This is a genomic window from Haloglomus irregulare (assembly GCF_007421925.1).
Classification (GTDB): domain Archaea; phylum Halobacteriota; class Halobacteria; order Halobacteriales; family Haloarculaceae; genus Haloglomus; species Haloglomus irregulare.
Genome location: NZ_QMDX01000002.1, coordinates 1 through 53,379, shown reverse-complemented (window position 1 = coordinate 53,379; position 53,379 = coordinate 1). Strand labels below are relative to the sequence as shown.

General features: G+C 71.4%; 64 protein-coding genes (1 of these 64 only partly in view). 29 read left to right on the top strand and 35 right to left on the bottom strand.

Translation table 11 applies throughout. The features are described 5' to 3' along the window. A protein-coding gene (locus tag DP107_RS04010; RefSeq protein ID WP_144260870.1) for a GNAT family N-acetyltransferase crosses the window boundary here: on the bottom strand, window positions 1–220 show its start. It extends 272 nt beyond the left edge of the window; 220 of the gene's 492 nt are visible here — the first part of the coding sequence; it begins with the start codon at window positions 218–220; the stop codon falls past the left edge of the window. A 317-nt stretch (window positions 221–537) separates the two neighbouring features. Between DP107_RS04010 and DP107_RS04005 the strand changes: the two genes are divergently transcribed. Next, window positions 538–1,404: a J domain-containing protein gene (locus DP107_RS04005; RefSeq protein WP_144260869.1), complete on the top strand. Its 867-nt coding sequence runs from the start codon at window positions 538–540 to the stop codon at window positions 1,402–1,404. Between the two features lie 157 nt (window positions 1,405–1,561). Here the strand turns inward: DP107_RS04005 and purH are convergent, their stop codons facing one another. From purH to DP107_RS03990, 3 genes are all read right to left on the bottom strand, one after another. After that, window positions 1,562–3,166: a bifunctional phosphoribosylaminoimidazolecarboxamide formyltransferase/IMP cyclohydrolase gene (gene purH / locus DP107_RS04000; protein WP_144260868.1), complete on the bottom strand. Its 1,605-nt coding sequence runs from the start codon at window positions 3,164–3,166 to the stop codon at window positions 1,562–1,564. A gap of 277 nt (window positions 3,167–3,443) precedes the next feature. Continuing rightward, window positions 3,444–3,839, bottom strand: a complete 396-nt coding sequence (locus DP107_RS03995) for a DUF5611 family protein (RefSeq protein WP_144260867.1) — start codon at window positions 3,837–3,839, stop codon at window positions 3,444–3,446. 63 nt (window positions 3,840–3,902) lie between these two features. Then, on the bottom strand, window positions 3,903–4,775 hold the full coding sequence (locus DP107_RS03990; RefSeq protein ID WP_144260866.1) for a DUF7093 family protein: 873 nt from the start codon (window positions 4,773–4,775) through the stop codon (window positions 3,903–3,905). A 215-nt stretch (window positions 4,776–4,990) separates the two neighbouring features. On the opposite strand from DP107_RS03990, the gene DP107_RS03985 reads away from it, so the two are divergent. The 3 genes from DP107_RS03985 (at window position 4,991) to ygfZ (ending at window position 6,705) form a co-directional block, all read left to right on the top strand. After that, window positions 4,991–5,290 carry a DUF6432 family protein gene (locus DP107_RS03985; RefSeq protein WP_144260865.1) on the top strand — a complete coding sequence of 100 codons (300 nt, stop codon included), beginning with the start codon at window positions 4,991–4,993 and terminating at the stop codon, window positions 5,288–5,290. Between the two features lie 116 nt (window positions 5,291–5,406). Further along, window positions 5,407–5,547 (top strand): PhlB family protein, encoded by a 141-nt coding sequence (locus tag DP107_RS19805; protein WP_185977161.1) that lies wholly within the window; start codon window positions 5,407–5,409, stop codon window positions 5,545–5,547. Between the two features lie 57 nt (window positions 5,548–5,604). Beyond that, a complete protein-coding gene (gene ygfZ, locus DP107_RS03980; protein ID WP_144260864.1) occupies window positions 5,605–6,705 on the top strand; it encodes a CAF17-like 4Fe-4S cluster assembly/insertion protein YgfZ in 1,101 nt (366 codons plus the stop codon). Between the two features lie 122 nt (window positions 6,706–6,827). Here the strand turns inward: ygfZ and DP107_RS03975 are convergent, their stop codons facing one another. The 4 genes from DP107_RS03975 to DP107_RS03960 form a co-directional block, all read right to left on the bottom strand. Then, the gene (locus tag DP107_RS03975) at window positions 6,828–7,562 is read right to left on the bottom strand and encodes a CAP domain-containing protein (RefSeq protein ID WP_144260863.1); all 735 of its coding nucleotides are present in this window, start codon (window positions 7,560–7,562) and stop codon (window positions 6,828–6,830) included. A gap of 348 nt (window positions 7,563–7,910) precedes the next feature. After that, window positions 7,911–8,114, bottom strand: a complete 204-nt coding sequence (locus DP107_RS21360) for a hypothetical protein (protein WP_202877338.1) — start codon at window positions 8,112–8,114, stop codon at window positions 7,911–7,913. 12 nt (window positions 8,115–8,126) lie between these two features. Further along, window positions 8,127–8,777, bottom strand: a complete 651-nt coding sequence (locus DP107_RS03965; RefSeq protein WP_144260862.1) for an HVO_0476 family zinc finger protein — start codon at window positions 8,775–8,777, stop codon at window positions 8,127–8,129. Between the two features lie 82 nt (window positions 8,778–8,859). Further along, window positions 8,860–10,161: an MFS transporter gene (locus tag DP107_RS03960; protein WP_144260861.1), complete on the bottom strand. Its 1,302-nt coding sequence runs from the start codon at window positions 10,159–10,161 to the stop codon at window positions 8,860–8,862. A gap of 205 nt (window positions 10,162–10,366) precedes the next feature. Between DP107_RS03960 and DP107_RS03955 the strand changes: the two genes are divergently transcribed. Beyond that, window positions 10,367–12,346, top strand: a complete 1,980-nt coding sequence (locus DP107_RS03955; RefSeq protein ID WP_144260860.1) for an aconitate hydratase — start codon at window positions 10,367–10,369, stop codon at window positions 12,344–12,346. Between the two features lie 723 nt (window positions 12,347–13,069). On the opposite strand, the gene DP107_RS03950 is transcribed toward DP107_RS03955, so the two are convergent. Continuing rightward, on the bottom strand, window positions 13,070–13,846 hold the full coding sequence (locus tag DP107_RS03950; RefSeq protein WP_202877337.1) for a PHP domain-containing protein: 777 nt from the start codon (window positions 13,844–13,846) through the stop codon (window positions 13,070–13,072). Between the two features lie 122 nt (window positions 13,847–13,968). Between DP107_RS03950 and DP107_RS03945 the strand changes: the two genes are divergently transcribed. Beyond that, window positions 13,969–14,334, top strand: a complete 366-nt coding sequence (locus tag DP107_RS03945; protein ID WP_144260859.1) for a DUF5518 domain-containing protein — start codon at window positions 13,969–13,971, stop codon at window positions 14,332–14,334. Window positions 14,335–14,391: 57 nt separating this feature from the next. Further along, on the top strand, window positions 14,392–14,733 hold the full coding sequence (locus DP107_RS03940; protein ID WP_144260858.1) for an ASCH domain-containing protein: 342 nt from the start codon (window positions 14,392–14,394) through the stop codon (window positions 14,731–14,733). Window positions 14,734–14,778: 45 nt separating this feature from the next. On the opposite strand, the gene hisE is transcribed toward DP107_RS03940, so the two are convergent. From hisE to pdxT, 3 genes are all read right to left on the bottom strand, one after another. After that, window positions 14,779–15,102 (bottom strand): phosphoribosyl-ATP diphosphatase, encoded by a 324-nt coding sequence (hisE, locus tag DP107_RS03935; RefSeq protein ID WP_144261249.1) that lies wholly within the window; start codon window positions 15,100–15,102, stop codon window positions 14,779–14,781. 19 nt (window positions 15,103–15,121) lie between these two features. Further along, on the bottom strand, window positions 15,122–15,691 hold the full coding sequence (locus DP107_RS03930; protein ID WP_144260857.1) for a bifunctional nuclease family protein: 570 nt from the start codon (window positions 15,689–15,691) through the stop codon (window positions 15,122–15,124). 77 nt (window positions 15,692–15,768) lie between these two features. Next, window positions 15,769–16,392: a pyridoxal 5'-phosphate synthase glutaminase subunit PdxT gene (pdxT, locus tag DP107_RS03925; protein WP_144260856.1), complete on the bottom strand. Its 624-nt coding sequence runs from the start codon at window positions 16,390–16,392 to the stop codon at window positions 15,769–15,771. A 125-nt stretch (window positions 16,393–16,517) separates the two neighbouring features. Here pdxT and DP107_RS03920 point away from each other — a divergent pair, with 125 nt between their 5' ends. From DP107_RS03920 to DP107_RS03900, 5 genes are all read left to right on the top strand, one after another. After that, a complete protein-coding gene (locus DP107_RS03920; RefSeq protein WP_144260855.1) occupies window positions 16,518–17,609 on the top strand; it encodes an aldo/keto reductase in 1,092 nt (363 codons plus the stop codon). 126 nt (window positions 17,610–17,735) lie between these two features. Further along, a complete protein-coding gene (locus DP107_RS03915; protein WP_144260854.1) occupies window positions 17,736–18,758 on the top strand; it encodes a matrixin family metalloprotease in 1,023 nt (340 codons plus the stop codon). 215 nt (window positions 18,759–18,973) lie between these two features. Then, on the top strand, window positions 18,974–19,291 hold the full coding sequence (locus DP107_RS03910; protein ID WP_185977192.1) for a hypothetical protein: 318 nt from the start codon (window positions 18,974–18,976) through the stop codon (window positions 19,289–19,291). An 81-nt stretch (window positions 19,292–19,372) separates the two neighbouring features. Next, window positions 19,373–19,648, top strand: coding sequence for a hypothetical protein (locus DP107_RS03905; RefSeq protein ID WP_144260852.1), 276 nt, complete (start codon window positions 19,373–19,375; stop codon window positions 19,646–19,648). A 36-nt stretch (window positions 19,649–19,684) separates the two neighbouring features. Then, a complete protein-coding gene (locus DP107_RS03900; RefSeq protein ID WP_144260851.1) occupies window positions 19,685–19,948 on the top strand; it encodes a hypothetical protein in 264 nt (87 codons plus the stop codon). Window positions 19,949–20,272: 324 nt separating this feature from the next. On the opposite strand, the gene DP107_RS03895 is transcribed toward DP107_RS03900, so the two are convergent. Next, complete coding sequence (locus DP107_RS03895; RefSeq protein ID WP_144260850.1) at window positions 20,273–20,470, bottom strand: Rossmann-fold NAD(P)-binding domain-containing protein; 198 nt, start codon at window positions 20,468–20,470, stop codon at window positions 20,273–20,275. A gap of 255 nt (window positions 20,471–20,725) precedes the next feature. On the opposite strand from DP107_RS03895, the gene DP107_RS21645 reads away from it, so the two are divergent. After that, complete coding sequence (locus DP107_RS21645) at window positions 20,726–20,884, top strand: DUF7563 family protein (RefSeq protein WP_449405189.1); 159 nt, start codon at window positions 20,726–20,728, stop codon at window positions 20,882–20,884. Between the two features lie 17 nt (window positions 20,885–20,901). On the opposite strand, the gene glmM is transcribed toward DP107_RS21645, so the two are convergent. Together glmM and DP107_RS03885 are read right to left on the bottom strand one after the other, a co-directional pair. Next, window positions 20,902–22,212 carry a phosphoglucosamine mutase gene (gene glmM, locus DP107_RS03890; RefSeq protein WP_144260849.1) on the bottom strand — a complete coding sequence of 437 codons (1,311 nt, stop codon included), beginning with the start codon at window positions 22,210–22,212 and terminating at the stop codon, window positions 20,902–20,904. 48 nt (window positions 22,213–22,260) lie between these two features. Next, on the bottom strand, window positions 22,261–22,458 hold the full coding sequence (locus tag DP107_RS03885) for a hypothetical protein (protein WP_144260848.1): 198 nt from the start codon (window positions 22,456–22,458) through the stop codon (window positions 22,261–22,263). A gap of 121 nt (window positions 22,459–22,579) precedes the next feature. On the opposite strand from DP107_RS03885, the gene DP107_RS03880 reads away from it, so the two are divergent. Continuing rightward, the gene (locus DP107_RS03880) at window positions 22,580–23,344 is read left to right on the top strand and encodes a ribose-5-phosphate isomerase A (RefSeq protein ID WP_144260847.1); all 765 of its coding nucleotides are present in this window, start codon (window positions 22,580–22,582) and stop codon (window positions 23,342–23,344) included. 64 nt (window positions 23,345–23,408) lie between these two features. On the opposite strand, the gene DP107_RS03875 is transcribed toward DP107_RS03880, so the two are convergent. Beyond that, window positions 23,409–23,576, bottom strand: coding sequence for a DUF1931 domain-containing protein (locus tag DP107_RS03875; protein WP_144260846.1), 168 nt, complete (start codon window positions 23,574–23,576; stop codon window positions 23,409–23,411). Between the two features lie 229 nt (window positions 23,577–23,805). Between DP107_RS03875 and larB the strand changes: the two genes are divergently transcribed. The 3 genes from larB (at window position 23,806) to DP107_RS03865 (ending at window position 25,167) form a co-directional block, all read left to right on the top strand. Further along, the gene (larB, locus tag DP107_RS03870; RefSeq protein WP_144260845.1) at window positions 23,806–24,582 is read left to right on the top strand and encodes a nickel pincer cofactor biosynthesis protein LarB; all 777 of its coding nucleotides are present in this window, start codon (window positions 23,806–23,808) and stop codon (window positions 24,580–24,582) included. A gap of 119 nt (window positions 24,583–24,701) precedes the next feature. Then, window positions 24,702–24,860 carry a DUF7563 family protein gene (locus tag DP107_RS19800; protein WP_185977160.1) on the top strand — a complete coding sequence of 53 codons (159 nt, stop codon included), beginning with the start codon at window positions 24,702–24,704 and terminating at the stop codon, window positions 24,858–24,860. Window positions 24,861–24,915: 55 nt separating this feature from the next. After that, window positions 24,916–25,167: a GIY-YIG nuclease family protein gene (locus DP107_RS03865; RefSeq protein ID WP_144260844.1), complete on the top strand. Its 252-nt coding sequence runs from the start codon at window positions 24,916–24,918 to the stop codon at window positions 25,165–25,167. 8 nt (window positions 25,168–25,175) lie between these two features. Here the strand turns inward: DP107_RS03865 and DP107_RS19795 are convergent, their stop codons facing one another. From DP107_RS19795 to DP107_RS21060, 4 genes are all read right to left on the bottom strand, one after another. Then, a complete protein-coding gene (locus DP107_RS19795) occupies window positions 25,176–25,334 on the bottom strand; it encodes a DUF6757 family protein (protein ID WP_185977159.1) in 159 nt (52 codons plus the stop codon). Window positions 25,335–25,421: 87 nt separating this feature from the next. Further along, complete coding sequence (locus DP107_RS03860; RefSeq protein WP_144260843.1) at window positions 25,422–26,201, bottom strand: PHP domain-containing protein; 780 nt, start codon at window positions 26,199–26,201, stop codon at window positions 25,422–25,424. A gap of 531 nt (window positions 26,202–26,732) precedes the next feature. Then, window positions 26,733–28,826: an NAD-dependent DNA ligase LigA gene (gene ligA / locus DP107_RS03855; protein ID WP_144260842.1), complete on the bottom strand. Its 2,094-nt coding sequence runs from the start codon at window positions 28,824–28,826 to the stop codon at window positions 26,733–26,735. A gap of 51 nt (window positions 28,827–28,877) precedes the next feature. Further along, window positions 28,878–29,003, bottom strand: a complete 126-nt coding sequence (locus DP107_RS21060) for a hypothetical protein (protein ID WP_272949819.1) — start codon at window positions 29,001–29,003, stop codon at window positions 28,878–28,880. A gap of 314 nt (window positions 29,004–29,317) precedes the next feature. On the opposite strand from DP107_RS21060, the gene DP107_RS03850 reads away from it, so the two are divergent. From DP107_RS03850 to DP107_RS03835, 4 genes are all read left to right on the top strand, one after another. Then, window positions 29,318–29,920 carry a rhomboid family intramembrane serine protease gene (locus DP107_RS03850; RefSeq protein ID WP_144260841.1) on the top strand — a complete coding sequence of 201 codons (603 nt, stop codon included), beginning with the start codon at window positions 29,318–29,320 and terminating at the stop codon, window positions 29,918–29,920. 135 nt (window positions 29,921–30,055) lie between these two features. Beyond that, entirely contained in the window at window positions 30,056–30,277 is a 222-nt protein-coding gene (locus DP107_RS03845) for a hypothetical protein (protein WP_144260840.1), read from the top strand. Between the two features lie 97 nt (window positions 30,278–30,374). Next, window positions 30,375–32,735, top strand: a complete 2,361-nt coding sequence (locus tag DP107_RS03840) for a tubulin-like doman-containing protein (protein WP_144260839.1) — start codon at window positions 30,375–30,377, stop codon at window positions 32,733–32,735. A 62-nt stretch (window positions 32,736–32,797) separates the two neighbouring features. Further along, the gene (locus tag DP107_RS03835; RefSeq protein WP_144260838.1) at window positions 32,798–33,322 is read left to right on the top strand and encodes a gamma carbonic anhydrase family protein; all 525 of its coding nucleotides are present in this window, start codon (window positions 32,798–32,800) and stop codon (window positions 33,320–33,322) included. A gap of 325 nt (window positions 33,323–33,647) precedes the next feature. On the opposite strand, the gene DP107_RS03830 is transcribed toward DP107_RS03835, so the two are convergent. Beyond that, window positions 33,648–34,883 (bottom strand): MFS transporter, encoded by a 1,236-nt coding sequence (locus DP107_RS03830; protein ID WP_144260837.1) that lies wholly within the window; start codon window positions 34,881–34,883, stop codon window positions 33,648–33,650. Between the two features lie 50 nt (window positions 34,884–34,933). Then, window positions 34,934–35,176, bottom strand: coding sequence for a PRC-barrel domain-containing protein (locus DP107_RS03825; RefSeq protein ID WP_144260836.1), 243 nt, complete (start codon window positions 35,174–35,176; stop codon window positions 34,934–34,936). A 173-nt stretch (window positions 35,177–35,349) separates the two neighbouring features. On the opposite strand from DP107_RS03825, the gene DP107_RS03820 reads away from it, so the two are divergent. Both DP107_RS03820 and infB read left to right on the top strand, forming a co-directional pair. Next, window positions 35,350–35,901, top strand: a complete 552-nt coding sequence (locus tag DP107_RS03820; RefSeq protein ID WP_144260835.1) for a plastocyanin/azurin family copper-binding protein — start codon at window positions 35,350–35,352, stop codon at window positions 35,899–35,901. 102 nt (window positions 35,902–36,003) lie between these two features. Continuing rightward, window positions 36,004–37,830, top strand: a complete 1,827-nt coding sequence (gene infB, locus DP107_RS03815; protein ID WP_144260834.1) for a translation initiation factor IF-2 — start codon at window positions 36,004–36,006, stop codon at window positions 37,828–37,830. Between the two features lie 18 nt (window positions 37,831–37,848). Here infB and DP107_RS03810 read toward each other — a convergent pair whose 3' ends face one another. Continuing rightward, the gene (locus DP107_RS03810; protein ID WP_144260833.1) at window positions 37,849–39,162 is read right to left on the bottom strand and encodes a vanadium-dependent haloperoxidase; all 1,314 of its coding nucleotides are present in this window, start codon (window positions 39,160–39,162) and stop codon (window positions 37,849–37,851) included. Between the two features lie 662 nt (window positions 39,163–39,824). On the opposite strand from DP107_RS03810, the gene DP107_RS03805 reads away from it, so the two are divergent. Further along, window positions 39,825–40,109, top strand: coding sequence for a hypothetical protein (locus DP107_RS03805; protein WP_144260832.1), 285 nt, complete (start codon window positions 39,825–39,827; stop codon window positions 40,107–40,109). 6 nt (window positions 40,110–40,115) lie between these two features. On the opposite strand, the gene DP107_RS03800 is transcribed toward DP107_RS03805, so the two are convergent. The 4 genes from DP107_RS03800 to DP107_RS03785 all read right to left on the bottom strand — a co-directional run bounded on the left by DP107_RS03800 (window position 40,116) and on the right by DP107_RS03785 (window position 42,492). Continuing rightward, on the bottom strand, window positions 40,116–40,436 hold the full coding sequence (locus tag DP107_RS03800) for a DUF5811 family protein (protein WP_144260831.1): 321 nt from the start codon (window positions 40,434–40,436) through the stop codon (window positions 40,116–40,118). Between the two features lie 67 nt (window positions 40,437–40,503). Next, window positions 40,504–41,013, bottom strand: coding sequence for a pyruvoyl-dependent arginine decarboxylase (locus DP107_RS03795; protein WP_144260830.1), 510 nt, complete (start codon window positions 41,011–41,013; stop codon window positions 40,504–40,506). Window positions 41,014–41,227: 214 nt separating this feature from the next. Continuing rightward, window positions 41,228–41,668 (bottom strand): zinc ribbon domain-containing protein, encoded by a 441-nt coding sequence (locus DP107_RS03790; RefSeq protein ID WP_144260829.1) that lies wholly within the window; start codon window positions 41,666–41,668, stop codon window positions 41,228–41,230. A gap of 125 nt (window positions 41,669–41,793) precedes the next feature. Further along, a complete protein-coding gene (locus tag DP107_RS03785) occupies window positions 41,794–42,492 on the bottom strand; it encodes a type I 3-dehydroquinate dehydratase (protein ID WP_144260828.1) in 699 nt (232 codons plus the stop codon). 103 nt (window positions 42,493–42,595) lie between these two features. Between DP107_RS03785 and DP107_RS03780 the strand changes: the two genes are divergently transcribed. Then, window positions 42,596–44,296: a sensor histidine kinase gene (locus tag DP107_RS03780; protein ID WP_144260827.1), complete on the top strand. Its 1,701-nt coding sequence runs from the start codon at window positions 42,596–42,598 to the stop codon at window positions 44,294–44,296. A 26-nt stretch (window positions 44,297–44,322) separates the two neighbouring features. Here the strand turns inward: DP107_RS03780 and DP107_RS03775 are convergent, their stop codons facing one another. From DP107_RS03775 to DP107_RS03750, 6 genes are all read right to left on the bottom strand, one after another. Continuing rightward, window positions 44,323–45,369, bottom strand: coding sequence for a DNA-methyltransferase (locus DP107_RS03775; protein ID WP_144260826.1), 1,047 nt, complete (start codon window positions 45,367–45,369; stop codon window positions 44,323–44,325). Between the two features lie 88 nt (window positions 45,370–45,457). Further along, window positions 45,458–46,063, bottom strand: a complete 606-nt coding sequence (locus tag DP107_RS03770; protein ID WP_144260825.1) for a GTP-dependent dephospho-CoA kinase family protein — start codon at window positions 46,061–46,063, stop codon at window positions 45,458–45,460. A 7-nt stretch (window positions 46,064–46,070) separates the two neighbouring features. Continuing rightward, window positions 46,071–46,268: a transcription elongation factor subunit Spt4 gene (gene spt4 / locus DP107_RS03765; RefSeq protein WP_144260824.1), complete on the bottom strand. Its 198-nt coding sequence runs from the start codon at window positions 46,266–46,268 to the stop codon at window positions 46,071–46,073. Then, window positions 46,269–46,844 carry a DNA-directed RNA polymerase gene (locus DP107_RS03760; RefSeq protein ID WP_144260823.1) on the bottom strand — a complete coding sequence of 192 codons (576 nt, stop codon included), beginning with the start codon at window positions 46,842–46,844 and terminating at the stop codon, window positions 46,269–46,271. Between the two features lie 47 nt (window positions 46,845–46,891). Beyond that, complete coding sequence (locus DP107_RS03755) at window positions 46,892–47,287, bottom strand: PIN domain-containing protein (protein WP_144260822.1); 396 nt, start codon at window positions 47,285–47,287, stop codon at window positions 46,892–46,894. Continuing rightward, on the bottom strand, window positions 47,288–48,517 hold the full coding sequence (locus DP107_RS03750; protein WP_144260821.1) for a translation initiation factor IF-2 subunit gamma: 1,230 nt from the start codon (window positions 48,515–48,517) through the stop codon (window positions 47,288–47,290). Between the two features lie 173 nt (window positions 48,518–48,690). Between DP107_RS03750 and DP107_RS03745 the strand changes: the two genes are divergently transcribed. From DP107_RS03745 to DP107_RS03730, 4 genes are all read left to right on the top strand, one after another. Beyond that, window positions 48,691–49,662 carry a winged helix-turn-helix domain-containing protein gene (locus DP107_RS03745; protein WP_202877335.1) on the top strand — a complete coding sequence of 324 codons (972 nt, stop codon included), beginning with the start codon at window positions 48,691–48,693 and terminating at the stop codon, window positions 49,660–49,662. 115 nt (window positions 49,663–49,777) lie between these two features. Then, entirely contained in the window at window positions 49,778–49,966 is a 189-nt protein-coding gene (locus DP107_RS03740; protein WP_144260820.1) for a hypothetical protein, read from the top strand. 79 nt (window positions 49,967–50,045) lie between these two features. Further along, entirely contained in the window at window positions 50,046–51,515 is a 1,470-nt protein-coding gene (locus DP107_RS03735; RefSeq protein WP_144260819.1) for a cytochrome P450, read from the top strand. A gap of 172 nt (window positions 51,516–51,687) precedes the next feature. Further along, window positions 51,688–51,984 carry a hypothetical protein gene (locus DP107_RS03730; protein WP_144260818.1) on the top strand — a complete coding sequence of 99 codons (297 nt, stop codon included), beginning with the start codon at window positions 51,688–51,690 and terminating at the stop codon, window positions 51,982–51,984. Between the two features lie 729 nt (window positions 51,985–52,713). Here DP107_RS03730 and DP107_RS20475 read toward each other — a convergent pair. Further along, entirely contained in the window at window positions 52,714–52,995 is a 282-nt protein-coding gene (locus DP107_RS20475; RefSeq protein ID WP_202877334.1) for a hypothetical protein, read from the bottom strand. Window positions 52,996–53,046: 51 nt separating this feature from the next. Then, entirely contained in the window at window positions 53,047–53,301 is a 255-nt protein-coding gene (locus tag DP107_RS20470) for a class I SAM-dependent methyltransferase (protein WP_272949823.1), read from the bottom strand. Window positions 53,302–53,379: the final 78 nt, after the last annotated feature.

Genomic DNA, 53,379 nt, shown 5'->3' with positions numbered 1-53,379 from the left:
TGTCGGCGACGATGTAGCCGGCGATGTCGCCGGGGTCCTCGTCGGCGTCCGTCGCTTGGCACTCGGCCACCAGGAACCCGGGGGCACCGAGGAACCCCTCGAACGCGCCGTACGGCCACGGCTGGGGGAACGACGCCCGCTCGATGCGGAACACCGACAGCAGGTCGGCACGGGTCGCCTCGCGAACCACGAGCGTGCGGTGTGGCGGCGAGGTTGTCACGTATCGGCGTAGGAGGCCCCGTCGGCTTAGCCCTGTCGGGCGCCGCCCGGGCGGACGCGCGGACCCGCCCCGGTGCTCGTTCGTCCCCGCCGCTGAAGCCGCCGATCCGGCTTTCACGGGCTGATACGGCGTCTCACGGCCACCCGGTGCGGATGCCCATGGCCGGAAGGTTGATACTCCTGCCTCCACTATCGCCGGACGCACCCGTCTTATGGGTGCATCCCCACCCCCCCCACCCCGCTTTTTGAACCCGCTACCTCGCGGACCACCCCGATATCACCGACAGTGTTTGGTCCCCGCAGCCACAGATATCGACAATGCCCGACCGGGGTGATGCGGCGGATAACTACTACGCGGTGCTCGGGGGCCACCCCGACGCCAGCGCCGCGGACATCGAGGCCTCCTACCGCGAGCGGGTCAAGCAGACCCACCCCGACCACAACGACGACCCCGACGCCAGCGAGCAGTTCCAGCGGGTCAAGCGCGCCCGCGAGGTGCTCACGGACCCGGACGAGCGCGACCGCTACGACCGCCTCGGCCACGAACAGTACGTCGACGGGACCGCCGGAACCGGGACCGACAACGCCGGAACGGCCGGCGGTGCCAGCGGCCGCCGGCCCCGGGAACGAGAGCGTGCCCGCTGGACCACCGACGGGTGGACCGACGCCGGGAGCACCGGCACGAGCGGGACGGCCGGCGCCGGAACGGGTGGGACCGCAACCGGCCACCACACCGACGGCCCGACCGGCTCGAGCACCCGTCGCTCCGGTGAGCCGGGCCCGGCCACGGCTGCCGGGACCGCGTCGGCTGACCTCGGCGACCGCATCACCATCGCCGCCCGGGCGCTGGAGCGGTACCGCTTCGATATCGACCCGAAGACCGCCGTCTTCGGGATGGCCACGTTCATGCTCTACCCCGTCTTCCTCGCGAGCAGCGTCGCACCGGGGTTCCCGATCGCCGTCAACGTCCTCCTCTCCTGCTGTCTGCTCTGTACAGTCGGCTACCTGCTGGCCACGCCGGAGGTCGGCGTCCCCGTCTTCGGCGCGTGGTCGCTGTTCGGCCCCATCATGTTCATCTTCGTCGACCGCCCACTGCTCTCGTGGGCCGGCTTCTTCCTCGTCGCCACCACGCTCGTCCCGTTCGGACTGAGCCTGATGGTGCTGGAGCTGCTCCGGCTGGACTGATACGGTTCGCTCGTGTGGCTCCCGATACTCGTAGCCCGAGTTCCATCGGTGGCTCCGATGATAACTGGCCTCTTTCCCGGAGAAGATACGACCGCACGGTATTGGCCCCGAGCCCGGCATTCGCTCGCTCCGTTCGGTCATGCGGCGAGCTTCGGACTCAATCGTGCTTGAAACACCGCTGGCCGGTGAACGCCATCGCCATCCCGTGCTCGTCGGCGGCCTCGATGACGTCCTCGTCGTTGACGCTGCCGCCGGGCTGGACGACGGCCTCGATGCCGGCGTCGGCGGCCGCCTCGATGCCGTCGGGGAACGGGAAGAAGGCGTCCGAGGCCATCACGGCGCCCTCGGCGTCCTTGCCCTCGGCGTGTTCATCGGCCTTCATCGCGGCCAGCCGGACCGCGTCGACCCGCGAGACCTGACCCATCCCGACGCCGACGGTCTCGGTCTCCGTCGCGAACAGGATGCCGTTGGACTTGACGTGCTTGAGCGTCCGCCAGGCGAACAGCATCGTCTCGACCTCGTCGTCGGTCGGGTCGCGCTCGGTGACGAACTCCAGGTCGGCGGCGGTGACCTCCCGGAGGTCCCGGTCCTGGACGAGGCGGCCGCCGACGAGTGGCTTCTCCGTGTGGCGCTCGCCCGTCGTCGTGAGCGTTCCCTCGTCGCCGACGTCGAGCACGCGGAGGTTCTCCTTCTCGAAGAGCACGTCCAGCGCGCTGTCGGTGTAGCCGGGCGCGACGACGACCTCCTTGAACGAGTCGATGATCCGTTCGGCGGTGGCGGCGTCGCAGGTCCGGTTCAGCGCGACGATGCCGCCGAACGCGCTCATCGGGTCCGTCGCGAGCGCGTCGTCGTAGGCCTCGGCAAGGCTGTCCGCGGTCGCACAGCCCGCGGGGTTGGTGTGCTTGATGACCGCCGCCGCGGGCTCGTCGAACTCCTTGATCAGGTCGAGCGCGCCGTCGGCGTCGTTGTAGTTGTTGTACGAGAGCGACTTGGCGCCCTCGTTCAACTGCGGGGCGTCGACGACGTTGGCCTCCTCGCAGGTGGTGTCGGCGTACAGTGCCGCGGCCTGATGAGGGTTCTCCCCGTAGCGGAGGTCGGCGACGCGGTCGTCCGAGGCGAGCCGACGGCGCGGGAACGGCTCGCCGTCGTCGCGGGTCGCGGTGTCACCGTCGACGTGGACGACGCCGGCGTCGTGGTCGACCGTCACGCGGTCCGCGGCGAACCACTCGACGGCCCGGGGGTAGGCCGCGAACTCGGCCTCGTACAGCACCCGCTCCGCCAGCTCGTCCGTCCCGTCGTCGTCGTAGACGGGGACGGACTCCTGGGTGACGATGGGACCCTCGTCCACCGTCTCGTCGACGACGTGGACGGTGCAGCCGGTGACGGAGACGCCGGCGTCGAGCGCCTGCTCGTGGGCATCCGTCCCCGGGAACGCCGGGAGCAGCGAGGGGTGGACGTTGAGCGCCGTCGGCACCTCGTCGAGGAACCCCCCGGTGAGGACGCGCATGTAGCCGTCCAGGCAGACGAGGTCGAACTCGTAGCCCGACAGCGCGTCGAGGACGCGGGCCTCGTGGGACTCGCGGGACTCGCCGTCCTCGCGAACGACCACCTCCGTCGGGATGCCGCGCTCGGAGGCGCGTTCGAGGACGGGCGCGCCCTCCTCGTTGGCGAGGACGACGGCGAACTCGGCACCACCCGGCGCGCGGTCGGCGATATGCAGCAGGTTGCGCCCGCGGTTGGACGCCATTCCGGCCAGTTGCATGTTCGATGCCGGGAGTCGCCGGCCGTTAGTGATTGCGGTCCACCCGGTCGGGCGGGGCGCGGTCACGGGCGCCACGGGGGCCCGGCACGAGACGGGGGACCGTCGGCGCTCGACGCCCGGTCCGTGCCGCGCGATCACGTTCGACGGGTCGGTCGGCTGCGAGCGATAGGCCCACCCCGAGCACGGCGTCCGGCTCCATGACGGGACGGACGGGCTGCTGGCGTTCGTGCCGTCCGCCGGCCTGGAGGCGCTGGTGACCGAGCGCGACTCGCCGTCGCTAGTCCAGGTCGTCGGGCGCGTCGGCGTCGTCCTCGACGGCGCGCTTCATCGACTCGCGCCGGGACTTCGCGTCCCGGCCGGTGCACTCCAGCAGGAAGTCGTTCTTCGCGTCGTTCGCGTCGCCGGCGGCGTCCACGTCGCCGGTCTCCATCAGGTCCTCCAGGTCGCGCTCGACGAAGTCGACGGCCAGCTTGTCCTTCTTGCCGTCGTACACGACGGCGCCGGCGACGACCCGCTCGAACACGGGGTTGTCCGGCTCCTCGACGACGAACAGGTCGCTCCCGTTGAACTCCTCCGTTGCGGTGATGGGGCCGAAGTAGTCCTCGATGGTCCCCTCCAGACCCGGGACGCGTTCCTCGAGGTACTCCCCTCGACGCATCTTGTACTCCTCCATGCGGGCCGGTTTGCGGAGGAACGGTTTACCGATTTCGGCCTGTCCCGTCACCCCCGGGGGCGCCTACTCCCCGGCCTCGAGGTAGCCGCGGACGCACTCCGGACAGGCGTCCCCCCGGCGGAACGAGGAGCTGGCCGGGATGGTGTGGCTGCACTCCGGGCAGCGGTAGTAGCCGTCCGGTACGGTGAACGAGGCGGTCGCGGCGGGCTCGGGCTCGACGTCGGGTGCCGGCTCGGCCGTCGCGTCCGGCGTCTCGTCGTCCGCGTCCGTGTCGGCCTCGGCGTCAGCCGTCGACCCCTCGTCCGCGAGCGCGTCGTCGGCGTCGTCGCCGAGCGGCTCCGGCTCCCACGCGTCCGGGGCCTCCTCACCCGGCCAGCGCCCCGGGGCGCGGTCGGCCGGCTCGTCGTCGGTCAGGATCTCCGCGTCGTCCGTCACCGGCTCGTCCGCCGTCGCGGGGTCGTGGTCCGCGTCCGTCGGCTCGGGCTCGGGGCCCGCTACGTCCGCCATGCCCTCGGCCGCGTCGCCGAGCACCGTCGTTCCGTCGGGGTCGGCCTCGTCGTCGGAGCCGCCGGTCAGCACCGTCGCGTCCTCGCCCTCGACATCGTCGGCGGCGTCGAAGCCGGCGCCCTCGCCCGCGTCGCTCGGCTCGGTGACGGCGCCGGCCTCGGACTCGTCGGGCGCCTCGAACGCGTCGCCCGCCGACCCGTCGTCGCCGGGCGTACGGAGCGTGGCACCGGCTTCGACGCCGCCGTCGGCCGTCGCGCCGGCCGCCGAGACGACCTCCTTGTTCGTCGAGACGACGCGCGTGGTGCCACACTCCGCGCACCGCTCGACGTCCTTCACGATGGTGACGACCTCACTCCCCGTGGAATCGCGCTCACGGACCACGTCACGCTCGTCGAACGCGTGCCCGAAGAGCGAACACTTCAGCCCCATTACACGGGGATGGCCCCGACGCGGATTTAAACGTACTGGGGGATGTGACCCTCGACGTGCGGGCGTCAGACGCCCGGCTGACGCCGTTCCGTCGGTCGGCGGTCGGTCGGGTCCGGACCGGGCCGGGACGCCGGGTCGGAGGGGGTGACGGTGCGCGCCCGGCGGCACGTTCCGTCCCGCGCGGATTTATCACCGGGCGAATGCAACGGTCGGATATGCAGGCGAAGCCGGAGTACCGGGATCGCGACGCGACCGAGGTCACCGTCCTCGACGCGCTCGTGGACCGCCACGAGGAGGGGATGACGGTGTTCGAACTCCGGTCCGGGACCGATCTTGATATCGACAGCATCGAGGCGGCCCTGGGGGACCTGAAGGAGGCGAACCTCATCCGAGTCGAGGAGGAGACCGGCCGGGCCCGCATCTACCCGGACGACCGCGTAGTGCCCGACCCCGGCGAGGCCGCGGAGACGGAGCGGTCGTTCGTCGACCGGATGCTCGAACGGCTGCCGCTGTGACCCAGTGCGTCCGACGGCTGGCTGACAGAGCCAGGAGCACGACGCCGCCGTCCTGCGGTTTTCACTTCCAAGTCGGTTCGAGCGGCTATTTACCGGGCCGGCACCTTCGCGACGGTATGTTCGGACGACTCGTCGCCGCGCTCCGCGACGACCGCGCCGTCGTCCACGAGTGTCGTCACTGTGGGACGACCGTCGAGCCCTCGACCGTCGGCTGTCCCGCCTGCGAGTCCGGCGACATCGCGCGCTACGAGCTGTAGGTCCGGCCCCATCGCCGTGGCGTCGGAGTTATCCGCCGACCCCTGCTACCGCCGGGTATGACTGTCGTCCCGGAGGACCACGAGGCACACGGCGCGACCTACCGCGAACTCGCGGACGGGCGGCGCGCCGTCGAGCGGTACCGCCGGCCCGAGCGGACGGCCACCGCCGTCCGGAGCGGGGTCGGGGTCATCGAGATGGGGTACGGTGTCGTCGAGGTGACCGGCGACGACCGGCACGACTTCGTCGACGATGCCGTCTCCAACCGCGTCCCCACGACGGACGGGGAGGGCTGCTACGCACTCCTGCTCGACCCGCAGGGCGCCATCACCACGGACATGTACGTCTACAACGCCGGCCGGCGGCTGCTCGTCTTTACGCCGCCGGCCCGGGCGGAGCCGCTCGTCGAGGACTGGTCGGGCAAGGTGTTCATCCAGGACGTGGATATCCAGGTGGCGTCGGCCGACTTCGGCGTCTTCGGCGTCCACGGTCCCACCTCGACGGAGAAGGTCGCCTCCGTGCTGAACGGGGCCGGGTCGCCGGACCGGCAGTGCTCGTTCGTCCGGGGGTCGATGGGCGATGCCGGCGTCACCGTCGTCCGGACCGACGGCCCCCTCGGCGAGGAGGGGTACGAGGTCGTCTGCACCGCCGACGCCGGCGGCGAGGTGTTCGATACGCTCCTGACTCGCGGGCTCAACGCCGTCCCCTTCGGGTACGGCGTCTTCGAGACGCTCGCGCTGGAGGCCGGCACCCCCCTGTTCGACACGGAACTGGAGGGGAGGATTCCGAACGTCGCCGGGATCCGGAACGCGCTCGACTTCGAGAAGGGCTGCTACGTCGGCCAGGAGGTCGTCTCGAAGGTGGAGAACCGCGGCCGGCCCTCGGAGCGCCTGGTCGGGCTGTTGCCGGAGGCGCTCCCGGAGCGCAGCGCGGCCGTCTTCGACGGCGACAGTGCCGTCGGCGAGGTCACCCGGGCCACCGCGTCGCCGACGCTGGAGCGGGACGCCGCCCTCGCGTACGTCGGCATCGGGCTGGACGCCGGAGCGGTGACCGTCCGCGTCGACGGCGAGGAGGTGCCCGCCGAGGTCATCGACCTGCCGTTCCACGAGGGGTCGGACCGCTCCGCCCGGGTCCCGCGGTACCCGCCCGCCGACGACTGACGCGGACCCGAAACGTGGGGCGGGCGCTGGGAGGTTACTCGGCAATATCGGGTATAGTCTCGCCAGTACGGGTGTTCCACTCGTACTCGGACCGTAACCCGATCATCCGGGCGTATCGGCGTTCAGCAGAAGTTCTGGGTCGCGTAGACGGCCCCGTCGGCGACTACGATACCGATGCCCTGGCTGGTGTAGCGGTCACGGAGGATGGCCTCGCGGTGGCCCTCGGAGTTCATCCACTCGCGGACGACGTGGTCCGCGAGCGTCCCCTCGGTCGCGGCGAGGCCGCCCGCCCGCGTGAGATAGATGTTCTCGCCGCCGTTACAGTCGATGCCGAAGCGGGCATACCGGTCGTCGACCCCCGCGCCGTCGGGGGCCTCGTGGGCGAAGTAGTCGCGCTCGTGCATGTCCCGGGAGTGGCTGGCGGCGACGGTCGCTAGCGACTCGTCGTACGCGAGCGGGTCCAGCCCGCGTTCGACCCGGCGGTCGTTGACCCCCTCGGCGACGAGTCGCTCGACGCGGGTCTCGTTCAGGTCGTCGCCGGCTGCCGCGCCGGAGCCCGGGGCCACAACCACGACCAGGAGTACCGCGACCAGCACCACGACCGCGCTCCCGGCGGCCATGTACGCGCCGCTCCGGGAGGGTGTCAGCAGGTCGCGCCAGCCCGGCACCCCGTCGTCGGCCATCGGCTTCGGCTGCGGGCCGTCGAGGTCGATGACCCAGCCGGTCGTCCGGGCGGCGTCCAGCCCGGGGCAGTCATGGGCGTCGGCGGCGCGGTGGCTCGCGCACACCGGCCGCCCGCAGTGCGGGCAGGCCGCGGTGACGGAGGTCTCCCGGCCACAGACGACGCATTCGGCCATCGACGGCCGTAGGCGGTCACGGGACAAAAGCGGCCCGCCGTCGCCACTGCCGGCCCGGCGGTGGCCCGCGTCTTTATACCGTCCGCGACTGCAGAGACGACTGCGGATTACCCGTACCGCCTCTGACCCCACATCGTGGCGACGGGTAGTTCCGCAGTAGCATCCGAAGCCGCGCGCGGCAGGGAGGCGTCGCCCCACACGGCGCTACCCTTCGTGGACCCGAACCGACACTCCGGAGCGGCCGCTCAGTCGCCGCGCGTCTCCACGAACCCGACGGCGCCGTGGGACTCGCGGTCGAGCGAGCCGTCCTCGCGGCGGGTGGCGGGGTCCAGCTCCCGCAGAGGGCCCTCACGCACCGGCGCGAGCAGCCGGCCACCGGGACGGGCCCGCTCGACGACGGGGCTCGGGAACAGCGTCGGCGGCGCAGGTGAGGGAGGCCGCGTCGCAGAGCGCGTGGTCAGGCCACCCCTCGCGGCCGTCGCCCTGTCGGACGTGGACGTCGTGGCCAGGGCGGTCGAGCCGACCGGGTCCCGGCCTCGCGGTACGCCTCACCCCCCATCGCCGCTACCAGCCCGACCAGGCGTTCGAGACCTTCGACTCGTCGCGCCCGTACACCCGTTTGATCTCCTTTGCGGGGGCCTGGTCGCCCGCGTAGTCCAGCTTGCGCTGGCCGTACCGCTCGACGTCGTCCCGGAGGACGATGCCCTCGACGGTGAACTCGGCGTCGCCGTACTCCTGGACCTGGCCGACGGTGAACAGTTCGTCGCCCGGGACCCGGACCTCCGTCGAGTAGGTGGAGTCGTGCCGACCGTCCTTCGGGTGGAGCGTGAGGTCGACGGCGACGTTGCCGACGACCCGGGTCCAGACCGTCCTCACCTCCGCGACGGGGGCCGCCTCGGCGCGCTCGCCGTCGAGGAGTTCGAGGCTCGTGACGGCCGCCGAGAGGATGGCCTCGTCCGTCTCGACGAGGAACTCGTCGCCGGCCGCCAGCTGACCGTCGGGGTCGAACTCGGCAGTGGCCTCGATGGAGTCGCCCTCCTGCGAGGCGATGACCCGGCGCTCGACGGTCGGGTCGCTCGGGAGATCGGTCCTGTGGACGTGGTCGCACTCCGTGCAGCGGACGGTGGCGTGCCCGGACTCGTGCAGCAGCTCGTGGACCGTCTCGTCCCCCGGCGAGCAGGACGGACAGGCGACCGCGACGCGGTTCGTACTCATGGGCGGCGCTTGCCGGTCCGCGGGTATAAGCCCGCGGTCACGACGGTCGGGGGCGGCATGGTCGGCCGCCGACGCGTCGGGCTCAGTCGTCCGCGGGGGCGGCCCCGGCAGTCGGCGCGCGGCGCTCGCGGTAGTGCAGCCAGACGATAGCGCCCGTGGCGAGGACGCCGGCCCCGGTGGCGATGGCGAACGCGACGCGGTAGCCCGTCACGGTGTAGACCCGGGCACCGTTGATTACCTCGCCCGTCCAGTAGGCGTCGAGGACGGCCCCGAGCACCGTCGGGAGCACCGCGGCGCCGAAGTAGCCCATGCTGTTGATGACGCCGGTGACCGTGCCGGCCACGTCGGGGTCGTGGCGCTCCTTGCCGACGGTGAACGCGAGCGCGACGCCGCCGTTGGCGAACAGGGCGCAGAACAGCGCCGCGCCGACGACCGGGAGGGGCGGGACGAGCACCAGCGCCGCGTAGCTCAGGGTGAACAGCGCCGCCGCGCCGATCATCAGGCCCGTCCGGCGGGCGAGGCGGTCCGAGAGCGCCCCGAACGCCGGCGACCCGACCACGAACCCGACGTTACCCAGCAGGACGTAGGTCGAGGCGCGCGCGACGGAGACGTCGTAGATGTCGACGACGTAGGGGACCCCCCAGAGCCCGAGGACGGTGAAGTTGGCACCGAGCGTGAGAAAGAGCGCGACACCGAGCAGCCACGTCTCGCGCTCGCCGAGGACGGTCCGGGTGTTGTCGAGCACCTCGCGCAGCGTGGCGGTCTCGCCCGGGTCGGCGGCGTCCCCGACGGCCTCGTGACCGGCACTCGTCGGCGTGTCACGGACGACGGCGCCGATGGCGACCGCCAGTGTCGCGCCGACGCCACCGGCGACCAGCATCGCGCTCCGCCACCCGACCGACTCGATGGCGAGCGCGAGCGGCGTCGTCGCCAGGATGCCGCCGACGCCGGCGGCGGCGATGGTGTAGCCGGTCATTGTCGCGTACTCGTCCGGGCGGAACCAGTTGGCACAGAACCGCAGCGTCGCGATGTAGAGCACGCTCCCGCCGAGCCCGATGGCCGCCCGGGCGAGGAACGCCTCCGCGAGCCCGCCGCTGAGGGCGAACCAGGCGACGCCACCGGTCATCACGGCGAGGCCGAGGGCCCCGACGCGCCGGGGACCGTACCGGTCGACGGCCAGTCCCGAGGGGAGCTGCAGCGCCGCGTAGATGTAGAAGAAGGAGGCGTGGAGGCTCCCGAGTTCGGCGCCGGTCGCGTCGAAGGTGGCCGCGAGCGTGTCCGCCAACACCGCCGTCGCCGTCCGATGGAAGTTCACCAGCAGGAACCCGCCGGCGAGCACTCCCCACAGGAGGGCGCGCTGCTGTCGCATCGAGATGCGTCCCATACCCGGAATCGGAGACGGCGGCGCCATAGCTGTTGTGACGAAGCCGAATGAGGGGCTGGGGCGGAGCGGTCGGCGGCGGGCGCCCGAGGGTCGGATGCGCCGCGGCGGAATCGGTCGATCTCCGGGGGTTGAGGCCCGCCTAAACGCGGGCTGAGAGCGGGACACGCCGGATTTATATCCGAGGGTCGCACATCCCCGGACGACAATGGGACAGACGCTCACTGAAAAAATCCTCTCCGACCACCTCGTGGACGGGGAGCTCGAGACCGGCGAGGAGATCGGGATCGAGATCGACCAGGTGCTCACGCAGGACACGACTGGGACGCTCGTCTGGCTGCAGTTCGAGGCGCTCGACCTCGACGAGGTCCAGACGGAGATCGCGGCCCAGTACTGTGACCACCAGACCTACCAGTTCGACTTCAAGAACACGGACGACCACCGCTTCCTCCGGAGTGCGGCGGGCACGTTCGGCGCGCACTTCTCGCGCCCGGGCAACGGCATCTGCCACAACGTCCACAAGGAGAACTTCGCGGCGCCCGGCAAGACGATGCTCGGCTCGGACTCCCACACGCCCACGCCGGGTGGGCTGGGCGAGCTGGCCATCGGCGCCGGCGGCCTCGACGTCTCCGTTGCGATGGGCGGCGGTCCGTACTACATCGAGATGCCGGAGGTCGTCAACGTCCGGCTGGAGGGTGAGCTCCCGGAGTGGAGCACCGCCAAGGACGTGGCCCTGGAGATGCTCCGCCGGCTCACCGTCAAGGGCGGCGTCGGCAAGATCTTCGAGTACACCGGTCCCGGCGTGGAGAACCTGACCGTCCCGGAGCGGACGACCATCACCAACCTCGGCACGGAGCTGGGCGCGACGACCTCCATCTTCCCGACCGACGAGGAGACCAGGGACTACCTCGAGCGGCAGAGTCGCGGCGAGGACTTCGTCGATATCGGCCCGGACGAGGACGCCTCGTACGACGACGAGATCGTCGTCGACATGTCCGAGGTCGAGCCGCTCGTCGCCAAGCCCTCGATGCCGGACAACGTCGTTCCGGTCCGGGAGGTCGCCGGCGAGTCCGTCGAGCAGGTCATCATCGGCTCCTGTACGAACGGGGGCTACGAGGACATCCTCCCGACGGCGAAGATGCTGGAGGGTCGCGAGATCGACATGCAGACGGAGATGATCGTCGCCCCGGGCTCCAAGCAGGCCTCCGAGATCCTCGCCCGCGAGGGCTGGACCGCGGAGCTGATGGCCGCCGGCGTCAACTTCTCCGAGGCGACGTGTGGTGCCTGCATCGGCATCGGTCACGTCCCCGCGTCGGACTCCGTCTCCGTGCGGACGTTCAACCGGAACTTCGAGGGGCGCTCCGGCATCGAGGACGACTCCGTCTTCCTCGCCTCGCCGGAGGTCGCCGCCGCGGCCGCGATCAAGGGGGAGCTGGTCGACCCGCGTGACCTCGCCGACGAGCTCGGCGACCTGGAGGCGCCGGGCGTCGAGCTCCCCGACCAGTACGACGGCTCGAAGGCCGACCTCATCGCGCCCGACGAGTCCGTCGACGACGGCCTGGTCAAGGGCCCGAACATCGGCGACGTCCCGCTGAAGGACGAGCTGGAGGCCGACCTCTCCGGTCCGAACCTCCTCCAGATGGAGGACAACATCACGACCGACCACATCATCCCGGCGACCCAGGACATCCTGATGTACCGGTCGAACGTCCCGAAGCTGTCGGAGTTCACCCTGAGCCGCGTCGACGACACGTTCGCACAGCGGGCGCTGGACAGCGACGGCGGCTTCCTCGTCGCCGGCGAGAACTACGGGCAGGGCTCCTCGCGTGAGCACGCCGCCCTCTGCCCGATGTTCCTGGGCATCGAGGGCGTCTTCGCGCAGAGCTTCGCCCGCATCCACAAGGCCAACCTGTTCAACTTCGGCCTCATCCCGCTCACAATCGACGCCGACACCTACGAGCGCCTCGAGCAGGGTGACGACCTCGCCATCGTCGACGACGTGGCCGCGGGCGTCCGCTCCGGCCAGGAGGAGTTCGCCGTCGACGTGAACGGCGGGGAGTGGGAGTTCACCGCCCACCTCGACGCCTCCGAGCGCGAGCGCGAGATCCTCGCCGACGGCGGGAAGCTCTCACACACGAAGAAGCTCGCCGAGGACGGCGACTCCGGCGCGACCCCCGCGGACGACTAACTCGAGCTTTCTTGACGGCTCGGGCTTCCTCGGCGGCGCTTCGCGCCGCCTGCGGGCACCACTCGGCACAGAAAACGTTCATAAAAATGCCGCTGGCGAGCGAAGCGAGCCAGCGGTGTCTCCGAAAATCGGGGATTTTCAGGATGACGGGGCGACCAAGTCGCCTCGAACCGAAACGCGCGCCTTCGGCGCGCGTATGCAACAAGATGAGGGTGGAATCTTCGCGCAGTGCTCGATGAACTCTCGGTTCGTGCAGATAGGCATCGCCAGCCAGATACCTAACCCACGAACCACTCCTCCGTATTGGCGTATCGGAGTCCGTCAGACTGGTTCGGAGCGAGTGTCACTTGCTGAACCGCGCCTCACACGACGTTCTCGACAGCGTAGCGAACTTCGCTGACAAGTCGTGGGATACCCCACTTCACCGTTCGAGACGTTCGCGCCCGGGCAGCGTTTAGAATGTGTAGAACGTGGGATATACCACGAGTTGAGTTCGAATAGATTCCACAAAACGAATAATAGCTGCTTTGGACAAATATTCGATGATAGTGAATACCTGTACGCGAGAGCGAAGCGAGCGCGTTTCGCCGGCGCGAGGGCGCCGGAGGCGCCCGAGTGCCGGCACTTTTTCCGAACGTTTTTTGCGGCGAGTGGATTGCCGGCGGAGCCGGCCAGCCGGCTCCCACAGCGGCGCGCGAAGCGCCGCCGAGGACACCCGAGCCGTCAGAAAAGCTCGGGCTCGATACCGTGTCGCTCGCAGAGCTCTTCCATGGCCTCGATCCGGGGTTCGATCTCGCCGGGGTCGTGCGAGTCCGTGCCGATGGTGAAGCGCACGTCGTGGTCCAGGAGGACCTCGATGAAGCGGGGGGCGGGGTGGAACTCGCCGTAGGTGTCGAGCGCGCGGCCGGCGTTGAGCTCGGGGACGGTCCGGGAGGAGCGGAAGGCCTCGGCGACGGCGTGGTAGTGGTCGTCGGTCGCGAGGCCGCGGAGTTCGGGGGTCCGCTCGAACAGGTCGGGATGGGCGGCGATCTCGAACAGCTCGGACTCGACCAGCGCGACCAGCTTCTCGAAGTAGCGGTCGACCAGTTCGCGGCGCTCGGCGCGGGACTTCTCGGCGAAGTACGACCCGAAGTGGACGTTGACGCCGTCGAGGTAGTGGACGCTGCCGATGGCGTAGTCGAAGTCGGCCGTCTCGAGGAAGTCGGCGACGGCGGCCTCGTCGTCGGGTTCGTAGTCCATCTCGACGGCGTCGTGGACGTCGACGTCGAACCGCTCGCGGACCGCCTCGATGCCCTCGCGCCGGCGCTCGAACGTCTGGTCGAGATTGAACCCCATCACCTTCTTGCGCCGGTCGTGGTCGGCCCCGGCCGAGACGTTGCAGTGGTCGGTGATGCCGATGCCGTCGAGTCCGGTCTCTGCGGCGGCCCCCACCATCGACCAGAGGAAGCTCCCGTCGGAGTAGGTCGAGTGGGTGTGGTAGTCGTGGCGGATCCGTGTCACTGCCCGCACGTACGGCGGTGGGCCACGAGTACCTGTCGGGGTCCGGGAGCGGCGGGGAGCCGGCGTCGAGCCGGGTTATGGCACCCCGGAAGGGATTTACCGGGCGCGGCCGCCGGGGCGATATGGTCGACGCCCGCGCCGTCGGACTCGGCTTCCTCGCGCACGTCGTGCTGGGCCTGTTCGCCTTCCTGGCACCCGGCATCGGCCACGTGGCCGTCGGGCTGCTGGCCGGGTTCCTGACGGGCTACCTGGCCGGGGGCGGCCTCGGAAGCGGCGCCTGGAACGGGCTCGTCGCGGGGATGCTCGGGGGGGTCCTCGTGGCGCTCGTGGTCGCGGTCGGACTGGGACTCATCGTCGAGACACTGCTGGGCGGCGGTATCGGCTTCCTCAGCGGCGCCGGGGCGCTCGTCGTCGGCGCGGTCGTGGCGCTCATCCTCGCCGTCGACTCCGCCATCGGCGGCGCGGTGGGTGGGCTGGTCGCGGACTGAGGTCCGAACTGCGTCGCGGGCTGGGTGTTTTTGTCGGTTCGGGCCGAACCCTGCGGTATGAGCGAGACCGCCGAGGCCGACATCGACGCGGGCGACCTGCTGCCGAACGACCACGTCCAGCAGCTCGCACTCTCGGGCGAGGTGACACAGATCCACCGCGGCGCCAGCCAGCACTACGCCGACGAGGGCGACCGGTTCGTCATCGACGGGACGACGTTCGAGGTGACGGGCGTCGAGGACCGTACCCTCGGCGACATGACCGACGCGGACGCCCGGCGCGAGGGGAGCGAGTCGCTGGAGGCCTACAAGAAGCGGATGGAGCGGGTCCACGGCGGGAACTTCGACTGGGACGACTCCAGCACGGTCGTCCGCTACCAGTTCGAGCCGGTCGAGGACTGAGTCCGGAGGACACGCGGCCACGGCCGCCCCCGCCTCGGCGGAACGCTACCGCCGCTCGGCCAGCTCCGCCCGCAGGTCCGCCACGTCCATCTCCTTCATCGCGAGCAGGACGAGCAGGTGGTAGACCAGGTCCGCGGCCTCGTGGGCCAGCTCCTCGCGGTCGTCGTCCTTCGCGGCCAGCAGGAGCTCGGTGCTCTCCTCGCCGAGCTTCTCCAGGACCGCGTTCTCCCCCTTCTCGTGGGTGAACAGCGACGCCGTGTAGGAGTCCTCGGGGAGCTCGGCCTTGCGGGACTCGATGACGGCGAACAGCTCGTCGAGGACGTCGTCCGTGTCCGTCCCGCCGTCGGGGGGCGCCTCGCCCGTCGACATCGGGGCGTCCCCGCTCCGGTCACTCGTCACCCTCGAACACCTCCCGGACGTCCTGCAGTTCGGCGAACCGGTCAGCGTCCTCGGCGGCGTCGTCCCAGACGGCCGCGGCGACGCGGAGCGGGGCGTTCGTCCGGGTGGCCAGCGCCAGGGAGTCGCTGGGGCGGGCGTCGACGGTGACGTCCTCGCGGGGGGTGTTGAGCCGCAGTTCGGCGAAGAAGGTCCCCTCCTCCAGTCGCGAGACGACGACGCCGTCCACCCGGCCGCCGAGCTCCTCGACGATATCCAGCGTCAGGTCGTGGGTCATCGGTCGCCCCAGGGGTTCGGCCTCCATCCCGCGGACGATGCTGCGGGCCTCCTCGAACCCGATGAAGATGGGCAGCACCTCGCCGACGAGTTCGCCGTCGGGGCCACCCGCGCTGTCGGTGCCGTCCTCGCGGGCGTCGCCCGCTGCGGCACCGTCCTCCTCGACCGCGATGCAGACGACCGGGACCGGCCCGTCAGGCGTGCCCGCGACCCGGACGGAGTCGATCCGCGCCGGGAGCAGGTCGGCGGCGTCGCGGTCCCCGTCGCCGGAGGCGTCCGTGCTCATACCCGACGGAGGCGTTCGTCGGGGAAAAGGCTATCTCGTCGTGTGGGGGATCGCGACCGCCCACCGACGGCGGCGCGTCAGTCATCGGCCGCGGCCGCGTCGCGGCGCTCGGCGGGGGTCCCGTCGAAGAGGGCGAGATCGTGGAGCCGCGAATCCGCGGTCAGCTCGGGGTGGAAGGCGGTGCCGACCACGGGGCCGTCCCGGACCGCGACGGGGCGGCCGTCCCAGGTCGCCAGCACCTCCACGCCGTCACCGACCGTGTCGATGACCGGGGACCGGATGAACACGGCGGGGAACGGTTCCGCCAGGCCGGTCACGTCCAGGGGGGCCTGGAAGGAGTCCTTCTGGCGGCCGAAGGCGTTGCGCTCGACGGTTACGTCGACCAGGTCCAGCGTCCCCACGCGGTCGTCGTTGGCGTCCGTGCTGGCGACGATGAGACCCGCACACGTCGCGAGCACGGGCTTGCCGGCGTCGACGTGGGCGATTATCTCCTCGTCGATGCCCTCGCGGGCGACGAGCCGAGAGATGGTCGTCGACTCGCCGCCCGGCAGCAGGAGGACGTCGCAGTCCGGGACGGTCCCGGCGTGACGGAACTCGCGGACGACGGCCTCCTCGCCGTGGGCGGCGGCGGCCCGCTCGATGGCCGCGGCGTGCTCGGAGACGTCGCCCTGCACCGCGAGCACTCCCGCCGTCAGTGTCATACGACTGGGTAGGTGTTCAAGGTTCAAGAACGAACCGCTCCCCGCGAGCGGACGGCGTCGGGCCCAGCCCGACCGCCGCGACACCCGAGCGTCAGACCTACGCCGGGGCCGTCCGAACCCGCCGTATGGTCACCAAGGAGGCGTCGTGGGCGTACCGCGACGCGTTCGGGGAGGAGTTCGCGCGGACCTACTTCCGGCGGTTCGGCCCGGGCGTCGTCTCCTCGGTCGGCGTGGGGACCTACCTCGGCGACCCGACCGACGCGGCCGACGACCGCTACGAGCGGGCGGTCCGGGAGGCCATCGAGTCCGGGGTCAGCGTGGTCGACACCGCGGTCAACTACCGCGCCCAGCGCTCCGAGCGGGCGGTGGGTCGGGCCATCGAGGCGGCGGACGTCGACCGCGAGGCGCTGCTGGTCGCGACGAAGGGCGGCTTCGTCCCGTTCGACGGGGACCGGCCGGACGACGCCGCGGCGTACGTCCGCGAGGAGTGGTTCGACCCCGGCTACGCCAGCCCCGAGGAGATGGTGCGGGGGAACTGCCTGGCACCGCGCTTCCTCGACCGCTCGCTGGACCGCTCGCTGGAGAACCTGGGGCTGGAGACGGTCGACTGCTACTACGTCCACAACCCGGAGACCCAGCTGGAGGAGCGCGACCGTGGCGCGGTGTACGACCTGCTGGAGGACGCCTTCGTGCGGCTGGAGGAGCGCCGCGAGGCCGGCGACCTGCGCTACTACGGCGTCGCCACCTGGGAGTGCTTCCGGGTCCCTGAGGGCCATCCCAACTACCTCTCCCTGCCGGAGGTCGTCCGGCGGGCTCGCGCCGCCAGCGACCGGGCGGGGACGACCGCGACCGGGTTCCGGGCCGTCCAGCTCCCGTTCAACGTCCACATGGCCGACGCGTTCACGCGAGAGGCCCATCCCGGCCCGGACGGGCCACAGAGCGCGCTGGCTTTCGCCGACGGGGCCGGGCTGAGCGTCTTCGCCAGCGCACCGCTGAAGCAGGGGGAGCTGGCCCGCGAGGGGGCCATCCCCGGCGAGGTGGCCGCGAAGCTGTCCGGGGAGACGCCCGCCCAGCGGGCCATCAACTTCGCCCGGTCGGCGCCGGGCATGACCGCGGCGCTCGTCGGGACCGGAAGCCCGGACCACGTCCCCGAGAACGTCGGCGCCGGCCGGTACGAGCCGCTGGGGGCCGACGCCTTCGACAGCACCTTCGAGTGACCGGCGGCTCGCCGGCCCGGGACTGGACGGCCGTACAGCCTCGAAACGCCGCCTCACACCCGTTCGCGGGCGTTTTCCCCGAGGGGGCCACAAGCCACATACCTGCAGGTGACCAACGGTGGGTCGATGACGCGACGGCTGGGGCCGGCACTGGTGGCGGCGCTGCTGGTCCTGTCGGGCTGTACGGGACCGCTGGGGCTAGGTGTCTCGGACGCCGGCGACGGCGCGAGCGCGGAGCCGACGTGGGCCGGCGATGTGGACAACCCCTACCGCAAGGGGACGCTGGTGGTGGCGGTCGCGACCCCCGGCAACGAGTCCCGCGAGTTCACCCCGCTCGTCCGGGAAGCGCTCGCCTACTGGGGGGCGAACAGCGAACAGTACGCCGGCTACCCCATCGACTACCGGCTGGCACCGAACGCGACGGACCCGGACGTCCGGGTTCGGTTCGTCGAGTCGGTGGGTGAGTGCGGCACCGAGGAGCACGCCGCCGGCTGCGCCCCAGTCATCGCCGAACCCGGCCAGTTCGACCCGCCGGTCGACGTGCGGATCAGCACCGGCTTCTCCGACGAGTCGACCGTGCAGGTGCTGAAGCACGAGTTCGGGCACAGCCTGGGGCTGGACCACGGCGACGCGCCGAACGGCGTGATGCAGGCGACCTCCACGCTCACGACGCCGCCACGGACCAACGCGACCGAGAGGGCGCTCGCCTGGACGGACCCGGAGCTGTCGGTGTACGTCGACGTGTCGGCCCTGCCGCCGGGCGAGCGCGACGAGGCCCGGCGACAGGTCGACGGGGCGCTGGGCTACTACGCCGACGGGGCCGACGGCACGATTCCGGGGAACGTGAGCTTCGTCCGGACGGACAACCGCACCGCGGCGGACGTCACCGTCCGGGCGACCGAGGAGTCCCGGTGCGGCACCGCCTCGGGGTCGTGTGGCTACATCGAGGGGACCGACCCGGACGGTGACGGCGCCCGGGAAACCTACACCCGCCTGGAGGTCACCGTGACCGACCTCGACACCGAGGCCATCGGCTGGCACGTCGGTCGCTGGCTGGGCATCGGCTTCGGACTGGAGGGCGAGGAGTACCCCGAACCGCTCCGTGAGAGCGCCTCCTACGGGGAGCGTCGGAGCGACTGGTGGACGTAGGCCCGGCCCGATTGCCGGAGAGCGCGGAGTTATACGGCGTTCGCACCTCCTGACAACGAAGCAACCTGCCGGGCACGCTCACCCGGGGAGTGAGCGCCCTCGTCGCCGAACCCGCCGGTCTCGTTTCCGTTCATTGTCGTAGAGTGGTACGATATGGAACTGTGTGGCACGATACCGGTATCCTTTTGCGCCGTCGACCGCTACAGCAGGTGATGATGGACCGACTCACCGAACAGGTCGCCAAGGAAGCCCGCGACCTGCAGATCCTCCAGGCCGTCGTCGATCACCATCCCATCGGTATCGTCCGCATCTCGAAGGAGACCGGCGTCCCGGAGCACAAGGTCCGCTACTCGCTGCGGATGCTAGAGAACGACGGCTTCATCGACCCGACACAGCAGGGTGCGGTCCCCGCCGAGGACATCGACGAGCGGGTCGACGATATCAACGCCGGGCTGGACGAGCTGGCCGAGCGCGTCGACTCGCTGTCGTCGGCCGCCGACGTGGTCGAGGCCGCCGCCGAACCCGAAGCCTGAGCCGACGCCGACCGAGCGGTCCTCCCCGTTGTGACACCGCCGACCGTCAGGTTCAGGCGGGTCGGGACCGTACAGCCGGATATGCCCCTTCCCTCCGGTGCCGACTACGACATCGAACTGCCCGGGTGGGCGCGCCTGCTCGCCATCCTGGCGGTGGGTGTCGCCATCTCCGGGGTCATCGACTTCGCGCTCACACAGGCCGGGTACGCGAACCTCGGAGCGTTCGCCTGGGCCACCGGGTACGCCGGCACCATCATCGTCCTCTGGCTGGTCTGGGGCCGGGACCTCGAACTCGTGGGCGACACCGGCGTCGGCCACGAGTCCGGGACGGAGGAGAACCCCGCGAACGAACGGTAACGGTTATGTGCGCGTCGTCGTGAGTTCCGGGCAAGGATGCTTCCCCTCGCACCGTTGCAGGTCATCGACAACTTCCTGCTCCAGTACAACGTGGGGCAGGTGATCCTCGCGCTGTACGTCTTCACCACACTCGGTGCCCTCCCGCTGAAGTCACGGAAGATCATCGGCCTCAACACCGTCGCTTTCGGGGTCCTCTTCCTCCTCACGCCCACGCCCGGGATGCAGCCCGTCCACTTCCAGTTCCTCGGTATCGCGCTCATCTTCGTCGGGCCGTTCCTGTTCATCACCGGCAAGCAGTAAGGTGACAACAACTGATTCTCGACGTGAGTGCTCCGAGTTCGACCGATAAGTCCGGTTCTCCCGCTCAACCGCACGGACATCCCGATACCCGCCGCCCGCCGGCGGAGGTCATCCGCCGGCCGCTCGGAACGCCTCGACGTGGGGTCGGAGCTCCACCTCCAGGGTCCAGGTCGAGCGGTCCGGCCGGACGGGGCGCCAGCACTCGTCGGCGATGGTGCCCGGGTCGGGGCACTCCCCCTCGTCGCGGTCGGTGGCACCGTCCGGCGGGAGGATCTGCCCGTCGATGACGACGTTGGCGACGTGGACCCCTTCGCGGTCGATCTCTCAGCAGATCGGTTCGGCGAGGCCGCGGGCGCCGAAGTCGGGGGCCCAGAGACCGACGGTGCCCCCGCGCCCGCGGACGGAGGTGGTCGCGTCGGCGAGGATGACGGCACTACCGTCGCCCTCGATCATGTCCGCGACGGCCTCCTGCGAGCAGTCGAGGGCGCCCCCGACCCTGAGAGGAGCGCACGAGCGATGCACCCAGACTCGGGCCGACCCCGGCGGTGACGGCGGTCCGTGGCACGTCGACGGCCACTGGTGCCGCCCGGATAGCCCCTCCCCGAGAGCCGGTCCGACCGGCACCGGGTCGGGACCCGGGGCAGCGTCACTGCCGTGTGGTCCCCGACCGGATGTCGCTCGGCGGCCGGCGCTTGCCGGAGGACTCTTGTCGGTATAATTCCGTGTTATCGTTTGACACAGTATCATTATGTGAAATCCTCCCCTTTGATGAGCTGTATGCCGGAGTGCCAGAACTGTTCCTCGTTCGTCACGGCAGCGTACGCAAGGGTCTTCACACCGAACGGTGTCGAGAACCCTCGCGTCTGTCCACAGTGCGAAGACAAGATCCGGGACGGGGCTGATGTCCGGGAAGCCCGGTCCACCCGACGTACCTGAACTGCCTCGCGGAGCCGCTAGTCCTGCGCCGCCTCGTCGACCAGCGACAGCGCCTCGCTCAGCAGGCCATCCGCTCGTTCGGTCGCCCGCGCCTCGGCCGTCACCCGGACGAGTGGCTGGGTCCCGCTCGCCCGGATCAGGAACCAGCCGTCGTCGCGGTCGACGCGGACGCCGTCGAGCGTCGAGACGGCACCCTCGTCCGCCGCCGCGGCCACGGCCGCCCGGACCCCCTCCATCACCGTCGCCTTGGCATCGGTCCCGACGCTCTCGCGACGGATGGGGTAGGTCGGGACCGTGGCGGCGCGCTCGGATAGCGGCTGCTCGGCGTCGAGTGCCGCCAGCCGGCAGGCCGCCAACGGGCCGTCCGGACAGAGGGTCTCCCCGGGCCAGATCCACGCTCCCGACGGCTCGCCGCCGAACGCGACCCCGTCCTCGGCCGCGGCGGCCGCGACGTGGACGTCACCGACCGGCGTCCGGACCGTCTCCACGCCACGCTCCGCGAGGAAGTCGGCGACGGCGAGGCTCGTGTCGACCGGGACGGCGACGCGGTCGCCCGCCTCGGCGGCGTCGGCCGCCAGCACCGCCAGCAGAGTGTCCCCCGAGAGGAACTCGCCGTCGCCGGTCACCGCCCGGGTGCGGTCTGCGTCGCCGTCGTGTGCGATGCCGAGGTCGGCCTCGCCCTCCCCGACGAGGGTCGTGAGGCTGGCGCAGTGGTCGGCCGTCGGCTCGGACGGGCGGCCGGGGAAGGAGCCGTCCGGCTGGGCGTTCAGCGTCTCGACGCCACAGCCGAGCGCCTCCAGGGCCGCGACGGTGACGCCGCCGGCACCGTTGCCCAGGTCGACGACGACCGAGCGGTCGGCCGCGGACACCGCGTCGGTCAGAGCCGCGACGTGCCGGTCGGTCGCCGTCGCCGCCCGCCGGTCGCCGAGGCCGTTCCAGGCGGCGAGGTCGGGGTCGTCGGCCGCGACACGGGCGGCGACCTCCTCGCGGAGCGGTTCGTCGAACGCCTGGCCGGAGGGCTGCCAGAGCTTGAGACCGTTGTCGGGGGCCGGGTTGTGCGATGCGGTGACGGCGACGCCGACGTCGGCATCCTCCCACGCCACGGCGCGGGCGATGGTCGGTGTCGCCGCTGTCCCGAGGTCGACGACGTCGACGCCGCGTTCGCGCAGTCCCGCGGTCAGCGCGTCCACGAGCAGTTGCCCCGACTCGCGGGGGTCGCGGCCGACGACGGCGCGGTCGCGGTCGCCGAGCGCGCGCCCCATCCGGAGCGCGAGCTCGGCCGTCACGTCCTCGCCGACCGGGCCCCGGACCCCGCTGGTTCCGAACATGTGCCCACGGGGGTGGGGCGAGGACAAAACAGTCCCGGAGCGGCCGGGTCAGCAGCAGCCGTCGGCGTCCGGCGACCACTCGCAGCGGTCCCCCAGGGTGAGCCCTGCCTCCTCGACGTGCTGGACCAGGCAGGCGTAGTTACAGAACCGGGCGTCGATGGTCGAGCCGGTCCCGTCCGCACACTCGCAGACACAGACCGGGTCGTGGGTCTCGACGGGCGCATCGCAGTAGGTGCAGGCCGGCATCGGCCGTGGCTACTACACGCTCCGGTTCGAAGCCATCGCGCGTGTGCACGGCCGGCGACAGAGAGGCCGCGGTCGCCTCCCGGTCGGTGGCTTCTATAGCCGCGACCGAGACGCGTCCGGCATGAAGGCCAACGACGGCGCCGAGGCGGCGAAGCGCCGGGCCGGCGAGTCCGCCGCCGACCGGGTGGAGGGCGGCGAGGTGGTCGGCCTCGGGACGGGCAGCACCGCGGCCCACGCCATCCGGGCGCTCGGCCGGGCCGTCGACGCCGGGCTGGACGTTCGGGGCATCCCGACCTCCCACCAGTCGCGGGCGCTCGCCCGCGAGGTCGGCATCCCGCTGACGACGCTGGCGGAGGCGACACCGGACGTCGCCATCGACGGCGCCGACCAGGCCGCGCCGCTCGGTCCCCAGCCGGACAGTGGGTCAACCGCACCCGAGGCGGGAGCGCCGGCCGTGAGCGCGTTCGGGGCCGCCGGCGGGACGGCCCTCGTGAAGGGCGGCGGGGCGGCCCACGCACGGGAGAAGGTGGTCGACACCGCCGCCGACCGGCTACTCGTCGTCGTCGACCGGTCGAAACTCGCCGCCACGCTCGACCATCCGGTTCCGGTCGAGGTCCTCCCGGAGGCGGCGCCGACCGTCCGCGACCGGCTCGGCGGGCTGGGCGGCGAGCCGACCCTCCGGGCCGCCGAACGCAAGGACGGCCCCGTCGTCACGGACAACGGCAACCTGGTGCTCGACTGTGCGTTCGGGGACGTGACGGCGCCGGACCGGCTCGCCCGGGATCTGGAGGGGGTCCCAGGGGCCGTCGCGCACGGCCTGTTCGTCGACCTGGTGGACGAACTGCACGTCGGGACCGCCGACGGCGTCGCCGTCCACGACTACTGAGCTGCGGGTCGCGGCGGGTGCTGTGGCTCGCCGGGCGGGTGCGAAAGAAAGGGTGAGGTCAGTCTTACAGGTCGCGCGGCTGGACCGTCTTCCGGTCGTTGGATTCGGCCCGTCGAGCGGCGTCGGCGAGGAGCTCCTCGACCTCGTCGTCGAGCGCGGCGTAGAAGTCCGATGCAACGTTCATGTCGTCCAGTTCATCCTTCACAGCGGCCTTGACGATCAGGTCTGCCATACGCTGTGCTCGTTAACAGGCCCCTATTATAAACATTGCTGAAGCAGGGTGCTTTCGCCGCTTCTATCCGGCGTTTTGCGGCTACTGACGCGTTGAACAGTGAGCGAACTTCGGGGGTTTATATATGCCTTGCGGCTATCGCTGGCCGCGGGGATATCGTGTGCGGACTCGGCGTGGCCGTATCGGCCGAAACCGACAGGCAGGAGTGCTCGCGCGCGCAGGGACAGGTATGCGTGACGTACTAGAGCGGGTCGCACGGGGCGAACTGAGTCCCGCGGCCGCCGAGGCGGAGCTCCGGGGCTACACCACGCTCGACGCCGGGCGCTTCGACGCCGCCCGGGAGCGGCGTACGGGCATCCCGGAAGGTATCCTGGCCGAGGGGAAGACGCCGGCCGAGACGGCGGCGCTGGCGGCGGCCGCACTGGAGACAACCGGTCACGCGCTCGTGACGCGGGTGGAGCCCGCGGACGCGACCGCCGTCCGGCGGGTGCTGGCGTCGGAGGCACCGGACGCGTCGGTGGTCTGGGACGAGCGCGGCCGGACGGTCGTGGTCCACGGCTCGGGCTACGAGCCACCGTCGCTGGCCGCGAGCGTCGGCGTGGTGACCGCCGGCACGTCGGACGCCCAACCAGCACGCGAGGCCGTGACGGTCGCACGCGAGATGGGCGCCGGAATACGGCTCGTGGAGGACGTCGGGGTCGCCAGCATCGACCGGCTGCTCGACGGCCTGCCGGCGATCCGGGCGCCCGACGTGCTGGTGGTCGCGGCCGGCCGGGAGGGGGCGCTTCCGACCGTCGTCGGCGGGCTGGTCGACGCCCCGGTCGTCGGCCTGCCCGTCCCCACCGGCTACGGTCACGGTGGGGCGGGCGAGGCCGCGCTCTCGGGGATGCTCCAGTCATGCACCCCGCTGACCGTGGTGAACGTGGGTGCCGGGTTCACCGCCGGGGCGCAGGCCGGCCTCGTCGCCCGGGCGGTGGCGGGGGCCCGCGACGACGGGACGGACTGACCGCCGGAGGTCGACCCCCGCGGTTGTATGTGGTGTGTGACCGACCGCCGAGAGAACTTTACGTACCGGCGTTGTATCGAGGATTGCCGACGATGGGCATTACCCGAGTCGGTGCCAGCATGCCAAGCTGTGATCACTGCGACGCGCACGTCTCGGACCGGTTCGCTCGCGTGTTCGCCGACGAGCGTGGGGACATCCACGCGTGTCCGAACTGCTCGGCGAACGCGGGTATCGCCGAGGTCTCGAGGGAGCGCGCATACGAAACACGGTCCACCTGACCGTGGAACTGTGCCGCAACCACAGGGTGCCCTCATCCTCTCTCGACGGTAGACCGTGACGCACTACGCCTACCTCCTGCGCTGTGCGGACGGGACGTTCTACGCCGGCTACACCACCGACCCGGAGCGGCGGGTCGACGAGCACAACGCCGGCGAGGGCGCCAGATACACCCGCGGCCGGACACCCGTCGAACTGGTCCACGTGGAGCCGTTCGAGAGCCGGTCGGCCGCGATGTCACGGGAGTACGAACTGAAACAGCTCCGGCGGGCGGAGAAGGCGACGCTGGCGGACGACGGCGGGCCGTAGCGGACGGATCAGCGGTCGATGTCCAGGTCGTCCCGGACGTCCTCAAGGAAGCCCGAGTCCTGGAGTTCCTGGAGCCGGTCGCGGAAGTGGTCCTCGCAGAGCCCTACCTTGATGCCGTCCTTCTCGACGGCGAGGGCAGCGTCGTCGTCGCAGTAGTGACACTGCATACTCGAATACGGGTATCCGCCCGCTTGAGTGCTACGGGTGCGGCAGGTCGCACCGCCGTCCCGCCCGGCGGGTCCGCGGCGTCACGTTCACCCGCCGGGCAACCGCTCGCGGACCCGGGCCCAGTCGTCCGTGTCCAGCCCGGCTCGACCCAGCTCGTGGTCGTGTGCGTCGCTCCCGCCGGTCGCGAGGAGGTCGTGGCGCTCGACCGCCGCCGCCACCGGGGCGGTGTCCGGCTCGAACGGGTAGGGATAGAACCGCTCGACGGCGTCCAGCTCGGCCGTCAGCGCCAGCGCCGCTTCCGGGTCCTCGTACCGGAGCGGGTGGGCCAGTCCGACCAGCGCACACGCGTCCGCGAGGACCGCCCGTCCGTCCTCGAACGTCGGTACGTCGCGCGCGATGTAACAGGGCCCGTCGTCGCCGATGAGTTCGCCGAACACCTCGCCGAACTCGTACGCCGTGGCCGCGGCCACCGCGCGGGCGAGGTCCGGCCGGCCGAACCCGCGCTCGACGGTCACGTCGAGGTCGACACCCAGGCGGTCCTCCACGAGGCCGACCATCGCGCGACCGCGCTCCACCCGGTCGCGCTGCAGGCGCTCGACGAGGTCGGCGAGCGCCGGCGTCTCGCGGACCCCGTACCCGAGCAGGTCGACCCGCTCGGCCGGCCCCTCGACCCGAAGCTCGATACCGTGGACCAGGGTCACCCCGTCGCGCTCCACTGCCGGCTGGTCTATAGCCGGGTGGAGTCGGTCGTGGTCCGTCACCGCGACGGCCGTGACGTCGGCCCGGCGGGCCGCGGCCGGGACCTCGGCCAGCGTCAGTTGTCCGTCGGAGTTCGTCGTATGCATATGGAGGTCCGCAGCGACCATACGTCAACTCGGGCGGGCCGACGCAAAAGCCCTCACCCGCCCGACCGCAGTACGCCCTCGGGGACCCGGTGCACACCCCCAGCATCTCTCAGGACGTGTCAGCTCACGGCGACCCGGCGCTGAAGCCGACCGGCGGGGGCATCCGACGGCTCGACGAGCGGCCCTTCGCGAACCCCGGGGAGGTCCGGCATTCAGGCGCCTGCGGTGCCCTCATGTCGGGAGGACGCGCTCGCTTCGCTCGCGCATGCAATTCCTGATTATGTCGTGAGCAAGTCGCTCGGTTCGGGGGCAGTCGGGGTTCTGGGCGCTGTTTGTGGGCAGTACCGATCATTTCGTTGATCGGGGGGTTCCGCCGATACGTCTCTCGGCATGGATTCAACTACCGGAACGGAACCAACCCGCTGCATGCGCTGACGAGTCACCGCGAGGCGGGTAGATGGGGGTCGTCCCCGAGCGTGGGCCGGAACCGACCGTGTCCACGGGAAGCGTGCGGTCCGTCGCCTCGCGTGCCGGAGGGCCTGCCTGCTCGCCCTACCCCTCGGTCTCCACACCGCGGTCCGCGAGGAGCGTCTCGAACGCCGCCTGGTCGAGGATCGGCACGTCGTTCGCCTCGGCGTCGTCCTGCTTGCTGACCCCCGGGTTCGCGCCGGCGACGAGGTAGTCGGTGTTGCCCGAGACGCTGCTGGTGGCGTTGCCGCCGTGGCGCTCGACGAGTTCCTGGGCCTCGCTTCGCGTGTAGCCGTCCAGCGACCCGGTGAAGACGAAGGTGAGTCCCTCGAGTTCGGTCCCGGTCTCGGTCTCGGCCGCCCGTGGCTCCACGCCGCGCTCGCGGAGCGCGTCGACCACCGCACGGTTCCGCTCGCTGCGGAAGAACTCGTGGATCTCCTCGGCGACGATGGGTCCCACGTCGTCGACACCCTCCAACTCCGCCGTGGAGGCGGCCATCACCGCGTCCAGCGTGCCGAAGTGGCGCGCCAGGCTGGTGGCGGTCGTCGGCCCCACTTCGGGGACGCCGATGGCGGCGAGGAAGTCCGCCAGCGGCGGCTCCATAGCGGCCTCCAGCTCCCGGACGAGGTTCTCGGCGCTGGTCTCGCCCCATCCCTCCAGGTCGGCGAGCCCCTCTACCGTGAGGTCGTAGAGGTCCGGGATCCGCTCGACCAGCCCCTCGTCGATGAGCTGCTGGACGTTCTTCTCGCCGAGGCCCTCGATGTCGAGTCCGGACCGGGCGGCGTAATGTTCGACGGCCCGCTGGAGCTGCGTGGGACAGGCCAGCCCGCCGGTGCAGAAGGCGTTCGGGCCGTCGCGCTCGACGGCACTGTCGCAGGCCGGACAGTGGTCGGGGAACTGGAAGTGGTCGTCGCTCCCGGGCTCGGTCACCGCCTCGACGTACGGGATGACGTCGCCCGCCCGCTGGATCTCGACCCGGTCGCCGACGTCGACGCCGAGGTCGGCGATCTGGTCGGGGTTGTGCAGCGTCGCCCGCGAGACGGTGACGCCGCCGACCTCGACGGGGTCCAGCATCGCGACCGGCGTCAGGCGGCCGGTCCGGCCGACCTGCACGGCGATCTGTCGGACGGTGGTCTCCTCCGTCCGGGGCGGGAACTTGTAGGCGAAGGCCCAGCGCGGCGCCCGGGAAGTGGCCCCGAGCGCCTCGCACGAGCGGCGGTCGTCCAGCTTGACGACTGCCCCGTCGACCTCGTAGGAGAGGTCGTCTCGGTCGTCGAGCAGCCGGTCGCGGTAGTCGAGTGCGGCCCCGATATCGTCGACATGCGCGACGCGGAGACTGGTCTTCAGGCCCCACTCCGGGAGCCGACGGACCTGCTCGCTGTGGGTCTCGAACTCGGCGCTCGACGCCAGCACGTCGAAGAAGAAGCAGTCCAGCGGTCGCTCGGCCACGGTCGACGGGTCGAGCTGTCTGACCGTCCCGGCCACCGCGTTCCGCGGGTTGGCGAACGGCTCCTTCCCCTCGGCGACGCGCTCGGAGTTGTACTCGGAGAACGGCCCGCGGGGCATGAACAGCTCCCCCCGGACGGCGAGGCGTTCCGGCGGCTCGCCCCGCAGTCGCTGCGGGATGGAGCCGACCGTCCGGATGTTCGCCGTGATGTCGTCGCCCTCGACTCCGTCGCCGCGGGTGGCCGCCCGCTTCAGCCGCCCGTCCTCGTACACCAGTTCGACGGAGATGCCGTCGAACTTCGGCTCGCAGAGGTAGGTGACGTCGGTGTCGAGCCCGGCGTCGTCGAGCCCGTCCCGCACCCGGCGGTCGAACGCACGGACCTCCTCGGGGTCGCCCGAGGAGTCGATGGACAGCATCGGCGCGACGTGCTCGACGGTCGGGAGCTCGTCCAGGGGTTCGCCGCCGACGCGACGGGTCGGCGAGTCCGCCGCGTCGAGGTCGAACGCCTCCTCCAGTCGCCGGAGTCGCTCGAAGAGCCGGTCGTACGTCCGGTCGTCGATGACGGGGTCGGCGTCGACGTAGTAGCGCCGGTCGTGGAATCGGACGGCCTCGCGGAGGGCCGCCGCCTGCGCCCGGGCCGTCGCGGCGTCCAGCTCCTCGGCCGGGTCGAACTCCGTCGGCGGGTCACGGAGATACGGGTTGTCCCCGGTCCCCATCGCGGCGTCACTCATTACTGATGGATAGGTCGCCCCGGGGCAAAAGCGGCCCGTCGTCGGGCCGCGCTATCGGCTCACCACGCGGACGGGTTCCTCGTCGGTCCGGTCGACGCCATCGATCTCCAGCACCAGGTCCGGGCCGTAGACGCCGGCCGGCGTGGAAGAGCCCGGCTCCCAGCCGCCGTCGAGCACCGTCCGGGCCGGCGTGGAGCACCGCGTCGATGTCGGCGGCGGCCAGCTCGGCGGCCACGTCGTCCGCGTCCGGGAGGGGAGGTCTGGTTCGGTCGCCTGATGCTGTACCTTCGGCCGGCTCCGGCCGGCGAGGGTGGTGTCTCCCCCGCCGCTGCGGCCGCCCGGGCTATGAGGTCGCCGGTGTAGCCGTAGGAACCGTAGATGAGCAGGTCCATGGCCGTGCCATCGGGGCGTGGGGCCGAAACCCGCCGACGCCGCCGGAACCGTCCGTGCGCCCCCGACGCGCTTTTGCGCCGGCAGCGCCGACATCACGTGTGGTCCTCCGCGAGAGCCCGACCGTCGAGACGCTCACGGTGCTACTGGTCGTCTTCCTCGCACAGTCCGTGGCGGCGGTCGTCGGCGTCGAAGGGTACCTGTTCGCGCTGGCACCGCCACTGCTGGCCCGCCCGTGGACGCTCGTGACGAACGTGTACGCCCACGGCTCGGTGCCGCACCTGGTCGGGAACGGCGTGGCGCTGGGGGCCATCGGCCTGGCCGTAGAGCGGGCGACTACCCGCGTCCGGTTCCACGTGTTCTTCCTGCTCACGGGTGTCCTCGCGGCCGTGGTCCAGGTGCTGATCGACGGGCTGGTCGGGGCGCCGACGGCGGTGCTGGGTGCCAGCGGCGCGGTGTTCGGCCTGGTCGGGTACGCGGTGACCGGGAACGCGCTGGTCCACCGGCTCGTGCGGCGGCTGCGACCCGACCGGACCACGCTGCTGGCCGTCGGCGCGTTCGTGGTGGGCGCGGTCGTGCTGGTGACGGCGGCCCCGAACGTCGCGCTCGTGGCCCACGGCGTCGGCTTCGGGGCGGGGCTGATGGCCGGCCACCGGCGCACCCTCCACGCCGGCTCCGGGCGGCGGCTCGCGGACCGCCGGTGAGCCGACGACCCCGAACCGGCCCCGACGGCAGTAACCTCTCGATGGGTTTCCGGGGGCGTTCCATCCGGGACTGTGACTTGCGGCCGTACGTGCGATGGGACCCACGACGCGCCCTCGGGCTGCGCCCCCGGAACGGTGGGGCCCCGCCGGGATGCTCGCGACGCCCGCCCGGGCTGGGGGCCCGCGACCGCGGTCGTCGAAACGGTGGGGTTCTGGGCCGCCGTGCTCCTGCCGCTGTGCCACGTGCCGCTCCTGCTGGCCGGGCTCTCGGACGGGAGCGACGCCGTGCTGCTGGCCGTACTGGTCGTCCTCCGCCTGGTCTCGCTCGCGGTCGGGCACACGTGCAACCGGAGCTGACCCCCCGGCAGCGTCCGTGGCCCGACGGCGGAGCCAGCGACGGTACGAGCGCCGGCCCGGCGGCGGGATTTATGTCCGCGACCGTGTAGGCCGTGGTATGGACAGGCCGACGGTCGTCGTCGGGGTCGGGGCTGGGGGCGCGCGGATGCTGTCGGCGGTAGCCGAGCGCGTCGGTGCGGCCGTCGACCCGGAGGCCCCGGACTGGGTCGGGGAGCGCCGGATCGACGGGGAGCGGTTCTCGTTCCTCGCGGTCGACACCGACGAGGGCGACCTCCGGGCGGAGTCGCCCGACGGGACGGGAACGGTCGCGCTGGAGCCGCCCGACGCGAACGCCGAGCGGGACTACCTGGCCGCCCCGCCGGCGACCGAGGCCGGGGTGAGCCTCCGGCGTCGACGGCCGCTGGCGCGGCTAGCGCTGGAGTCCGGCGGCAACATCGCCGCCGTTCGCGGGGCCATCGAGACCGCGATGGCCGACTGCGCGGCACTCGACGGGGCCGACGACGGTATCGACGTGTGGCTGCTGGCCGGACTGGGCGGCGGCATCGGTGGAGGGAGTCTCCCCCTGACAGCCGCGCTGGTCGCTGACGCGGCCGCGGAGGTCCGGGTACCCGTCTCGACGTACGCCTTCGGCAGCGTCCCGGCGGAGGGCGACGACGCGACGACCGCCATCCACGCCCGCAACGCCTACGTGACGACCCGGGAGCTGCTGGCGCTGCTCCCGGACGGGGAGGCCTCGTACCCGGTGACACTCGACCTGCCGCTCGCCGAGACGGTGCTCGGCCGGCCGGAGCTCCGGCTGTCCGAACCGCCGCTGTCGGGGCTGTTCCTCGCCGCGGTCGACAGTGAGGGCCGCACCGACCCCGTCGAGCGCGCCGCCGCCACGACGGTCGTGGGCCACGCGCTCACCGAGGGGCGACCGGACCTCCCCTTCGACAACGCGACCTTCGGGCAGGAGCCGGGACCGCCGGCGTTCGCCGCCACCGTCGGCCGGGTGACACTCCCGACGGAGGGGCTGGACCGGCTGTTCGACCTCCGGGCCAGGGACCGGGCGACCGAGGACCAGCTCGGCGGCCTCGCCGAGCGCATCGAGACCCTGGAGACGGACATCGGCTGGCTCGACACGATGCTCGACGCGTCGGACGCCGACGAGCGCCCGCAGCGCCTCGACGAGAGCGTCTTCCACTACCCACAGCGCCGAGCGACCGACGCCGACATAGAGGCGCTCGCGACCGGCCCCATCGGGCTGGACACCCACATCGACAGCGTCGTCAGCGAAGTCGGGCGGGCGGTCCCCGAGCGGGTGCCGACTCGCGCGGTCGTGGCGCTCGTCCTCTGCGAGCGGCTGCGCGCCCGGGTCGACGACGCAATCGCATCGCACCCGCTCCGGTCGCGGCTGGAGACGGCCCGGTCGGAGTACTCCGACGCGGTTGCGGCCGTCCTCGAGGGGCACGACACCGACGACCTGCCGGACGACCCCGTGCGGGCCTGGCGGGAGGTGCTGGAGCCGGCCCTGTCGAACCGCGCGGCCGCGCTATCAGAGGAGTCCGACGACCGGCTGAACCCGCTGGCGAGCCGACGACTCCGCAAGCGGGCCGACGCCATCGGCGAGCGGGCCGCCGAGCTGTCCTCGCTCGCGGACGGCCACGAGGCGCTGCGGGCGCTCCGGGGGACCGTCGAGGAGCGAGCCGACGAGGCCGGCGCCGCGCTCCGGGAGCGCCGGGCGGAGCTGGCCGCGGAGCTGGACGAGGCCCGGCGCGAGCGCGACGAGTTACAGGAGACCCGGCGAGGGCTCGTCAGCGAACTGGACGGGCTCCGCGAACGGCTGTCGACGCCGCGGGTCCAGGAGGACGGGCTCCGTCGGCGGGTTCCGCTGACGAACCCGGTCGACCTCATCCCGGAGACGCTCTCCTTCGCCGACAGTATCGCCGAACTCGTCGCCGAGGGGTTCGTCGGCGAGGCGGCGATGGCGACGGAACTCGTGGAACTCGCCGGGGCGCTCTCCGACACGGTCCACGAGCCGGACGCCGACGGGCCGAGCCGCGAGAACCGCATCGTGATGGCCACCGCGCGGCCGAACCGCTGGGGCCCCGCGGGCGACCTGCTCGCGCTCGACCCCGACGACGGGCCCGACGTGCAGGCGACGCTGGCCGACGCGTTCGACGACCGCATCGGCGTGGACGACGGTCGCGGGTTCGCCGTCGACCTCGCCGCGCTGTACGCGCCCGTCTCGCTGGGGTCCGTCCGGACGCTGGGGGCCCTCCACGACGCCTTCGGGGACCCCTCCCGGAGCGTCTCGGAGGTGTTCCCCGACCTCTCGGACGCGACCGTCCGGGGCGCCATCGCGTACCCGGAGCTCCTGCCGGACGGGACCCGCGGTGCGAAGCAGCGCGAGGTGGCCGACGCCGTCGCCGACATCGACATCGGGGACCGCGACCCGTCGCCGTCCGGGGGGGACTGACCCGGCAGCCGGGCGCCACAGCGGCCCGTGGCGCTTTTGTCCCCGGGCCGGGTGGCCGCTGCATGGCAATCCGTTCGTTCGACGGCACGGAGCCGACCGTCCACGAGGACGCGTACGTCCACCCCGCCGCCGAGGTCATCGGCGACGTGACCCTGGAGGCCGACGCCAGCGTCTGGCCCAACACCACCCTCCGTGGCGACCACGGGGGGATCGTGCTCCGCGAGGGGGCCAACGTCCAGGACAACGCGGTGCTGCACGAGGGCGCCGAGATCGGCCCGTACGCCACCGTCGGCCACTCCGCCATCGTCCACAACGCCGCCACGGAGGCGCGCTCGCTGGTCGGGATGCAGGCGGTCGTCCTCGACGACAGCACGGTCGGGACGGAGGCGATGGTCGGGGCCTGCGCGCTCGTCACCGAGGGCACCACCATCCCGGCGAACACGCTCGCGGTCGGCCAGCCCGCCGAGGTGAAACGGGAGGTCGAGGAGTCGCCGTGGGCGTACGCCGGCGACGCGTACACCCGCTACGCCGACGAGCACCGCGAGACGAGCGAACTCCTCGCGCGGGGCCACCCGCCCGAGGGGTAGCGCCACGCCACAGTTCAGGCACCGGACGGCATGAATAAAAGCCCGGGAGTATCAGGCAGAACCGTTAGGCGGGCCCCTGCTTACATGTCACATGCGGTGGGTGGTCGTCACCACCACCATCACCACCACCACCCTGTCACCACCCACCGGCACTGCCGTCACCCCACTCTGCTGCCCTCTTTTTCATCACGACCCACGGCCAGCAGCGGCCGGTCCCGGCAGAACCTGGCCGTTCGGAGCGTAGCGGTGATGCTCGGTCGATTACTGGCCTAGAACCGGGTCCGGCCCCATACAGCACCGATATCTACGATATCCGAGACACGGTTCACGCGTCCAGCAGCCCGACGCCCGCGCCGACGGCGAGCAGGCCGGCGGCCGCGAGGACGCCCAGCCCGGGGACGAACGAGCCCGTCGCGTCCCTGAGCGCGCCGACCAGTGCCGGGCCGGCGAAGCCGCCGAGTTCGCCGACGGCGAACACCAGCCCGACGGCGGTACCCGTGCGCTCGGCACCGACGCCCTCCAGTTCGACCGGGAGCGCGCGGAGCAGCGGCGAGACCACGCCGAGCCCGAGGCCGACGCCCGCGACCAGCGCCGCGGCGACGAGCGGGCGCCCGGTCAGCGCGATACCCCCCGTCCCGACGGCGAGCGCCAGCCCCGCGACCGGAACGGCGGCACGGCGGTGGCCCAGCCGCTCGGCCAGCGGCGCCAGCCCGACCGTGCCCGCGAGCTGGGCGACCACGAGCAGTGTCGTCACGCGGGCCGCGAGCGCCGGGGCGGCGCCGCGTGACTCCAGGACCGCGGTCAGCCAGCCCTGCAACCCGTGGACGACGAACAGGTAGACGCTCCCGACGACGACCAGCAGCGCCACCGCCCGGATGCGGGCCACGGCCCGGAGCGCCGACAGCGAGGACTCCGACCGTGTGCGCGAGGGGACGGCGGCGACCCGCTCGGCGACGGCGAGGCCGGCCCACCAGCACGCGGCGACGGCGACGATGGCCGCGCCGGCCGCGCCGAAGAACGGTCGCCAGCCGCCGAGCGCCGGGCCGATCGTCGGCCGGCCGAGGCCGAACGCCGCCGCCGTCCCGAGCGTCGACCCGACGAGGTAGACCGCCGAGGCCCGGCCCACCAGCCGCTCGGGAAAGCGGTCGGCGACCAGCTTCGGGAGACCGAAGGTGACCCCCGTGCCGCCGACGCCGAGCAGCAGCGTCGCGGCGAGCATCGTCGGGAAGTCCGGCGCGGCGCTCCGGGCGAGCTGGGCGATACCGACGAGCGTGACGCCGGCACCGACCGCTCGTTCGCCCCCGAACCGGTCCGTGAGCGCGCCGCTGAACAGGCCGATGGGGACGTACGTCAGCGGCACCGCACCGGCCAACAGGCCGGCCTGGGTGTTGCTGAGCGCGAGGTCGGCTCGGACCGTCGGGAGGTAGGCCGGGAGCGAGAACCAGGCGAACAGGAGACAGCCGTACGCGAGGCTCCCGAGCAGGAGCAGCGCGTACGAGGCGCCGGGCGGCGGGGCCGCCGGCCCGTCGTCGGCCGGGGCGCGGGCGTCGTCGGTCGACACGGTCGCCCGTCGCCCGGCAGCGGTTTGACGCTAGCGGTCCCGGGCGGTCGTTATCTGCCGACGACGATGTGGTCGCGGACGGCCTGGACGTTGCCCACGGGGACGAGGAAGTGGCCGTGGTCGTTGCGCTGGAAGCCGGCCTCGCGGGGGCCGCTCTCCCCGGGGTCGACGATGAGGTTCTGCAGGCTCCCCGTCTTGAGGTCCATCGTCACGTTGTACAGCATGCCCAGTTCGGCGCCATCGGCGCCCATCACGGTCTTGCCCGAGAGGTTCTCGGCCAGTATCTCCGACATACGCGACTCCTCCCGTCGCCCCCACTTCAACGTTCCCCACGTGTCAGACGACCGTCGGTCGCCCGTCGTCGCGGGACGACGCCGGTCCGCGCCGGCCTCGACTCCGGTGCCGGCTGTCCGTTCCGGGGCACAATCCGGTGAACCCTTTTATCCCTGCCGGTCGCTGTGTAGGTATGGACAGGCGACGATTCCTCCGTGCGGCCGCCGCTGCCGGCGTCCCGGTCGCACTCGCGGGCTGCACGGGCGATGGTGGGGACGGTGGGACCGAACCCACGGCCACGGACGAACCGACGGCCACCCCGACCGACGAGCCGATGGACTCCCCCACGGCCACGGACGAGCCGACGGACTCCCCGACCGCGACCGACGAACCGACGGCCACCGAGACGCCGACCGCGACGGAGGAGCCCACACCGACCGCGACGGCGACGCCGGAGCCGGACCAGCGGGTCGTCGTGGCGCCCGACGGCCGTCTCCGGTTCGACCCGGAGACGTTCAGCATCGGCACGGGCGACACCGTGCTCTGGGAGTGGGCCAGCGGCGGTCACAACGTCTCGCCGGACGACGGCGGGCAGCCGTCGGGAGCTGATTGGGCTGGAGAGGACGAGCAACTGTATTCAGAGGGTCATACGTATTCATACACGTTCGAGGTGGCGGGCGACTACGAGTACAAATGCCAACCGCACCAGTCCGCGGGGATGGTGGGCTCGTTCGCCGTCGAGTAGTCGGGCCGTCGCGGCCCGTGTGTCTCGTCGCGGTGGCTTGGACAGGTTCAAACCCCCTCGGGACGGAGACCACGGCAACAGACGTTCTCGGGTGATCTCCATATGTCAAACGCCGACGCCGACTCCGATGCCGACGCCGAGGACGGGACCGACCCCGGCGAGCTCCGTACGCCGATCGTGGCCGTCCTCGGCCACGTCGACCACGGCAAGACGACGTTGCTGGACAAGATCCGTGGCTCCGCCGTCACCGAGGGGGAGGCCGGCGCCATCACGCAGCATATCGGCGCGACGGCCGTCCCGCTCGACGTCATCTCGGATCTGTCCGGCCGGCTCGTCGACCCGGACGACTTCGATCTGCCCGGGCTGCTGTTCATCGACACGCCCGGCCACCACTCGTTCTCGACGCTGCGCTCGCGCGGCGGCGCGCTCGCCGACATCGCCATCCTCGTCGTCGACGTGAACGACGGGTTCCAGCCCCAGACGCTAGAGGCCATCGACATCCTCAAGCGGACCCAGACGCCGTTCGTCGTCGCCGCGAACAAGGTCGACACGGTGCCGGGCTGGAATCCGCAGCCGGACACGCCCATCCAGGGGTCGATCGAGGCCCAGTCCGACCGGGCCGAGTCCGACCTCAACGACCGGCTCTACGAGATCATCGGCCAGATGTCCGACCACGGCTTCTCCTCGGACATGTACTGGCGGGTCCAGGACTTCCGCAACAACATCGGCGTCGTCCCCTGCTCGGCGATGACCGGCGAGGGCGTCCCGGACCTGCTGGCGGTCATGATGGGCCTCTCCCAGCGCTACATGAAGGAGGAGATGTCCATCGATACGTCCGGCCCGGGCGCCGGCACGGTGCTGGAGGTAAAGGAGGAGCAGGGGTTCGGCACCACCATCGACGTGGTGCTGTACGACGGCACGGTCCGCGAGGACGACCACATCGTCGTGGGGGGGATGAACGAGCCCATCGTCACCGACGTCCGGGCGCTGCTCCAGCCCCGGCCGCTCGCGGAGATCCGGACCGAGAGCCGGTTCGAGACGGTCGACGAGGTCGTCGCCGCGGCCGGTATCAAGATCGCCGCGCCCGGGCTGGACGACGCCATGGCCGGCGCGCCGGTCCGGGTCGTCCGCGACCGGGGCGAGGCCAGCGTCATCGAGGCGGTCGAGGCCGAGCTCGCGCAGTTCGAGGTCGAGACCGCCGAGGAGGGCGTCGTCGTCAAGGCGGACACGCTGGGGTCGCTGGAGGCCATCGCCGACGCGCTGGCCGACGCCGAGGTCCCCATCGTCCGCGCCGAGGTCGGCGACGTGGCCCCGCGGGATATCGCCGTCGCGGACACCGCCAACGAGTCCAGGCACGAGACCATCCTCGCGTTCAACGTCGACGTGCTGCCCGACGCCGAGCGCCGGGCCGAGGAGACCGGCGTCAGCCTGTTCGAGGACGACGTCATCTACCAGCTCGTCGAGGAGTACGAGGAGTACGTCGCCGAGATCGAGCGCGCCCAGCAGGAGAACGTGCTCGACAAGATCCAGCGCCCGGCCCGGTTCCAGGTGCTCCAGGACCACACCTTCCGCCAGTCCAACCCCGCCGTCGTCGGGGTGGAGGTCATGTCGGGCACGCTGAAGCGCAACTCGAAGGTCGTCACGTGGAACGGCACCGAGCCCGAGCGGGTCGGCGACCTGAAATCGATCCAGGACGAGGGCGAGGACGTCGACGAACTCCGGGCCGGCGAGCGCGCAGCCGTCTCCATCGACGGCCCCACCGTCGGCCGCCAGATCGAGGAGGGCGACGAACTCTGGACCGAACTCCCGGAGAAACACGCCAAGATCCTCGAGCAGGAGCTCTCCGACGAGATCCCCGCCGACGAGTTGGAGGCGCTCGGGATGTACCTCGACAAGCACCGGAAGCGGGACCCGTTCTGGGGGAAGTAGCGGCCGGCCACGCGCCGCTCAGTACAGCGGCGGGTCGAACGCCTCGGCGGGCTCCACGCCGTCCGAGGTCACGGTGACCTCGACCCCGTCGAACGTGGTGAAGCTGAAGGCGCCGCGGGAACCGTACGCGCCCTCGGGCCGCTGTCGCAGCCGGTCGCGGAGCACGCTCGTCGCGATGCGCTCGCCGATACGCAGCCCTGCGGTCGTGTCGCTCCGGTAGTGGATGCCCGCCCAGCTCCGGGCGTAGGCGACGTTCGTCGCGAGCTTGTTGATCTCCCCCCCGACGGTCAGCTCCAGGTCGAGTACCTCGAGCTCCGTGTAGCGGCCCTGGTCGTCGGTCGTCGGCCGGACCGGATTCGTGATGACCGCGCCCTCGTCGAAGTACGCCTTCAGGATCGTCGCGTTCGACCCGGCAGTGACCGCATGCCCACCCGGATACGAGGGATGTGTCGGCGACCCGTCCGGGTACGCCTGTGGGAGCAACGAGGTGTCGAGGCGCTCCTGGGTTTCGGTCAGGGCCGTCGACTCCAGCAGCTGGTCGTCGAGTGGGTACCGTTCGGCGGCCGGCTGGCCGCCGATACTGGCGTCGTTCTCGATCTGATACACGCGGCCGCCGATCTCCTCCGGGCGTGGCCGCCGGTGGACCCGCCACTTGTGATACCAGGCAGCGTGTGCGTGCGCTTGCAGGATGCCGCCCAGCAGTGATTGGTACCCGCTCCGCACGTAATCGATGAACCCGTCCGGGACGTTCGGGTCGACGGGCAGCCCCGGGTCGAGGGGAATCGCCCCAGGGCCGTCCGCCGCAAAGCTCCCCTCATCAAGCGCGAGGTTCCCTGCCGAGTCGTCCCCGGGTTCGCTGTTCTGGAGGATGAGCGCGGCGTTGACGTACGGCTGCTGTGAGACGTTCTCCCCGACGTACGTCGCCAGGTCACGCCCCGTCACGAGGTACCGGCTGTCGTCCGCACGGATATCCGCGTCGGATAGCGACGGCTGGTCGGGGGTGGAGCGGTTGATGCCGCCGTCCGGGATCTTCCCGTTCTGGACCGCCAGCCAGTCCTCGTAGTCGAGCATGTAGTCGGTCGGCTCCAGCGGCCGGAGCTGCTGGTCGCGCTTGTAGACACCCCGCTCGAAGTCCTTGTAGAGGAACTGGCTGATGTACGGGCCCGCGTCGACGCCGGGGACGGTCCCGCGGAAGAGGCTCGACGGGTCCGTCGGTCCGGGGAAATCCGACAGCCCGGCCAGCTCGGTGGCGGCCGTCCCCACGTCCTCGTGCTCCCCGTACTCGTGGAACGGGACGTCCCGCAGCAGGGCCTGCCAGTACAGTTCGACCATCTCCGCGGCCGCCTCGGCGCTGTCGAAGGGCGGCGCCGCGGGCGCGTAGACGTCGTTCGGGTCGATCCCGACCGGATTGTACGAGACCCCCGCTTCGGGGTTGGTGAGCGGTCGCGGCCCCGGCTCGGGGATGGCATCGAAGTCCCCGCCCCCGTCGGTCCCGAGCGCCTCGCGGAGCGTCTCGAACGCGTCCGGGTCGACCTCGCCGACCTCGTCGTGTGGGAGCCCCCTTCGAGAACGAGGCGAAGTAGTTCACCCCGCGGTCGAACCGGTCCTCGTCCCCGTTCGTGGGGTGCTCGTGTATCGGGCGGTCCTCGAGGTTGGTCTCGATGGACGCACGGCGCCGCTGGGCGGCGCGTGCCCGACGCTCCTCCCGGTCGCCGGTCCCCGAGTTCCCGTCGCCCCCACGTCCGTTCCCCCCCGGTGGGGCCGCGACGCCGCCCGTCAGGCCGACCAGCGACCCCCCCATCAGCAGGAGGATTGTACGTCTGTCGATGCCCCCATCCGTCCTGTCCGAACCCCACATCGACAGGATAACGTGTAGTTTTTTATTTCAACCCAACGAGTGAGCGAGTGGTTCAGCGCGTGAGACGACACCCGGACGTGACCGGGTGCCGGGCGGAGCAATAATATTTAATTAGCGGGCGGCGCTCGGTCGGGGCGTGACGGGGTCGACCGAGTCGCCGAGCGACGGGCCCGACGAGGAGCCGGACCCGGTCGCCGCGCACGTCCACGCCGAGGCCCATCCGGCCGGCAGCGAAGCCGCCGCGGCCGCGGCGCGGGACACGCAGTACGACGCGGTGCTGGCGGCGGTGCCGGCGCCGCTGGCTGTCGGCGCGCTCGTCGCCACGTTCTCCTCGCTCTCGGTGGCGCTGGCGCTGGGCGCCGGGGGTCTGGTCGCCGCGGGAATCGTCGGCTGGGCGCTGTTCCTGGCCCCGCCCGCGTAGGAGTCGCTACGAGGCGTGGTCGGGGGCCGCGTCCGAACGGAGCACCTGGAACGCGGCGCCGGCCGCGAGCTCGGGTGCGAGTTCGTTCTTCAGGTCGTCCGGGTCCAGCCGGACGCTCACCACCTGCCCTGCCGGGGGTCGAACCGCGATGGTCGCGCCGAGCCCGTCGGCACCGTCGGTCACCTCCCCACCGACGACGAACTCGTCGGTCAGCAGCGAGCGGGTCGAGGCCGTCACCGCCGCGAGGTCACGCCGGACCGCGCGTCGCTGTGCGCTCGTCGTCTCGCCCTCGCCCGGTCGCCCCGCGTACGGCGTGTTTCCATGCATCTGACGACCAACAGGTAGCCGCGGCGGCCGGTTAAAACCGTCGGCGGCCGGTGACCGACGACCCGTCTCAGGCGATCGGCATCGACTCGCCGTAGACGGCCAGCGCGACCGCCACGGTGTAGCGGTCGCCCGGGGTCGCGCCCGGCGCGACGACCGCGGGGTCCGCGGGGTCGGCCCGCACGGTCTCGAACCCGCGGGTCACGGCCTCCCAGTCCCGGATGGCCACGCCGTCCTCCAGCCCCACCTCGACGGCCTCCGTCGCGGCTTCGACGTCCGGACCCGACGCCTCGTACATGATCCCGCGCCCGTCCGGCCCGCGGGCCCAGCCGAGCGCCGCGCACGCGGTCCCCTCCGCGCCGGGACCGACCGTCGCGCGCGACTGGACGACCGTCAGCCGGTCGCCGACCGGGCCGAGGTCGGGCGCCGTCCCGACACGCTCGACCGTCGCCTCGGCGGGGACGACCGACGAGATCGTGACGAGGTTGCAGTCGTGGACGCCCGCCGCCGCGAGCGCGGCGTCGTACGCCGACAGTGCCGTCCGGCCGGCGCCGGTTCCCGTCACGATGTGAATCTGCATACCCGGAGTTGTGTACGGCCCGGAAAGCGGGTTTCGGTTACGGGTCTCGCGGGGAATCACGGGAGAACGGCTGTATCCGCCCGATTATGGATATACCTCCCCTCTAACCCGTTTCGTCGGAGTAGTCGTACGATACGGAGCTATCTCGACATTTCTACCGACAGTTTCGCAGTAGCCCGTGTCGGCGACGATCACCAGCACGGGTCGCGCGCCGTCACCCGGTCTCGCCGGAGCCGCGCTCGGGGTCGGCGGCGTCGAGCTCCGTCGTGCACCAGTGACAGAACGCCAGTTCCGGGTCGATGTCCCGACCGCAGGTGGGGCAGGCGGTGGTCCCCTCGTCGGCGAAGTCGTCGCTGCGGGCGAGCTCCCGCACGCCGAGCCAGTAGGCGTCGAGGACGCTGAAGACGGTGACGGAGGCGAGCGCCAGCGACGCCTCGAACTCGACGGCGCCGAGCCCGTCGGCCAGGCCGGCGAGGAAGGCGAGCGGCTCCGTCGCCGGCGCGCCGGGAGCCGGCACGACGACCAGCACCGTGGCTACCCAGAGCCCGAACCAGAGGGTCGCCCGGACCCAGGACCGCAGGTAGGCGTGCCCGAGTCCGGGTTGCAGGGCGAGCATCGCCGCGAGCCACGGCCGCTTGCGGTCGTTCGGTGCCACTTCCCGGTCGGTTGCGCCCCCCCGCTCATAAATTCCCCGGGGGCATCCGGGCGGATGTTCGGGTTATGAGGGGTGGATGTGGACGTTGGGGGCCGGAGCCACCCCGTCGCATCGCCGGTCATGGCCTATCCGAGCCGGTCGACCAGCGCCCGGAGCGTCGCGAGGTCGTACTGGCCGGGCGCGGTCGCGCGCTCGGGGGCGACCGGGGCGTAGCCGATGCGGGAGCCGTACACCGGCGCGACCGCCCGGGTGTGGCTGCCGGCCGGTCCCATCGCCATGGTGGCGACCGTCAGGCCGTCGGCCGCGGCCGCGCGGGTCGCCCCGAGCACCCGGAGCGCGTCGTCGAGGTCGGTCGCCGTGACCGCCAGCTTCGCCACGTCGCCGTGCTCGCTCGCGCGTTCGAGCAGCCGCGCCAGCGCCTCGCGCGGCGGCGTCCGCTCGAAGTCGTGCGCCGAGACGATGACGCTCGCCCCGTGGTCGCGGGCGTGGGCGGCCGTCGCGGCGGCCGCGTCGGCGGTCGCCGGCCCCGCCGCGTCGCCGGTCAGCGCGGCCAGTTCGACGTCGACGGCGGCGACGGCGTCGTGCTCGGCCGCCGCCCGGAGCGCGGCCAGTCGGCCCTCGTCGTCGGCTTCGCCCCCCTCCCATGCGGCGCGGTTGGTCGCGATGACGGGGAGGTCGCCGTCGTACGCCGCCAGCGCGTCCAGCGGCTCGGCCGCCATGTCCATCCGGAACTCGACGGCGTCGGCGTGCTCGCGGGCGACCGGCTCCTCGCCGAGGTCGGCGGTGGCCGCCGCCAGCACGAAGTCGTCGAACTGGAGCGTCATACGCGCTCCGGGGCCGCCGGCCTCAAGGACGTTCCGGCGGTCCTCTGGCGCCACCGGGACACGGCCGGCAAGGCGTTAATATCGTGACGCTCGGTGGACGTACATGGCGATCGAACTCCTCACCGTCGCTCGGGTGCTGGCGGGGGCGAGCGGGGTGGCACTGCTGGTGGCGGCGGCGTGGACGCGATCAGCGTGGCGGGCGCCCAGCGCGCGGAGCTTCTCGGTCCTGATAGGACTGCTCGGGACGAGTGCCCTCGCGCTGGCCGCCGTCGCCCCGAACCGCCCGGCGTACAGCGTGGTCTGGCTGCTGACACTGCTCGCAATCCCGGTCGCGTTCGGGGCCTTCGCGCTCGACTACTACGGGCTCGATCTCGTGACCACGCCGTGGCGGCTGGCGGCGTTCGCGCTCCCCGCGGTGGCCGCCGGCGGGTCCGGGGTGGCGTACCACCTGCTGCGGCCGCCGTCGATGGGGACGGGAATGGGCGGCGGCACCGGCATGATGGGGCCCGCGCCGCCCGGGCTCTCGCCGCTGGCGCTGGACCTGCTCGTCGCGGTTCGCGAGGTCGGGCTCTACTACGCCTCGGGGGTCATCTTCGTCGCGGTCGCGCTCGTCGTCGGAACCGTCGTCCAGTACGACCACCTCGGCCCCGGCGTGGTCGTCACGCTCTCCTTCCTCGGCGTCTGGCAGTGGGGGGGCTACCTGCTGATGCCGGAGGTGATGGCGGCGACCGACTACGCGACGGCGCTGGCGCTCATCGGCGGCTGCTACGCCGTGAGCGTGGTCGCGGTCGGCACGGTGGCCGGTGTCGGGGGCCTGTTCGAGACGCTGCCCGCGGCCGGGACGGTCGGGTCGCGGACCGCGCTCGACAGTCTCGACGACCCGATGCTGACCGTCGACGACTCGGGGACCGTCCTGTGCGCGAACGAGGCGGCCTGTCGAACCTTCGACCCCAGCCGCGCCGTCGGGAGCCCGCTCGAACGGGTCGTCGGCGTCGACATCGGGACGCTCCGCGAGCGCGACCGGCTCTCGCTGGAGACGACCGAGGGGTCCCGCTGGTTCCAGCCCGGCCTCTCGGCGGTCGCCGGACGGGGGGACATCCGGCTCGGTACCGTCATCGTGTTGCGCGACGTGACCCGCCGCCGGACCCGGGAACAGCGGCTCCAGGTGCTCAGCCGCGTGCTCCGTCACAACCTCCGGAACGACATGAACGTCATCCGCGGCAACGCCGAGCTCATCACCGACGGCGCCGGTATCGACCCCTCGACGGGAGCCGAACAGATCCGGCGGACGGCGGACGAACTGGTCGAACTCGGCGAGCGTGCCCGGGAGGTCGAGCGGATGATGTCGTTCGAGGAGCACCCCGAGCCGGCGGTCGACGTGGCGGCGACCGTCGAGACGGCCGTCTCCGCGGTCGGCGAGCGCTACCCGGCGGTCGAGGTGACGACGGCCGTGCCGGCGGACTCGACGCTCCCCGTCGACGGGCGGGTGCTCCGGGTCGTCCTCGAGAACGTCATCGAGAACGCCTGCCAGCACAACGACGCCGACGAACCCATCGTGGTCGTGTCGGCGGACCGGAGCGAGGACCGCTTCCGGCTGGCCGTCAGCGACAACGGCCCGGGCATCCCGGAGATGGAGCGGTCCGTCATCGCCGCCGGGACGGAGGACCCGCTCGAGCACAGCACCGGCCTCGGGCTGTGGGCCGTCGAGTGGGGGGTGACGCGGCTCGGGGGGGAGCTCTCGTTCGCCGACAACGAGCCGCGAGGGGCGGTCGTCCGCATCGACCTGCCGACCGGCGAGCCCTGACCGCGCGTGGCCGCGACGACACGGCCTCAGACCGGCTCGTGACGGGCGACGTACCGGCGGCGGTCAGCGGTGGCCGTCTCGCGGGTCACGTCAGTCGCCTCGTACAGCCGGATGCGGCGCTCCTGCTTCGTGACGACCGGGAAGTCGTAGTGTTCGGCCTCGTAGGCCGGCTCGTCGCCGTCGGCCCGACGCTCGGTGACGAACTCCCGGTGGCGGTCCAGCCGTTCGCGGGCCAGCGAGGCCGACAGCGCGGGCGCCTCGCCCGCGCGCTCGTCGAAGGTCGCGGCGAGGTCGGGGTCGCGCTCGACGCCCACAGAGGCGCGGCCCGCCACCATCGCCGCGAGGCTCGTCGTCCCGGTCCCCCAGAACGGGTCCAGGACGGTGTCACCGTGGACGGAGAACATCCGCACCAGCCGGAGCGGTAGCGCCAGCGGGAACGCGCCCGAGCGGTCGCGAGCCCCCTCGTCGCCCAGGGCCTGGCGCTCGCCGGCGAACTCCCAGAGGTCGGAGAACCAGCGGTTGCGCTCCTCCCAGAAGTAGGCCGACTCGTAGCGCCGGTCCTCGCCCGGCGGGAACGAGCGGGTGCTCCCGTTGCGGAAGACGAGCAGGTGCTCGTGCTCCAGCGTGGGGTAGGCGTTGGTCGGCAACATCCCACTGCCCATGAACTTGGCCGCGCTGTTGGTCGGCTTGCGCCACAGCACGCCCGGCAGCGACTGGAAGCCGTGGGCCCGGAGCCGCCGGGTGACCGCCTCGTGGTTCGGGTACTGCTGGAAGTCGTCCAGGGTGCGCGTGGCGGGCCCGACGTTGACGACGACGATGCCGCCCGGCCGGACGACCCGCGGCAGCGTGGCCCAGACCCCATCCAGCAGGTCGTGCATCAACTCGAACGCCCGGTCGCCGTCGCTCGCGTCGAGCGCCTCGCCGATGCGCGGGTCCTGCGCGGCGAACGAGTCGTCCCACATCTCCACCATCGGGTACGGCGGCGACGTGACGACGAGGTCGACGCTGTCGGTCCCGAGGGCGGGAGCCGTCTCGCGGGCGTCGGCGACGTGGACGACGTGCTCCGTCTGCACGACTCGTCAGTCGGCAGGGGCGCACTAGTCGCTTTCCCACGCGCTTCATCGAACGGTCCGCAGGAAGTCGCGCCGATGCGTCGGCCGGTCAGTCGGCCAGGAGTTCGCGGACCCGCTCGACGTCCCCGTCCATCCGCTCGAGCAGGTCCCGGACGCCCTCGCGAGCGGCCTCGTCGACCGTGGCCAGAACCATCCCCTGGTCGGGCTGGCCGTAGACGATGCCGGCACCGCCGGGGGCGATGGCGAGCGCCGGCAGCGCGGCGAGGTCCTCCTCGCCCTCCGTCACCTCGATGACCGTCCGGCCCTCCCCGGCGGTCGCGTGGTCGAGGGCGGCCCGCAGCTCCGTCAGCAGGTCGACCGTGAGCGTCCCCGCGGGGTTGCGGACCCGGACGTGCCGGTCGAACGCGCCCGTGTCGATGGCCTCGCGGATCTCGGCGTCGACGGCCTCGCGCTTGGTCTTCCCGTCGACCAGCGCGACGGTCGGCTGCGCCCCCGAGTGCAGCAGGTGGTAGGTGACGATGTCGCCGACGGCGATGAGCGGGCGGCCGGTCTCGTCGAGCAGGGCGGCGGCGTCCGTGTATATCGGACCGAGCGGGTCCTTCAGCTCGCCCCGCAGGGACTTCGGAAGGGAGAGGACGACACGCGGGTCGCCCGGGTCCGGCGCGTCGGGGGCGGTGCCGGCGTCGTCGCTCATCGCCGGCTCACCGGACCTTGAGGGCGTACTTGCCCGGCTCGTCCACTTCCATCTCCTCGGCGATGTCAGAGGTTTCCGGGTGGGCGATGATGACGTAGCCGGCCCAGTCCTCGGTCAGCGAGGTGGAGCCGCAGTTCGGGCACTGCTCCCCGTCGGCGGCCTCCAGCACGCGGTGGCACTCCCGGCAGACCAGTCGGTCGGCCATCTAATCACCCGCCTGGCCCTGTTGGGCCCGGCGCTTGCGGTCCTGCTCGAGCCACTCGTGCTTGCCGAGACCCGGCTGCTTGGCCGTCAGGCCGATCTTCGAATCGCGAGGGTTCCGCTCGTCGATGCTCTTGGTGACGATGCGGGCCCGCACGGAGTCGCCGACCGAGAGGACGCGGTTGGAGTCCCGGGAGGCGAGCTGCTGGTTCTCCTCGTCGTAGGCCAGATACTCCTCGGCGATCTGTGAGACGTGGAGTAGCCCGTCGACGGGGCCGATGCCGACGAAGGCGCCGAAGTTGACGACCTCGACGACCTCGCCGTCGACGACCTCCTGCATCTCGGGGTCGAAGGTGAGGGCGTCGAACTCGGCCTCGTAGTAGACGCCGGGGCGGTTGGGCAGGACGGCGCCGGTGCCGATGTCGTGGACGTCGACGACGCTGACGACGGAGCCGGCGTTCTCGTCCATCCGGCCCTCCAGTTTGTCCTGCAGGAGTCGTTTCACCAGGTCGGGGGAGACGTCGGCGAGGTGCCTGGGCGGCACCTCGACCGTGTCCGTGAGACGAACGCGTTTGTACATATGTCGTGTGTGGGGTGGGAGTGGTCGTGTGTGGTTCGACGGGCGAGCTACGGTCGAGTGAGCGCGAGTTCGTTTCGACCGCGTAAACCGATTACGGGAACGTCTCGGGCCAGCAGCCGGTCGCGCAGGTCCCGGTCGTTGGTGGCGACGCAGTCGACGGCCGTCCCGTCGTCGGGGGCCCGCGTGGCGACCTCGACGACGGCGTCGTCGGCGTACGTCTCGACGTGGGGCACCTGCTCGCACCGGTCGGCGAGGTCCCGGCCGACGTTCGCGGCGACGGCCGCCGCCCCCTGCCCGTCGGTGAGCTTCTCCAGCTCGGCCACGCAGGCCGCGGGGACGACCGGTTGGGGGTCCTCGAGCACCCGCTCTAGCTCCTCGAAGACGCGGACGTCGGACTCGACGGGGAGCATGAGCGCGCTGGTGTCGAGCAGGACCCTGGTCATCTACCTGAGCGTCCCGACGCCGATGAGTCGCCAGCGCGAGCCGACCCGTCGGTTGATGGCGATCTTTGCGCCCTCGGGGGCACAGACGGGCCGCTTGAGTGCGACCTCGCACTCCTCGTCGCGGGCGCTGGTGACGGAGCCGACGGTCGTGGCGGTGCCGACGGTGAGCATCAGCGGCTCGCCCGTCGAGATGGGCTCGATCTCCTGGGCGTCCTCCCCGACCACGCGGTCGAGCAGGTCCACGTCCATGACGAACGAGTCCCGGGTCGGCGGGAGCGTCCCCGCCGGGCCGGCAACCTGGCCGGCGAGCGCGTCGCCCTTCGTCAGCGACGGGTCCAGTCCGGTCCCGACGCCGATGAGGCCGCCCGGCGTCGCCTCCTCGACGCTCTCGGCGCCGGCCTGGAGCGACCGCACCGTCGTCTCGACGGGCCGGTACTCGGACTGCCCGCCCTCCTCGACCTCGCGGCCCGGGCGGACCTCGAGTTCGTCCTCGACGTGGAGGCGCCCCTGCGAGAGCGACCCGCCGATGACGCCGCCCATCAGTCCGTCGGCGGTCGTCCCGGGCCGGTTGATATCGAACGAGCGCGCGACCTGCAGGCGGGCGTCCGCGTCCGCATCACGTTCGGGCGTGGGGATCTCCCGCTCGATGGCGTCGATGAGGACGTCGATGTTGACCTCCTGCTGGGCCGAGACGGGGACGATAGGCGCGCCCTCGGCGACGGTCCCCTCGATGAACGCCTCGATCCCGCGCTTGTTCTCCATGGCCGCCTCGCGGTCCCGGACCAGGTCGATCTTGTTCTGCGCGATGACGATGTTATCGATGCCGATGATGTCCAGCGCCATCAGGTGCTCCTCGGTCTGGGCCTGCGGGACGGGTTCGTTGGCACCGATGACCAGCACCGCGCCGTCCATGATGGACGCGCCCGACAGCATCGTCGCCATCAGCGTCTCGTGGCCGGGGGCGTCGACGAACGAGACCGTCCGAACGACGTCCGTGGTCTCGCCGTCGACCGACTCCTCGACCGTATAGCACTCGGGCGGGTCCGCGTCCGGCCGTCGGCGGAAGGTGGCGTCCGCGTACCCGAGGCGGATGGAGATGCCGCGTTTCATCTCCTCGGAGTGCTGGTCGGTCCACTCCCCCGAGAGCGCCTGCACCAGGGTCGTCTTCCCGTGGTCGACGTGCCCGACCAGTCCGATGTTCACCTCCGGTTGTCGGTTGGTGTTCGACATCAGTAATATACCGGCTATCGTCCCCTGCGGCGTATAAGACTACCGAAGTGACCCGTCACGAGGGGTCGAGACCACCGCTATGGCAAGGGCACGGTGACCGCCTGACTGGTCAGTTCGCTTACAGAACCGGGCTTGAGGGAACGTTTTACCCGGTCCCGTCCGTGCGGGCGCCCATGAGCAACGACACCAACGCGGACGAGGACTCCATCCTCCAGTGCGAGGAGTGTCTCCCGCCGGCGGACGCGTTCGCCATCGTCGGCAACGAGACGCGACTGGAGATTCTGGAGGCGCTGTGGGCGGCCGACCGGCCCGCCGCCTTCTCCGACCTCCGGCGGTCGGTCGGGATGCGCGATTCGGCGCAGTTCAACTACCACCTCGACAGGCTCCGCGGCCAGTTCGTCCGCCGGACCGACGACGGCTACGAGTTCCGACAGGCCGGCAAGGCGGTCGTCCGGGCGGTGCTCGCGGGGACGTACAACCAGGACCCGGAGCTGGCGCCGTTCCCGGTCGAGGGGTCGTGTGTCGCCTGTGACGGCGGGCTGGGGGCCACCTACACGGACGAACGGCTCAAGGTCAGGTGCGCCGAGTGCGAGCGCGTACACGCGAACTTCGCGTTCCCGCCTGGCGGTCTGGAGGACCGCACGCGCGAGGAGGTTCTGGCCGCGTTCAACCAGCGGGCGCGGCACCTGGCCTGTCTCACGGCCGACGGGGTCTGCCCGGACTGCAACGGCCGCATCCAGACCGCCATCGAGCCGGCGGACGAGGACATCGCCGACCTGGATCTCGTGGTCCGACACGAGTGCCAGCGCTGTGGGAACCCGACGGTCTCCTCGGTCGGGCTGGCGCTGCTGGACGACGCCGAGATCGTCTCCTTCTACCGGGACCACGGCATCGACCTGAACACGGTCCGGTTCTGGACGCTGGAGTGGTGCGTCTCCGACCACTACACGGAGGTGCTGTCGCGGGACCCGTGGCGGCTCCGGGTGACCATCCCGCTGGGCGACGAGGAGCTCCGGGTGACCGTCGACGACGCCCTCGCGGTCCAGCACACGGAGCGTCGCGCCCGGTCGGGCGACCCCGTCGGCGGGACAGCGGGCGCCGACGACGGGAGTACCGACGGGTCGGCGAGCACCCAGGATGCGTGAGGTCGGGCGGTGGCTGTCGACGGCCGCACGGCGACTGGCCGACGGCCTGTTCGGTCGCGAGTGACGTCGGGCCGCCCGGGCGCGGCTCCGGGCGCTGCTGACCGACCTGCCGGTCGTGGCCTACGCACTCGCGGCCACCGTCGCTGTCGTGACCGTCTCCGGCCTCGCGGTCGGCGTGACTGTCGCCCGTGGCGCCGGCGTCCCGGTCATCGTCGCAGCCCGGGGCGTGCTGATGACCCAGCTGGCGGTCGTCCCGGTCGTGGCTCTGCGGGTCGGCGGCGCGGTCCACGTGCGGCTCGGCTGAGCCCGGACGTTCCGGCTTAATACGGGGGCGTGCATCCGGGGCACGAGACTTATCAACATACCACGCACAAGCGCCGGCCATGAGTTCAGAGACCGGGCCGACCGGCGGGAGCATCGACACCGTCGAGTCGGGGCGGGTCGACGAGGGGACCGAGGACGGCGAGGTAGCGGACGCGGACCCGGCGACGGAGGACGTCGCCGACCTGCCGCTGGCCCCCTACCCGCCGAACCTGGGACACCCGAAGCTCCACGCGTTCCGGCAGATGCGCGACCCCCTCGAGTTCACGGACCGGGCCGCCGCCGTCCGCGACGTGTACCGCGTCTGGCTGCCGGGGCTGGGCGACGTCACGAACCTGGCCCACCCGGACCAGATGAAGCGGGTTCTCCTCACCGAGCGCGGCGACTTCCGGAAGTCCGAGGACTTCGGCATCGCCTTCGGCGACGGCCTGCTCACCGTCGAGGGCAAGGAGTGGGCCCAGCAGCGCAAGACCCTCCAGCCGCTGTTCGTCCGCGAGAGCGTCATGGGCTACGCGGACACGATGGTCGACCAGGTGCAGCGTCGGGTCGAGCGCTGGGAGGGCGGCCAGCAGCTCGACCTCCAGGGCGAGATGACGGACCTCACCCTGGACGTGCTGTTCGACGCCATCCTCGGTCGCGAGCTCCGGCTCGACGGCGATGAGCGCATCCGGCGCTCGGCCGAGGCGCTCCACGACTGGTTCCTCCCGACGTCGTACCCGCTGCCGCGCTGGCTGCCGACCCCGGCCCGGCGACGGTTCAGGGAGGGCAAACGCACCCTCCAGGCGGAGGCCGACCGACTGCTCGCCGAGGCCGCCGAGGACCCGCCGAGCGACCCCACGGAGGCAGACGACCTCATCCGGCTGCTCGTCGGGCTCCGGGAGGCCGGTGTCACCGACTCCGGGATGCTGACCGACGACCGCCTGCGCGACCAGATGGTCTCCATCATCTTCGCCGGCCACGACACCACCACCACCTCGCTGACGTTCGCGCTCTGGGCGCTCGCCGAGCACCCCGACGTCCGCGAGCGGTTCCACGAGGAGGTCGACGCCCTCGACGGCCCGCCGACAGCCGAGGACGTCGAGGCGGGCCGGCTCGAGTTCACCGACAGGATCGTCACCGAAACGCTGCGGCTGTTCCCGCCGGTTTACGCGCTCCCGCGGGTCGCCGACCGCGACGTGGCGTTCGACGGCTACCGCGTCCCCGAGGGTGAGCGCGTGGGGATCCTCATCCGCCGCATCCAGCGGGACCCCCGCTTCTTCGACGACCCGGACATCTTCGACCCGGACCGGTGGACCGACGAGTTCCGCCAGGAACTCCACGACTTCGCGTACGCCCCCTTCGGCGGCGGTCCCCGCATCTGCATCGGGCGGCAGTTCGCGCTGCTGGAGGCGAAGCTCTCGCTTGCGACCATCGGCCGGAACTACGAGCTCTACTACCTCGGCGACGAGGGCTACCGTGGCGGCCCCCCGCTCTCCCCGGAGATGACGCTGCGGATGGAGGAGGGCCAGGAGTTCCTCGTCACCGAGCGCTGAGTCCGGCTCGCCGCCCGACGGATCCGTCGTCGGCTGGTCCGCACGCGGTCCCGTCCTGTCCCCGGCTTCGTTTCGGATATCCTACAGAACGGCAGTCCAGTAAGCCGGCGTACAGAAATGTAATTCAGATTACCCTTATGCGGGTAGCGGGCATCGGTACGGACGAAGACCGATGCGAACCGAACACCCCACCACCGGTCGGACGCGGGCGGTATCGAGCTGGAAGCACGGGCGGGGCCGGGCGGCCCTGACCGTCCTCGCGGCCGTGGTGCTGACCCCCCTGGCAATCGTCGGCGGACTGGTCGTGGTCGGTGCGCTCGCGGCCGCCAGCTCGCTCGCCTCGGCCCTCACCGGACTCGGCCTGCTGGTCGCCCCCATCGCGGTCGGTAGCGTCCTTGCCCGCGGCCTGTCGTCGCGCCGCGACGACGACGGCCGTCGCCAGCCCTACGGCCCGCGGCTCCGGCGGTAACGGACGGCTGCTACCCTCGTTCACCCCCCGGCCGGTAACGGCCACCTTCTACTGCTAATCTCCGTACTGATCCCATTATTTCCGTCATAACCCGGCCGATATCGGTATATCTCTATTATTCGGTGCAGGAGTTCACGTCCAGCCACAGGGGTAGATGGGTGCCCTGCCGCGCGGTCGGTTGCCGTCGAGGGGCTCTGTCGGCTCCCGAACGCTGTCGCAGTGACAGAACGCCACGTGAACAGACCCCGCCGCGGCACCCGCTCCCGGGCGGGCGGCACACGTCCCTACGACAGCTATCGCGCTCCCCGCCGACACCCTCGTCGTGACGTTCGACCCGGACCGCGTGGAGACGCTGACCTCCGACTCCTACAGCACCGTCGTCGACGTGGACTCGGCCGAACCGGCGCCCGACGGGCATCTGACGGGGTGCCGACGATCCGGCTGTCGAACCGCTGGCGGGCCCACTCCGTCATCTACACGCTGGTCGCCACCCGCCTCGACACGTACGACACGTTCGTTCGTGTGCATATCCCGGAATCGGTGTTTTCGGACGGGCAACCCCGCTCGTGGGCGAGTGCCGATTGGCGGGGGTCGAAAGGCGGCACGAGATAGTTGCCTGGCTCCGTGGAAACCCTCCGGAACTGATAGAACCAGCGTGCGAGATACAGAGATTCGACCCAGCAGCTCGGTGAATACAGCGCGTCCCCCTCGTAGCCAGTTCGCGGTGTCTCATTGTTTCGTCGCCCGTACGCAGAGGAAGACCGGGTTTCTCGATTCCTTTTCGTACCGCTCCGGTCGCTGTTCCGCGAACGCCTTCGTCGGCTGGGGTTCCACGATCTCGTCCAACTGAAACCCGTTGTCGACCACCGGGTTGAGAATCTCCGAGAAGGGTCGCCTGTAGTAGGGGATGTCAACGTCCCACTCCTTGGATGCCCGCTCTACCTCGAAGTAGTTCTCGCCCTTGCCGTCCTCCGGGGCGAACTGGTCAAGTGGGTGGCCGGTCGAGAACACGAGGAAGCCACCCGGTCTGAGGATGCGGTCGAACTCGGCGAAAACCTTGTTCTAGTTCTCGATGTAACCGAGGGCGAGGGCGCTGACGACACCGCCGAACGAGCACTCGGTGGCGAAGTCGAGTGGCTCACCCAGATCGGCTCGCTCGAACTCCGCTTGGTCACTGACCGCCTCAACTGCGTGGCTAAGCATCTTCTCGCTGACGTCGACCCCGAGGACATCCGCCCCCTGTTCGACGAGCCACTTCGTGTAGAACCCCGTGCCACAGCCCGCATCGAGCACTCGTTTCCCCTCTACGTTCGGAATCAGCGAGGAAGTCGCGGGGAACTCTATAGTAACCGTTAGAACTTTCTGCTCTTAGTGTGTTGGCGTATATAGTGAATC

Bases quoted from the DNA above. Each gene is read 5' to 3' on its own strand.
- DP107_RS03835 (WP_144260838.1), top strand. From the start codon at position 32,798: ATGGCAATCCGTTCGTTCGACGGCACGGAGCCGACCGTCCACGAGGAC.
- DP107_RS03795 (WP_144260830.1), bottom strand. From the start codon at position 41,013: ATGCAGATTCACATCGTGACGGGAACCGGCGCCGGCCGGACGGCACTG.
- hisE (WP_144261249.1), bottom strand. From the start codon at position 15,102: ATGTCGACGGGCGAGGCGCCCCCCGACGGCGGGACGGACACGGACGAC.
- DP107_RS03915 (WP_144260854.1), top strand. From the start codon at position 17,736: ATGACGCGACGGCTGGGGCCGGCACTGGTGGCGGCGCTGCTGGTCCTG.
- DP107_RS03995 (WP_144260867.1), bottom strand. From the start codon at position 3,839: ATGGAGGAGTACAAGATGCGTCGAGGGGAGTACCTCGAGGAACGCGTC.
- larB (WP_144260845.1), top strand. From the start codon at position 23,806: ATGCGTGACGTACTAGAGCGGGTCGCACGGGGCGAACTGAGTCCCGCG.
- glmM (WP_144260849.1), bottom strand. From the start codon at position 22,212: ATGTTCGGAACCAGCGGGGTCCGGGGCCCGGTCGGCGAGGACGTGACG.
- DP107_RS03945 (WP_144260859.1), top strand. From the start codon at position 13,969: ATGGTCGACGCCCGCGCCGTCGGACTCGGCTTCCTCGCGCACGTCGTG.
- spt4 (WP_144260824.1), bottom strand. From the start codon at position 46,268: ATGGCCGACCGACTGGTCTGCCGGGAGTGCCACCGCGTGCTGGAGGCC.
- DP107_RS03780 (WP_144260827.1), top strand. From the start codon at position 42,596: ATGGCGATCGAACTCCTCACCGTCGCTCGGGTGCTGGCGGGGGCGAGC.
- DP107_RS03735 (WP_144260819.1), top strand. From the start codon at position 50,046: ATGAGTTCAGAGACCGGGCCGACCGGCGGGAGCATCGACACCGTCGAG.
- DP107_RS03960 (WP_144260861.1), bottom strand. From the start codon at position 10,161: ATGGGACGCATCTCGATGCGACAGCAGCGCGCCCTCCTGTGGGGAGTG.
- DP107_RS03745 (WP_202877335.1), top strand. From the start codon at position 48,691: ATGAGCAACGACACCAACGCGGACGAGGACTCCATCCTCCAGTGCGAG.
- DP107_RS03800 (WP_144260831.1), bottom strand. From the start codon at position 40,436: ATGCATGGAAACACGCCGTACGCGGGGCGACCGGGCGAGGGCGAGACG.
- DP107_RS03940 (WP_144260858.1), top strand. From the start codon at position 14,392: ATGAGCGAGACCGCCGAGGCCGACATCGACGCGGGCGACCTGCTGCCG.
- DP107_RS03840 (WP_144260839.1), top strand. From the start codon at position 30,375: ATGGACAGGCCGACGGTCGTCGTCGGGGTCGGGGCTGGGGGCGCGCGG.
- DP107_RS03760 (WP_144260823.1), bottom strand. From the start codon at position 46,844: ATGTACAAACGCGTTCGTCTCACGGACACGGTCGAGGTGCCGCCCAGG.
- ligA (WP_144260842.1), bottom strand. From the start codon at position 28,826: ATGAGTGACGCCGCGATGGGGACCGGGGACAACCCGTATCTCCGTGAC.
- purH (WP_144260868.1), bottom strand. From the start codon at position 3,166: ATGCAACTGGCCGGAATGGCGTCCAACCGCGGGCGCAACCTGCTGCAT.
- DP107_RS19800 (WP_185977160.1), top strand. From the start codon at position 24,702: ATGCCAAGCTGTGATCACTGCGACGCGCACGTCTCGGACCGGTTCGCT.
- DP107_RS03910 (WP_185977192.1), top strand. From the start codon at position 18,974: ATGGACCGACTCACCGAACAGGTCGCCAAGGAAGCCCGCGACCTGCAG.
- DP107_RS03785 (WP_144260828.1), bottom strand. From the start codon at position 42,492: ATGACGCTCCAGTTCGACGACTTCGTGCTGGCGGCGGCCACCGCCGAC.
- DP107_RS19795 (WP_185977159.1), bottom strand. From the start codon at position 25,334: ATGCAGTGTCACTACTGCGACGACGACGCTGCCCTCGCCGTCGAGAAG.
- DP107_RS03820 (WP_144260835.1), top strand. From the start codon at position 35,350: ATGGACAGGCGACGATTCCTCCGTGCGGCCGCCGCTGCCGGCGTCCCG.
- infB (WP_144260834.1), top strand. From the start codon at position 36,004: ATGTCAAACGCCGACGCCGACTCCGATGCCGACGCCGAGGACGGGACC.
- DP107_RS19805 (WP_185977161.1), top strand. From the start codon at position 5,407: ATGTTCGGACGACTCGTCGCCGCGCTCCGCGACGACCGCGCCGTCGTC.
- DP107_RS03880 (WP_144260847.1), top strand. From the start codon at position 22,580: ATGAAGGCCAACGACGGCGCCGAGGCGGCGAAGCGCCGGGCCGGCGAG.
- DP107_RS04005 (WP_144260869.1), top strand. From the start codon at position 538: ATGCCCGACCGGGGTGATGCGGCGGATAACTACTACGCGGTGCTCGGG.
- DP107_RS03985 (WP_144260865.1), top strand. From the start codon at position 4,991: ATGCAGGCGAAGCCGGAGTACCGGGATCGCGACGCGACCGAGGTCACC.
- DP107_RS03825 (WP_144260836.1), bottom strand. From the start codon at position 35,176: ATGTCGGAGATACTGGCCGAGAACCTCTCGGGCAAGACCGTGATGGGC.
- DP107_RS03975 (WP_144260863.1), bottom strand. From the start codon at position 7,562: ATGGCCGAATGCGTCGTCTGTGGCCGGGAGACCTCCGTCACCGCGGCC.
- DP107_RS03770 (WP_144260825.1), bottom strand. From the start codon at position 46,063: ATGAGCGACGACGCCGGCACCGCCCCCGACGCGCCGGACCCGGGCGAC.
- DP107_RS03755 (WP_144260822.1), bottom strand. From the start codon at position 47,287: ATGACCAGGGTCCTGCTCGACACCAGCGCGCTCATGCTCCCCGTCGAG.
- DP107_RS03875 (WP_144260846.1), bottom strand. From the start codon at position 23,576: ATGGCAGACCTGATCGTCAAGGCCGCTGTGAAGGATGAACTGGACGAC.
- DP107_RS03750 (WP_144260821.1), bottom strand. From the start codon at position 48,517: ATGTCGAACACCAACCGACAACCGGAGGTGAACATCGGACTGGTCGGG.
- pdxT (WP_144260856.1), bottom strand. From the start codon at position 16,392: ATGACACTGACGGCGGGAGTGCTCGCGGTGCAGGGCGACGTCTCCGAG.
- DP107_RS03965 (WP_144260862.1), bottom strand. From the start codon at position 8,777: ATGAGTACGAACCGCGTCGCGGTCGCCTGTCCGTCCTGCTCGCCGGGG.
- DP107_RS21645 (WP_449405189.1), top strand. From the start codon at position 20,726: ATGCCGGAGTGCCAGAACTGTTCCTCGTTCGTCACGGCAGCGTACGCA.
- DP107_RS03955 (WP_144260860.1), top strand. From the start codon at position 10,367: ATGGGACAGACGCTCACTGAAAAAATCCTCTCCGACCACCTCGTGGAC.
- DP107_RS03730 (WP_144260818.1), top strand. From the start codon at position 51,688: ATGCGAACCGAACACCCCACCACCGGTCGGACGCGGGCGGTATCGAGC.
- DP107_RS03905 (WP_144260852.1), top strand. From the start codon at position 19,373: ATGCCCCTTCCCTCCGGTGCCGACTACGACATCGAACTGCCCGGGTGG.
- DP107_RS03885 (WP_144260848.1), bottom strand. From the start codon at position 22,458: ATGCCGGCCTGCACCTACTGCGATGCGCCCGTCGAGACCCACGACCCG.
- DP107_RS03930 (WP_144260857.1), bottom strand. From the start codon at position 15,691: ATGAGCACGGACGCCTCCGGCGACGGGGACCGCGACGCCGCCGACCTG.
- ygfZ (WP_144260864.1), top strand. From the start codon at position 5,605: ATGACTGTCGTCCCGGAGGACCACGAGGCACACGGCGCGACCTACCGC.
- DP107_RS03810 (WP_144260833.1), bottom strand. From the start codon at position 39,162: ATGGTCGAACTGTACTGGCAGGCCCTGCTGCGGGACGTCCCGTTCCAC.
- DP107_RS03900 (WP_144260851.1), top strand. From the start codon at position 19,685: ATGCTTCCCCTCGCACCGTTGCAGGTCATCGACAACTTCCTGCTCCAG.
- DP107_RS03860 (WP_144260843.1), bottom strand. From the start codon at position 26,201: ATGGTCGCTGCGGACCTCCATATGCATACGACGAACTCCGACGGACAA.
- DP107_RS03990 (WP_144260866.1), bottom strand. From the start codon at position 4,775: ATGGGGCTGAAGTGTTCGCTCTTCGGGCACGCGTTCGACGAGCGTGAC.
- DP107_RS03920 (WP_144260855.1), top strand. From the start codon at position 16,518: ATGGTCACCAAGGAGGCGTCGTGGGCGTACCGCGACGCGTTCGGGGAG.